Raw genomic sequence first — 56348 nt, 5'->3', positions numbered from 1 at the left:
TCCAGATCTCCACGTACCGCTCGTCGTTGACGGCGGGGCCGCCCTCGACGCCGAACTCGGGACCGCGGTCGTAGTTGATCTCGGAGCATGGGCCGCAGGGGCCGGGGACGCCCATGGACCAGTAGTTGTCCTTCATGCCCAGGCGCTGGATGCGCTCCTTGGGCACGCCGACGACCTCGTGCCAGATGCGCTCGGCCTCGTCGTCGTCCTTGTAGACGGTGATCCACAGGCGCTCGGGGTCGAGCCCGTAACCGCCCTTGTCCTGGGGCGTGGTGAGCAGCTCCCAGGCGTACTCGATGGCGCCCTGCTTGAAGTAGTCGCCGAAGGAGAAGTTGCCGCACATCTGGAAGAACGTGCCGTGGCGGGTGGTCTTGCCGACCTCTTCGATGTCGGGCGTGCGCACGCACTTCTGCACGCTGGTGGCACGCTTGAAGGGCGGCTTGACCTCACCCAGGAAGTAGGGCTTGAAGGGCACCATGCCGGCCGGGACGAGGAGCAGAGTCGGGTCGTCCGCGATGAGCGACGCCGAAGGGACGACGGTGTGCCCGCGCTCCTCGAAGAAGCTCAGCCAGCGGCGGCGAATCTCGGCCGACTCCATCAGTGGTCCTCATTCCGGTTGTACGAGTGCTTCGTTGGCGAAGACGTCGGGGCCTCGACGTGCTTCGGGTGGCTGCGGTCGTGCTCGATGGCGGCGAACCGCCGGGGCGCGGGGAGTTCGGGATCCTCGTGGATGCCGAGGGCCTCCTCCAGCTCGGCCTCCCGCTGGGCCATGTTGTCGCGGACGTCGAGCGCGAAGCCCACCGCGCGGTCCTTGAGGCGCGCTCCCGTCTCGAGTGCCTTGTTCGCCGCGGTCGCGGCGAGACTCTCGGGGGTCAGCTGCCTCAGCTTGCGGTTGACCTTGGTGGTGGCCCACACGCCGGCGGCGACGCCGGAGGTGAACCAGAACGTACGACGGAACATCGCGGGGTCTCAGTCCCTACTTTCCACGGAGGTTCCACCGGCCGCGCCGCGACGCCGGGACGGTCCGGCCCACGATCACGGTCCGGCGGGACTCCTTGGCGGGCACGTCGTCCTTGCGGCCGCCGAGAGCACGGCGCACGCCGTAGCCGAAGGCGGCGACCTTCACCAGGGGGCCTCCGAATGTGGAGGCGACCGTGGTGGACAGGGCGTGGGCGTTCGACGTGACTTCCTGGACGTCGGAGGCGATCGCGTCGACCCGGTCGATCTGGGTCTGCGCGGAGCGCACCGCCGAGGAGGCCTCCGCGAGCAGCGGGACGGCCTGGTCGGTCACGTCGGCGACCAGTTTGGTGGTAGCCCTGAGCGTCTGGGCCAGCCTCGCCAGCGCGAGCGCCAGGAAGGAGACCAGAATCGCCCAGAACACGGCCACCAGGATCCCGGCCACCTCTCCACCGGACACCGCGCACCTGCTTCCGCTCTCGGCGACAAACAACGACATCGATAAGGGTTACGAGCCTATCGCGCCGACGCCGCCGTTCCGTACTGGATAAGAGGCCCTCGCGGTATGCCCGTGAGGGGAGTGCGCGAAGGCCCGCCGCCTCGCCCGCCCCGAGGGGCAGGGAGACGACGGGCCAGGGCGCGGAGGTCCTACGGCCGGCTGGTGATCAGCGGGCGTAGTACTCGACGACGAGCTGCTCGTCGCAGATGACCGGGATCTCCTTGCGGTTCGGCTCGCGGTCCAGGCGGAACGCCAGGGCCTTGAGGTTCACCTGGAGGTAGCGCGGGGTCTCGCCCTCGGGGGCGAAGCCGCCCTCACGGGCGATGGAGAAGAGGGTCTTCTCGCGGCTGCGCTCGCGGACCATCACGACGTCGTCGGGACGGACGCGGAACGAGGGCTTGTCGACCTTCTGGCCGTTGACCTCGATGTGGCCGTGGACGACCATCTGGCGGGCCTGGTAGATCGTGCGGGCGATGCCCGAACGCAGGACCAGGGCGTCGAGACGACGCTCCAGCTCGATGATCAGGGCCTCACCGGTCTTGCCCTGGACCTTGGAGGCACGCTCGTAGGCGCGGACGAGCTGGCGCTCGGACACGTCGTACTGCGCGCGCAGACGCTGCTTCTCGAGCAGACGGACCTTGTAGTCCGAGTTCTGCTTGCGGCCGCGGCCGTGCTCACCCGGCGGGTAGGGACGGGCCTCGAAGTACTTGACGGCCTTCGGGGTCAGCGCGATGCCGAGCGCACGCGACTTCTTGACCTTGGGGCGGGACTGGTTCGCCACGATCTCTCATTTCTCAGTGTTCGGCTCGTCAGGGTTGAGGGAGGTCGCATCCGCAGCCGGGGAAACCCTTCGCGCCCTGGTGGACGCGATGGGCAGCCGCTCCCTGGTCTGGGCACATACGTGCAGCACGCGAGTGGCCCACCTACCGTGAAGGTGGTGGGCTGCCCGCGACACCATTCGAACGGTGCGCGACGCTCCTGGAACCCGCTGGGGGTTCCGGCTGGCCGTCCCGTTCTGACAGCACGGGACACAGCACTTCGGGAAAGTTTACAGGGTGCTCAGGACCGCTTCCGACCGAGGTGCTTCCTGGTCCACTCCACGGCGTCCGCGTACCGGGCCTCCGAGCCGTGCCGGGTCGGGGCGTAGTACTCGCGGTCCTTGATCTCGTCCGGCGCGTACTGCTGCGCGGCGATCCCCTCGGGCAGGTCGTGCGGGTAGACGTAGCCCTGGGCGTGCCCCAGTTTGGCGGCGCCCTTGTAGTGCCCGTCCCGCAGATGCGGCGGCACCGGACCGGCCAGGCCCTTGCGTACGTCGTCCAGGGCGGCGCCGATCGCGGTGGTCGCGGAGTTCGACTTGGGGGCCAGGGCAAGCGCGATGGTGGCGTGGCTGAGGGTGAGCGCGGCCTCGGGGAAGCCGATCAGGGCGACGGCCTGGGCGGCGGCCACCGCGATGGGCAGGGCGTTCGGGTCGGCGAGGCCGATGTCCTCGCTGGCGGAGATCATGAGGCGGCGGGCGATGAACCGGGGGTCCTCGCCGGCCTCGATCATGCGGGCGAGGTAGTGCAGGGCGGCGTCGACGTCGGAGCCGCGGATGGCCTTGATGAGGGCGCTGGCGACGTCGTAGTGCTGGTCGCCGGCGCGGTCGTACTTCACCGCGGCCCGGTCGACCGTCTCCTCCAGCGTGGCGAGGGCGATCCCTGTCTCGCCCTTGTCGAGGGCGGCCCCGGCCGCCGCTTCCAGGGCGGTGAGGGCGCGCCGGGCGTCGCCGCCGGCGATCCGCAGCAGGTGTTCCTCGGTGTCCTCGGGGAGGGTGACGGCGCCCCCGAGACCGCGCTCGTCGGTGAGGGCGCGCCGCAGCAGACCGCGCACGTCGTCGTCGGTGAGGGGTTCCAGGGTGAGCAGCAGCGAGCGGGAGAGCAGGGGGGAGATGACCGAGAAGTACGGGTTCTCGGTGGTGGCCGCGATGAGCGTCACCCAGCGGTTCTCGACCGCGGGCAGCAGGGAGTCCTGCTGGGCCTTGCTGAAGCGGTGGATCTCGTCGAGGAAGAGGACGGTCTCCTTGCCGTAGGCCCCGGTGGCGCGGCGGGCGCCGTCGATGACCGCGCGGACCTCCTTGACGCCGGCGGTGATCGCGGAGAGCTCGACGAAGCGCTTGTCGGTGGCCTTGGAGACGACGTACGCCAAGGTGGTCTTGCCGGTGCCGGGCGGGCCCCAGAGGATCACCGAGGAGGGTCCGGCGGGGCCGCCCGCACCCTCGCCGACGAGGCGGCGCAGGGGTGAGCCGGGTTTGAGCAGGTGCTGCTGGCCCACGACCTCGTCGAGGGTGCGCGGGCGCATCCGCACCGCCAGGGGGCTGCCGGCGGGCTCCTTCTCCTGGCGGTCTTCTGCTGCGGCGGTGAACAGGTCGGGCTCCACGCTGAAACCCTAAAACACCGCACTGACAATCCCTCCGGGACGGTCAGCTGGTCCAGAAGTCCCACCAGCGGGTGAGGACCAGCATGCCGATGATGCCGATGTGCAGTACCGGCAGGACCCAGGTGAACTCGCCGAAGAAGCCCTTCAGCCAGCGCGGGGCCGGGAGGAAGTCGTTGCGGATGTTGAACGAGGTCACGTACCAGAACATGATGATCGTCGCGACCCAGGCCAGCGAGCACCACAGGCACAGCGCGTTGATCCGGTACAGCGACTGGAACATCAGCCAGGCGCAGAAGGAGACGCCGAACAGGGTGCCCGCGTTGAAGGTCAGCCAGTACCAGCGGGGGAACCGGGCCCGGGCGAGCAGGCTGATGCCGACGCAGACGACGATGCCGTAGGCGACGAGGCCGAGCATCGGGTTGGGGAAGCCGAAGACGGACGCCTGCTTGCTCTCCATGACGCTGCCGCAGGAGACCACGGGGTTCAGGCTGCAGCCCGGCGTGAACGACTTGCCGGCGACCTTGGCCTCGAGCAGCTTGAACTTGTCGATCGTGATGACCCACGCGGCGAGCAGGCCGGCCGCGCCGGTGATCATCAGCAGCAGGGCGAACGCGCGGCTGCCGCCGGCCGTGCCCGGCGCGGTCGCCTCGTCGCGCTCCGGCTCGGGTTCGGTGTCCACGGCTTTCACTGTCGTCTTGCTCATCACGCCGATTCCGTCACTTGAGAGTTGGACGTTCCTCTGACAGGGCTCATTGTGCCGCACCCGGGCGTGAGTCCACCGTTCGGTGGACATAAACAGGGATCGTCCGACGGGACGAATTCGCGCCCGCGGAGTTGACGTGGGAAGGGGCGCGCGGGGTCAGGACTCCCCCGCGCGCCCGCCCCCTCAGCCCAGCCTCGACTCCAGCTCGGCCACGATCTCGTTCACGCCGACCGCCGTCTGCTCCCCGGACTCCATGTCCTTCAACTGCACGACGCCCTCGGCGAGATCCCGCTCACCGGCGACGATCGCGTACCGCGCCCCGCTCCGGTTGGCGTTCTTCATCGCCCCCTTGAGCCCCTTCGCGCCGTAGGAGAAGTCGGCGGCGACACCGAGCTTGCGCAGTTCGGTGACCTTGGCGAACAGCACCCGGCGGGCCTCCTCCCCGAGCGGCACCGCGAACACGCTGGTGGACGCGGGGAGTTCGAGCTCGATGCCCTCCGCTTCCAGGGCGAGGACCGTGCGGTCGACGCCGAGCGCCCAGCCCACGGACGGCAGCGCGGGGCCGCCGATCATCTCCGACAGCCCGTCGTAACGGCCGCCGCCGCCCACCGCGGACTGGGAGCCCAGACCGTCGTGGACGAACTCGAAGGTCGTACGGGTGTAGTAGTCCAGGCCGCGGACCAGCTTGGGGTCGTCCTCGAAGGAGACGCCCGCCGCGGTGATCAGCTCGCGGACCTCCTCGTGGTAGGCCTTGCACGCGTCGCACAGGTAGTCGCGCAGCAGCGGGGCGTCCCCGAGCTGCTTCTGCACCGACTCGCGCTTGTCGTCGAGGACGCGCAGCGGGTTGATGTCGGCCCGGCGCAGCGTGTCCTCGTCGAGGTCCAGTCCGCGCAGGAAGTCCTGGAGCGCGGCCCGGTACACCGGCCGGCACTCCTTGTCGCCCAGGCTGTTGAGCAGGATGCGGAACTGGCGCAGCCCCAGCGAGCGGTAGGCCTGGTCGGCCAGGATGATCAGCTCGGCGTCGAGGGCGGGGTCCTCCGCGCCGATCGCCTCGGCGCCGACCTGGGAGAAGTGGCGGTAACGCCCCTTCTGCGGGCGCTCGTAGCGGTAGTACGAGCCGGAGTACCAGAGCTTGACGGGGAGGTTGCCCGCCTTGTGGAGGTTGGCCTCCAGCGCGGCGCGCAGCACGGAGGCGGTGCCCTCGGGGCGCAGGGCGAGCCTGGTGCCGCCCTTGGTCTCGAAGGCGTACATCTCCTTGGTCACGATGTCGGTGGACTCGCCGACACCGCGCGCGAAGAGTTCCACGTTCTCGAAACCGGGCGTCTCGATGTAGCCGTACCCGGAGTTGCGCAGCGGCGCGGCGATCGCCTCACGGACGGCGAGGTACTGGGCGGAGTCGGGCGGCAGAAGGTCGTACGTGCCCTTGGGGGCCTGGAAGGTACTCACGGAAGGTCTCGTCACATTCCTCGTCGGGGAGCCTGGGGTGCTCCCTGGCCGTCGGCCGCCACCTGCCGCAGATACGGGTTGGCGGCGCGCTCCTGGCCGATGGTCGTCTGGGGGCCGTGGCCGGACAGCACCACGGTCGAGTCGTCGAGCGGCAGGCACACGCGTGCCAGCGAGTCGAGCATCTCGGCCATGTCGCCGCCGGGCAGGTCGGTGCGTCCGATGGAGCCGGCGAACAGCAGGTCGCCCGAGAAGAACACGGACGGGATGTCCGCGGTCTCGGGCATCCGGAAGGTCACCGACCCCTTGGTATGCCCCGGCGCGTGCGCGACGGACAGCTCCAGGCCCGCCAGCTCCAGCTTCGCGCCGTCGGACAGCTCCCGGACGTCGTCCGGCTCCCCGACCGTCAGCTCGCCCATCAGCGGCATTCCGATGGACCGCCCGAGCGCCTTCTCGGGGTCGCTCATCATGAACCGGTCCTCGGGGTGGATCCAGGCGGGCACGTCGTGGGCGCCGCACACGGGGACGACCGAGGCCACATGGTCGATGTGGCCGTGGGTGAGGACGACGGCGACGGGCTTGAGCCGATGCTTTCTGATCGCTTCCTCGACTCCGGGGGCCGCCTGATGGCCCGGGTCGATGATCACGCACTCCTCACCGGCGGCGGGGGCGACGAGATAACAGTTCGTCCCCCAGGCCCCGGCGGGGAACCCGGCAATGAGCACGATCGTCCTTCGTTTGTATCGGTACGGGTGGCTTGCGAGCGACTGCGCCCGTCGTCAGAGCCTACCGGCGCTGCCGTTTCCTCAGCGAACCCATATACGGTACGGGGCACACGCAGGCGGACGGCTCATCAGACGCACGCGTACCCGTCGTTGTACGAGACGCATGAGGAGAGAACCCGGTGGTCACCCAGGAACAGCGCAAGCGGCAGCTCGCCCGGGAGAAGTTCTTGCGGCAGCAGCAGCGCCGCACGGCCGCGCGACGCAAGGCGCGTGTGCGCAACTCGGTGATCGCGTCCGTGCTCGGCGTGATCGTGGTGGGCAGCCTGACGCTCTACACCACGGGCGCCCTCAAGGACGACGACAAGGCGAAGGCGAGCTCCGAGGCCAGCCCGGCCCCCTCGCCCAGCAAGGCCGCCGACCCGTGCGCGAAGCCGGCCGCGGGCTCCGTCAAGAAGGAGACCTGGAAGAAGGAGCCGGCGGTCACCATCGACAAGTCGGCCAAGTACACGATGAAGCTGGACACGACCTGCGGCGCGATAGACATCGCGCTGAAGGCGTCGGCGGCCCCGCACACCGTGAACTCCTTCGACTTCCTGGCCTCCAAGGGGTACTTCGACCACACCAAGTGCCACCGGCTGACCACCGACGGGATCTACGTGCTCCAGTGCGGCGACCCGACGGGCAGCGGCAGCGGCGGTCCGGGCTACACCATCCCGGACGAGAACCTGAAGGACGCGAGCCTGAAGAACAACGTCTACCCGGCGGGCACGGTCGCCATGGCGAACACCTCGCAGCCCCACACGGGGGGCAGCCAGTTCTTCCTCGTCTACCAGGACAGTCCGCTTCCGCCCAGCTACACACCGTTCGGTACGGTGTCCGAATCGGGCATGGCGGTGCTGAAGAAGATCGCCGCCGCGGGTGAGAACACGGGAGCCGGTGACGGCGCCCCGAACGCGACGGTCGTGATCGACAAGGCGACGGTCTCGAAGTCCTGACGTCAAGGCGGCCGACCGGGCAATTTCGGTGGCGCTGGATGCGGACAGGCGGCCCGCCGGTCGCCTATGTTGGCCGTGACGAAACTGTGGACGATGCCCGGGGGCTCGAAAGCCCCTCGTCGGCATCATGTGGAGGAGGCGCTGTGAGCAGCGACCCGTGGGGCCGCGTCGACGAGACGGGGACCGTGTACGTGCGTACGGCCGACGGCGAGCAGGTCGTCGGTTCCTGGCAGGCGGGCTCCCCCGAGGAGGCGCTTGCCTACTTCGAGCGCAAGTACGAGGGCCTGGTTGTCGAGATCGGCCTCCTCGAGAAGCGAGTCCAGACGACCGACCTGTCGGCGAAGGACGCCCAGGTCGCGATCGACCACATCCGCGAGCAGGTCGACGCGCATCACGCGGTCGGCGACTTGGACGCGCTGCGGACGCGGCTGGACAAGCTCGTGGCGACGGTGGAGGCGCGCCGCGAGGAGCGCAAGCAGCAGCGCGCCAAGCAGTCCGACGAGGCCCGCAAGGCCAAGGAGGACCTGGTCGCGGAGGCGGAGCAGCTGGCGCAGTCCGACCAGTGGCGGGCGGCCGGTGAGCGGCTGCGGGCCCTGGTGGACACCTGGAAGGGCCTGCCGAGGCTCGACCGCAAGTCGGACGACGAGCTGTGGCACCGGTTCTCGCACGCCCGCTCGGCGTTCTCCAAGCGGCGCAAGGCCCACTTCGCGCAGCTGGACGCGCAGCGCGAGGAGGCCCGCCGGACCAAGGAGCGGCTGGTCTCCGAGGCCGAGGCGCTGTCCGGTTCGACGGACTGGGGCCCGACGGCGGCGCGTTACCGCGAGCTGATGGCGGAGTGGAAGGCGGCGGGCCGCGCCCAGCGCGAGCACGAGGACGATCTGTGGAACCGCTTCCGCGGCGCCCAGGACGTGTTCTTCGCCGCCCGCAGCTCGGTCTTCGCGGAGCGGGACGCCGAGCAGTCGGAGAACCTGAAGCTGAAGGAGGAGCTGGCCGGTGAGGCCGAGAAGATCCTCCCGGTGACGGATCTGAAGGCGGCGCGGGCCGCGTTCCGTTCGGTCAACGAGCGGTGGGAGGCCATCGGCCATGTGCCGCGCGACGCCCGGCCGAAGGTCGAGGGCCGGATGCACGCGGTGGAGCGGGCGATCCAGGAGGCCGAGGAGGCCGAGTGGCGCCGGACGAACCCGGAGGCGCGTGCGCGTGCCGCGGGTCTGACCGGTCAGCTCCAGGCCGCGGTCGACAAACTGAAGGGCCAGATCGAGCAGGCGCGCGCCCAGGGCAACTCCGCGAAGGCGGAGAAGCTGGAGCGCGAGCTGGAGGGCCGTCAGGCGCTGCTGGACCAGGCGCTGAAGGGCCTGCAGGAGTTCGGCGGCTGACACCGCACGCGAAGAGGCCCCCGCACCCGAGGTGCGGGGGCCTCTTCGCGTGCTCTGCGGGCTATTCGGACGGCCGGCGGGCCGAGGTGACCCGGTAGACGTCGTAGACGCCCTCGACGCCGCGTACGGCCTTCAGGACGTGTCCCAGGTGCTTGGGGTCGCCCATCTCGAAGGTGAAGCGGGAGGTGGCGACCCGGTCGCGGGAGGTCTGGACGGCGGCGGAGAGGATGTTGACGTGCTGGTCGGACAGGACGCGGGTGACGTCCGACAGGAGCCGGGAGCGGTCGAGGGCCTCGACCTGGATGGCGACCAGGAAGACCGAGGACTGCGTCGGCGCCCACTCCACGTCGAGGATGCGCTCGGGTTCGCGGGACAGTGACTCCACGTTGACGCAGTCGCTGCGGTGAACCGATACGCCACTGCCGCGCGTGACGAACCCGATGATCGGGTCGCCGGGGACGGGCGTACAGCAGCGGGCGAGCTTGACCCACACGTCGTCGACGCCCTTGACCACGACGCCGGGGTCGTTGTTGCTGCGCCGCTTGCGGCTGCGGGTGCGCGACGGCGGGACCGCCTCGTCGATCTCCTCGGTGGCCGCCTCCTCGCCGCCGAGGGCCTGCACCAGCTTCTGCACGACGTTCTGCGCGGCCACATGGCCCTCGCCGATCGCCGCGTACAGCGAGGAGATGTCCGGGTAGCGCATCTCGTGCGCCAGGGTGACCAGCGAGTCGCCGGTGAGGATGCGCTGGATCGGCAGGTTCTGCTTGCGCATCGCGCGCGCGATGGCGTCCTTGCCCTGCTCGATCGCCTCGTCCCGGCGCTCCTTGGAGAACCAGGCGCGGATCTTGTTGCGGGCGCGCGGGGACTTGACGAAGCCCAGCCAGTCGCGGGACGGGCCGGCGCCGGCGGCCTTGGAGGTGAAGACCTCGACGAGGTCGCCGTTGTCCAGGGTCGATTCCAGCGGTACGAGCCTGCCGTTGACCCGTGCGCCTATGGTCCGGTGGCCGACCTCGGTGTGGACCGCGTACGCGAAGTCCACGGGGGTGGCCCCGGCCGGGAGCGCTATGACGTCGCCCTTGGGCGTGAAGACGAAGACCTCGTTGCGGGACAGGTCGAAGCGCAGGGACTCCAGGAACTCGCCGGGGTCCTCGGTCTCCTTCTGCCAGTCGAGCAACTGGCGCAGCCACGCCATGTCGTTGAGGTGGTCGTCCTTGCCCTTGCCGGACGACTTGGGCGCGTCGGTGCGCACCTTGGAGGCGCCGGCGACGGCTTCCTGCTTGTACTTCCAGTGCGCGGCGATGCCGTACTCGGCGCGGCGGTGCATGTCGAAGGTGCGGATCTGCAGTTCGACGGGCTTGCCGTTGGGGCCGATGACCGTCGTGTGCAGCGACTGGTACATGTTGAACTTGGGCATCGCGATGTAGTCCTTGAACCGGCCGGGGACCGGGTTCCATCGCGCGTGCACGGTGCCGAGGGCCGCGTAGCAGTCGCGGACGGTGTCCACGAGGACGCGGATGCCCACCAGGTCGTAGATCTCCGCGAAGTCGCGGCCGCGGACGATCATCTTCTGGTAGACGCTGTAGTAGTGCTTGGGGCGGCCGGTGACGGTGGCCTTGATGCGGGCGGCGCGCAGGTCGGCCTGGACCTCGTCGGTCACTATGGCCAGGTACTCGTCCCGCTTGGGGGCGCGTTCGGCGACGAGGCGGACGATCTCGTCGTACATCTTGGGGTAGAGGATCGCGAAGGCGAGGTCCTCCAGTTCCCACTTGATGGTGTTCATGCCCAGGCGGTGGGCGAGCGGCGCGTAGATCTCCAGGGTCTCGCGCGCCTTCTTCTCCTGCTTCTCGCGCTTGAGGTAGCGCATGGTGCGCATGTTGTGCAGGCGGTCGGCGAGCTTGATGACCAGGACGCGGGGGTCCTTGGCCATGGCGACGACCATCTTGCGCACGGTCTCCGCCTGCGCGGCCTCGCCGAACTTGACCTTGTCCAGTTTGGTGACGCCGTCGACGAGGAGGGCGACGGTGTCGCCGAAGTCGCGGCGCAGCTGGTCGAGGCCGTACTCGGTGTCCTCGACGGTGTCGTGGAGCAGGCCCGCCATGAGGGTGGCCGGGTCCATGCCGAGTTCGGCGAGGATGGTGGTCACCGCGAGGGGGTGGGTGATGTACGGGTCGCCGCTCTTGCGCTTCTGGCCGCGGTGCCAGCGCTCGGCGACCTGGTAGGCCTTCTCGATCTGGCGGAGCGTGGCCGTCTCGATCTTCGGGTCGTTGCTGCGGACGATCCGCAGCAGCGGTTCCAGGACCGGGTTGTAGGGGTTGGCGCGCTGAACGCCGAGCCGGGCGAGGCGGGCGCGGACGCGGTTGGAGGAGCCGGAGCGGGACGGCGGCTGCGCGGCGGCCTGCCGGGAGACGGGCGCGGGCTCGGGCCGCTCGGGCGGGGCCGGCTTGGGGCGGGACTCCCCGGCGGGCTTGTCGACGGGCGCGGAGCGGTCGTGCTCGACCGGCCCGCGGGCGTCGTCGTGCGCGTGCGACGCGGGCTTGGCCGCGGGCGCCGAGGCGGACTCGGGCTTGGCGGCGGTCAGGTGCTGGGCCTCGTCTGGCAAGAGGACTCCTCGTGCGCGATCCGGGTCCCCGGTCAGGCTCCGGAGCACCCATCGTAGCGATGCCGGGCCACCGGATCGCCTCCAGTCCGGTGTGAGAGCGGTCTACCCGTGCAACACGAGGGGCGGGCGCCGGATTCCTCCGGGCCCGCCCCCTGTTCGTATCGCGTTCGCGTCGTGTTTCGCCTCGGACGGCGTCCGGGACGCTGTCTCAGATGGTGAGCAGCGCCTCCAGGGGCGCGGCCCCCAGGGCCGGCTCCAGGCGGGGCCGGCCGGCGAGGAAGCCGAGCTCCATCAGGACGGCGACGCCGGCGACCTCTGCGCCCGCCCGGTGGATGAGCTGGATCGACGCCTCGGCGGTGCCTCCGGTGGCGAGGACGTCGTCGACGATCAGGACGCGGTCGTCGGCGGTGAGGTCCTCGGCGTGGATCTCGATCTCCGCCGAGCCGTACTCCAGGTCGTAGGCCTGGGCGAGGGTCGCTCCGGGGAGCTTGCCCGCCTTGCGGACCGGTATGAAGCCGATCCCGGCCCGGACGGCGACCGGGGCGCCCAGGATGAAGCCCCGGGCCTCCAGGCCGACGATCTTCGTGGCGCGGGTGCGCACGGCGATCTCGGCGAACGCGTCGGTGAGCGCGGTGAACGCCGCCGGGTCCGCGAGCAGCGGGGTGATGTCCTTGAACATCACGCCCGGCTCGGGGTAGTCGGCCACGTCCCGGATGCGGCTGAGCAGGAGTTCCTTCACGTCGGTCATCGGCGCTTCCCCGAGGGTCGGCCGCGGCCCCGGCTGCGGGACGCGGGCTGGGATCGCGGACCGACGACGGCGGCCGCGTCCTCCGGCTCGGCGTCGTGCGCCTCGCCGTCGTGGGACTGGGTGAACTCCTCGCCGGCGGACGCCTGGGCACGCTTGGCCAGGACCCGCTTCTTCAGGGCCTTCAGCTGCGGCTCGCGCTCCTTGAGGTCGGCGACGAGCGGCGTGGCGATGAAGATCGACGAGTAGGCGCCGGCCGCGAGGCCGACGAACAGCGACAGCGAGATGTCGTTGAGCGTGCCCGCGCCGAGGAAGCCGCCGCCGATGAACAGCAGGCCGGCCACCGGCAGCAGGGCGACCACCGTGGTGTTGATGGAGCGGACCAGGGTGCCGTTGATCGACCGGTTGGCGACCTCGCTGTAGGTGAAGCGGGTCTGCTTCGTGAGGTCCTTCGTCTGCTCCTTGAGGGAGTCGAAGACGACGACCGTGTCGTACAGCGAGTAACCGAGGATGGTCAGCAGACCGATCACGGTGCCCGGGGTGACCTCGAAGCCGACGAGGGCGTAGATGCCGACGGTGATGGTGATGTCGTGGATCAGGGCGACGAGCGCGGCGATGGCCATGCGCCACTCGAACGCGATCGCCAGGTAGATCACGACCAGCACCATGAAGATCGCCAGGCCCTGCCAGGCCTTGGCGGCGATCTGGTCGCCCCAGCTGGGGCCGACCAGGTCGGCGGCGATGGCCTCGGAGTCGACCTCGAAGTCCTCGGCGAGGGCCTTCTTGACCTTGTCGGACTCCTTGGTGTCCATGCCGGCGATCTGGATGCGCAGCGAGCCGTCACCGAGCTTCTGCACGACCGCCTCGTGGCCGGCCGCCTCCTCGGCGGCGCGCTCCGCCTCGGAGACGGAGACCGAGGTGTTCTTCGCCGTGGTGAAGACGGCGCCGCCCTGGAAGTCGATGCCCATGTTCAGGCCGCGCACCGCCAGGCCGACGATGGCCGTGATGGTGATCAGGATCGAGATGCCGTACCAGAGCTTGCGGTGGCCGATGAAGTCGTAGCTGACCTCGCCACGGTGCAGTCGGGCGCCGAGGTTGCCGAGTTTCGACATCGCTCAGGCCTCCTTCGTCTCGACGGGGCCGGCTGCGGGACCGGCGGGACGGCGGGTGCGGCGCAGCGGCGGCTGGGCACCCAGGCTCTTCGGGTCGAGGCCGGACCACTTGTGGCCGCCCGCGAAGAACTTGCGGCGCGCGGCCAGCGTCATGAGCGGCTTGGTGAAGAAGAACACCACGACGACGTCGAGCACGGTGGTCAGACCCAGCGTGAACGCGAAGCCCTGGACCTTGCCGACGGTGACGACGAACAGCACGGCGGCGGCGAGGAACGACACGAAGTCGGAGACCAGGATGGTGCGCCGGGCGCGGGGCCAGGCCCGCTCGACCGCGGGGCGCAGGGAACGGCCCTCGCGGATCTCGTCCCGGATCCGTTCGAAGTAGACGATGAAGGAGTCCGCGGTGATACCGATGGCGACGATGGCGCCGCAGACGGCCGGCAGGTTCAGCGCGAAGCCGATGGCCGGGCCGAGCAGCGACATCAGGACGTAGGTCAGGGCCGCGGAGACCAGCAGCGAGGCGATCGCGATGACGGACAGCCCGCGGTAGTAGAGCACCAGGTAGATCACCACGAGGGCGAGGCCGATGGCGCCGGCGAGGAGACCGGCGTGCAGCTGGTCGCCGCCGAGCGCCGCGGTCACCGTGGTCACGCTCTGCTCCTGGAAGGAGAGCGGGAGGGCGCCGTAGGACAGCATGTTGGCGAGGCTCTGGGCCTCGTCCTGGCTGAAGCTGCCGGAGATCTGGGCCTGGCCGCCGGTGATGGAGGAGCTCACGAACGGGCTGGAGACGACCTCGCCGTCCAGGACGATGCCGAACTGGTTCTGCGGGTCCTGGTTCTGCGCCAGCTTGCCGGTGATGTCGGCGAACTTCTTCGCGCCCTTGGAGTTGAACTCCATGGTGACCTGCCAGCCGGCGGCGGTCTGGGTGTCGTAGACGGCCTGGGCCTTCTTGACCTCGGTGCCGTCCACGGCGGCCGGGCCGAGCAGGTACTTGTACCAGACGCCCTTGATCTCGCCGCAGCCCACGGCGGCGGCGTCGGGCTTGGCGTTGTCGCCGGCCTTGGCGCGGACGTCCGGCTTGGAGCAGTCGAGTTTCGCGTACTGCGCCTGCGCCGCCGCGTCACCGGTGGCGGCGCTCGCGGGGGCGGAGGGGCTGGCGGAGGCGCCGGTGCTCGCCTTGGCGGAGGCGGACGGCGTGGCGTCGGCCTTCAGGCCGTCGGTGAGGGCGCGGCCCTGCGGGCTCGCGGAGGAGGAGGCACCCGACGAGGCCGACGGCGACGCGGGAGAGGAGGCCTTCTCGCCCCCGGAGGCGCCGGCGGAGCCGCTCGCGGACGGGCTCGGCGAAGCGCCGGCGGAACCGCTCGCGGACGGGCTGGGCGAGCCGCCGGCGGCCGGGCCGGTGGGCTCGGCGGCCAGGACCGGGCGGAAGTACAGCTTGGCGGTGGTGCCGACCTGCTCCCGGGCTTCCTCGGAGTCGGTGCCCTTGGGGATGTTCACGATGATGTTGCTGTCGCCCTGGGTCTGCACCTCCGCCTCGGTGACGCCCAGGCCGTTGACACGACGGTTCATGATCTCGACCGCGGTGTCCATGTTGGCCTTGTTGATCGCGGACCCCTGGTCGGCCTTCGCCGCCAGCGTGATGCTGGTGCCGCCGGCCAGGTCGATGCCCAGCCTCGGCTTCGTGTGCCCGGAGAGGAACATCCCCCCGGTGAGCGCCACGATGGCGATCAGGATCAGGGCCAGCGAGCGCCCCGGCTTGCTCTGGGCATTCGCGCTCCGGCCCTTCTTAGGTGCTGCCACCTTCTCGTACTCCCTCTCGGGCCGTCTCGCGCCGGGTCAGCGCGGCGGCGGCCATGACATGGTGTCGGGATCCCCTATGTGCGAGATGCGCGCACCCGGGACGCGCGGGTCCTGCCCGCGCGCCCCGGGGACGTGGCTACTTCTTCGCGTCGGAGTCGCCGTCGGTCTTCTTCGGCTCTTCGTCGGCCTGCTTCGGCGTCGCGTCGGTGGCGGCCTCGGCGGCCGGCTCCTCGGTCCCGGACGTCTCGTCCTTCTTGCCGAAGTCGACGGGCTTGTCGTCGGAGGCGGCGGCAGCGTCGGCGGAGCCGTCGGTGTCGGAGAGGGAGGAGGCGTCGTCGGGGACGACGTCGGAGTCGGACTTCAGGTCGTGCTCGATGCCGTGGACGATGCGGTTGTACTCGTCGTCGGTCAGGACGGCGCCGATCGCGTTCTTCGCGAAGAGCAGCTCCACTCCCGGGCCGGCGTCGAGGAGGACGGTGTCCTCGTCGACCTCCTTCACCGTTCCGTACAACCCCCCGATGGTGCGGACACCGCTGCCGGGCTGCATGGCGTTGCGCATGTCCACGGCCTGCTGCTGCTTCTTCTTCGCCGACCGGGTCATCAGGAACATGGCCCCGATGAGCACGATGAACGGAAGGATGGTCACGAGACTCACGGGTCGGTACTTCCTTCACACGACCGCGGTGCTGAGCGGCCTGATGGTTGGGGGGTATGCGTGCTGCCGGCAACGGCGGCATCGGCGGAGTCTAAGCGAGTCCGCGCGCAAGGAACAACGCTCAGCATGGCACTTGGGTTCCTGACCCGGCCAATGTCCTGGCCGATCGCCGGCGCCCGCGCGCCTGACCGCCGCCCGAACAGGTCTCGCCGCCGGCGCCCTCATCCCCCGAACAGGTCCTGCTGCCCGTTTCCCGTGCCGGCGGGGCGGGGCGGGGTGAGGCCGAGGTGGGTCCAGGCGGCGGGGGTGGCGACGCGGCCGCGCGGGGTGCGGGCGAGCAGGCCCTCCCGGACCAGGAAGGGTTCGGCGACCTCTTCCACGGTCTCGCGCTCCTCCCCCACCGCGACGGCGAGCGTGGACAGGCCGACCGGGCCGCCGCCGAACAGCTTGAGCAGGGCTTCGAGGACCGCGCGGTCGAGGCGGTCGAGGCCCCGGGCGTCCACCTCGTAGACGGCGAGGGCCGCCGAGGCGATCTCACGGGTGATGACGCCGTCGGCCTTGACCTGCGCGTAGTCGCGGACGCGGCGCAGCAGGCGGTTGGCGATGCGGGGCGTGCCCCGGGAGCGGCCGGAGATCTCGGCGGCGCCGTCGGTGTCGATCTCCACGTCGAGGAGGTTCGCCGAGCGGTGGACGACGCGCTGGAGTTCGGCCGGTTCGTAGAACTCCATGTGGGCGGTGAAGCCGAAGCGGTCGCGCAGCGGCGGGGGGAGCAGGCCCGCGCGTGTGGTGGCGCCGACGAGGGTGAAGGGGGGCAATTCCAGCGGGATGGCCGTGGCGCCGGGGCCCTTGCCGACGATGACGTCGACGCGGAAGTCCTCCATGGCCATGTAGAGCATCTCCTCGGCGGGCCGGGACATGCGGTGGATCTCGTCGAGGAAGAGGACCTCTCCTTCCTGGAGGGAGGAGAGGATCGCGGCGAGGTCGCCGGCGTGCTGGATGGCGGGGCCGCTGGTGATGCGGATGGGGGCGCCCATCTCGGCGGCGATGATCATGGAGAGGGTGGTCTTGCCGAGGCCGGGGGCGCCGGAGAGCAGGACGTGGTCGGCGGTCGCGCCGCGCGCGCGTGCGGCGCGCAGGACGAGGTCGAGCTGTTCGCGGACCTTCTCCTGGCCGATGAACTCGCCCAGGTCCTTGGGGCGCAGTGCGGCCTCGACGGCCTGGTCCTCACGGTCGGCGACAGATCCCACCAGCCGCTCGGAGGCGGAGGTGTCGGTCGTGTCGTCCCAGTTCATGTGGTGTGCCTCAGAGTGGTGGGGTCGGTCAGCGGGCGCGGTTGAGGGTCTGCAGGGCGGCCTTGAGCAGCTGGCCCACCTGGGGCGTGCCGCCCGCGGCCTCGGCCTGCGGTGCCACGGCGGTGACCGCCTCGTCGGCCTCCCGGGTGGCGTACCCGAGGCCGATGAGGGCCGCGTGGAGCTGGTCGCGCCAGCCCTGGGTGACGGGTGTGCCCACCGCGGGGGCGCCGGTCGGTTCGCCGAGGCGGTCCTTCAGCTCCAGCAGCAGCTTCTGGGCGCCTTTCTTGCCGATGCCGGGGACGGCGACGAGGGCCTTCTCGTCGGCGGTGGCGACGGCTCGGCGCAGCGCGTCCGGTGTGTGCACGGCCAGCATCGCCTGGGCGAGTCTCGGGCCGACGCCGCTGGCGGTCTGGAGCAGCTCGAAGACCTGGCGCTCGTCGTCGTCGGCGAAGCCGTACAGGGTGAGGGAGTCCTCGCGGACGACCAGGGAGGTGGCCAGTTTGGCCTGCTGGCCCATCCGCAGTCCCGACAGGGTGTTGGGGCTGCACTGGACGGCGATGCCGATGCCGCCCACCTCGACCACGGCGGAGTCGGGGGCGAGGGCGGCGACCGGTCCGCTCACGAAGGCGATCATCCCGTACGGCCTTTCAGTGTCGGTGCTTTGGCTGCGTGCAGGGCGACGGCCTGCTGGAGCCGGTTCTGCGCGGGGGCGCGCCAGATGTGGCAGATGGCGAGGGCGAGGGCGTCGGCGGCGTCGGCGGGCTTGGGCGGCGCGTCGAGCCGCAGCAGGCGCGTGACCATCGCGCCGACCTGGGCCTTGTCGGCGCGCCCGCTGCCGGTGACGGCGGCCTTGACCTCGCTGGGGGTGTGCAGGGCGACGGGGATGCCGCGGCGAGCGGCGCAGAGCATGGCGACGGCGCTGGCCTGGGCGGTGCCCATGACGGTCCGTACGTTGTGCTGGCTGAACACCCGCTCCACCGCCACGAATTCGGGCCGGTGCTCGTCCAGCCACTGCTCTATGCCCTGTTCGACGGCGACGAGGCGGTGTCCCAGCTCGGCGTCCGCGGGCGTCCGTACGACGCCGACGCCCAGCATGGTGAGCGGGCGCCCCGCGACCCCCTCGACGACGCCGACACCGCACCGGGTCAGCCCGGGGTCCACCCCCAGTACACGCACCGCGCCCCTCCCCTCTTTGCGGCTAAACCGCCGCCGCTCTCGCGGACCTGGCTGAGCACCGTCGGGGTTCCTCAATTGTTGATTGCGGCCCGTCGACGGTGATCTTTGCCTGTCGCCAGGCTAGTCGCTGCCACTGACAACAGCGGCGGGCCGGTGGGACGTGTCCCCCGGCCCGCCCTGAAGCGCTCCGCTCGCGGCAGCGTTACGCGTCGACCTTCTCCATGACCTCGTCGCTGACGTCGAAGTTGGCGAAGACGTTCTGGACGTCGTCGCTGTCCTCCAGCGCGTCGATCAGCTTGAAGATCTTCTTGGCGCCCTCCTCGTCCAGCTCGACCTGCATGGTCGGGACGAAGTTGGCGTCGGCGGAGTCGTAGTCGATGCCGGCGTCCTGGAGGGCGGTGCGGACCGCGACCAGGTCGGTGGCCTCGCTGAGGACCTCGAAGCTCTCACCGAGGTCGTTGACCTCTTCGGCGCCCGCGTCGAGCACGGCGGCCAGCACGTCGTCCTCGGACAGCTCGCCCTTGGGGACGATCACGACGCCCTTGCGGTTGAACAGGTACGACACGGAGCCCGGGTCGGCCATGGAGCCGCCGTTGCGGGTCATGGCGACGCGGACCTCGGAGGCGGCGCGGTTGCGGTTGTCGGTGAGGCACTCGATGAGCACCGCGACGCCGTTGGGGCCGTAACCCTCGTACATGATCGTCTCGTAGTCGGCGCCGCCGGCCTCGAGACCGCCGCCGCGCTTGATGGCGGAGTCGATGTTCTTGTTGGGGACCGACTGCTTCTTCGCCTTCTGGACGGCGTCGTAGAGCGTCGGGTTGCCCTCCAGGTCGACACCGCCCATGCGCGCCGCGACCTCGATGTTCTTGATGAGCTTCGCGAAGAGCTTGCCGCGCTTGGCGTCGATCACGGCCTTCTTGTGCTTCGTCGTGGCCCATTTAGAGTGGCCGGACATCTGCCTGTCTCCTTCGCGTAACCCATCCAGATACGAACGCCAGGAATCCTACAAGGACTCCGTGGCCCCGTTCGCGCGGACCATGTCGACGAACAGGGCGTGCACCCGGTGGTCGCCGGTGAGCTCCGGGTGGAACGACGTGGCGAGCGCGTTGCCCTGGCGGACGGCGACGATGTGGCCGTCGTGCTCGGCGAGCACCTCGGCGCCGGCGCCGACGGACTCGACCCACGGGGCGCGGATGAAGACGCCGTCGACCGGGTCGCCCGCGACGCCCTTGACGTCGACAGCGGCTTCGAACGACTCGTTCTGCCGCCCGAAGGCGTTGCGGCGCACGATCATGTCGATCCCGCCGACCGTCTCCTGGCCCGAGCGCGGGTCGAGGATCTTGTCGGCGAGCAGGATCATGCCGGCGCAGGTGCCGTAGACGGGCATGCCGTCGCGCACCCGCGCGCGCAGGGGTTCCATCACGCCGAACAGGACGGCCAGCTTGGAGATGGTGGTCGACTCGCCGCCGGGCAGGACGAGGCCGTCCACCTCGGCGAGTTCCTCGGGGCGCCGCACCGGCCTGGCCACGGCGTCGGCCGCGGCCAGGGCGACGAGGTGCTCCCGTACGTCGCCCTGGAGGGCAAGGACGCCGATGACAGGGGCTTCGTGGGACATGGGCCGACTACCAGCCGCGGTTGGCGTAGCGCTCGGTCTCGGGGAGGGTGTCGCAGTTGATGCCGACCATGGCCTCGCCGAGGTTGCGGGACGCGTCCGCGATGATCTTCGGGTCGTCGTAGAAGGTGGTCGCCTTGACGATGGCGGCGGCGCGCTTGGCCGGGTCGCCGGACTTGAAGATGCCGGAGCCGACGAAGACGCCCTCGGCGCCGAGCTGGCGCATCAGCGCGGCGTCGGCCGGGGTGGCGACACCGCCCGCGGAGAACAGCACGACGGGCAGCTTGCCCAGCTCGGCGACCTCCTTGACCAGCTCGTAGGGGGCGCGCAGCTCCTTGGCGGCGGCGTACAGCTCGTGGTTGTCGTAGCCGCGCAGGCGGGCGATCTCGTTCTTGATCTGGCGCAGGTGGCGGACCGCCTCGACGACGTTGCCGGTGCCGGCCTCGCCCTTGGAGCGGATCATCGCGGCGCCCTCGGCGATACGGCGCAGGGCCTCGCCCAGGTTGGTGGCGCCGCACACGAACGGGGTGGTGAACGCGAACTTGTCGGAGTGGTTGACCTCGTCGGCCGGGGTGAGGACCTCGGACTCGTCGATGTAGTCGACGCCGAGGGACTGCAGGACCTGGGCCTCCACGAAGTGGCCGATGCGCGACTTGGCCATGACCGGGATGGAGACGGCCTCGATGATGCCCTCGATCATGTCCGGGTCGGACATGCGGGCGACGCCGCCGTCCTTGCGGATGTCGGCGGGGACCCGCTCCAGCGCCATGACGGCGACGGCGCCCGCGTCCTCCGCGATCTTGGCCTGCTCCGGCGTGACGACGTCCATGATCACGCCGCCCTTGAGCTGCTCGGCCATGCCGCGCTTCACGCGCGCGGTGCCGGTCTCGGGAGCCTGGTTCTCGGTGCTGGACACGGGTTGACCTCACTGGGGTGGAAGAGGGTGTGGTGCAGCACCGAGGAAACGGCAGCCGACCAGTCCACAGCAAGGGCCAATGGGAAGGCGGTGGATTTTTTTCTCGCCCCGCGCCGTGGTCGGGCCCGGGTCGGATCAGCCGGCGCGGTCGGCGAGGGCCGCCGGGGGTTCGTCGTCCATCTCGAAGGCCATCGGGAAGGGGGCGTGGCCGGCCAGCCGGAACCAGCGCACCTTGCGGTGCTCGCGCAGCCTGCGGGCCGCGCCGACGGCGTCGTTGTGGAAGCGGCGGGCCATGGGGACCCTGCGGACGGCCTCGGTGAGCTCGCGGGCCGCCTCCTCTCCCCCGGGCGCCTCGCGCACGACCTCGACCTGCTGCGGCTCCGCGAAGACCGCGCGCAGCGCCTGGCTCAGTTCGCTCTCGGCGACCTCCCGCAGTTCCTCCTCGGCCTGCCGGGCGGCGTGCGCGGCCTCGTAGAGCACGATCGAGGCGGCCGGATCGAGCACCCCCGAGGTGGCCAGCTCCTGTGTCACGGAGGCGCGGCGCAGCAGTTGCGCGTCCAGTGCGGCGCGGGCGGCGTCGATGCGCGCGTGCAGCCGGTCCAGGCGTCCCGCGGTCCAGCTCAGGTACAGCCCGACGGCCAGGAGGGCGACGAGGATCCAGACGACGGTGGTGGTCACAGGTTCAGTCCCTCGCCAGGCCGAAGCGGGCCATCAGCCCGGGTGAGCCCTTGTCGTCCGTGGCCACCGCGGCCGCTCCCGCCGTCACCGTCTCGTACACCGACAGGATGTCCGCGCCGACCGTCGACCAGTCGAAGCGCCGTACGTGGGCGCTGCCCCGCGCGCGCAGTTCGGCGCGCCGCGCGGGGTCGCCCAGGAGCCGCACCGCGGCCTCGGCCAGCGCGTCGGCGTCCTCGTTGGCGAACAGTTCGCCCGCAGCCCCCTGGTCCAGGACCTGGGCGAACGCGTCGAGATCGGAGGCGAGGACCGGGGCCCCGGCCGACATGGCCTCGACCAGGATGATGCCGAAGCTCTCGCCGCCGGTGTTGGGGGCGATGTACAGGTCGACGCTGCGCAGGAAGCGGGCCTTGTCCTCGTCGCTGACCATGCCGAGGAACTCCACCCGCGCGCGCAGGTCCTTCGGGAGGCTCTCCACCGCTTCCTTCTCGTCGCCGCGTCCGGCGACCAGGAGCCGGGTGTCCGGCCGCTCGGCGAGGATCTTCGGCAGGGCGCGCATCAGCACCGGCAGGCCCTTGCGCGGCTCGTCGATGCGGCCGACGAAGCCGATGGTGCCGCCCTGCCACTCGGGTCTGGGCTCGGCCTCCGCGAAGAAGTCGACGTCGACGCCGTTGGGGATGACGACCGCGTCCCCGCCGAGGTGTTCGACGAGGGTGCGGCGGGCGTACTCGCTGACCGCGATCCGGGCGCTGATCTTCTCCAGGGCGGCCTGGAGGATGGAGTACGCGGCGATCATTGCGCGGGAGCGCGGGTTGGACGTGTGGAAGGTCGCCACGATGGGCCCCTGCGCGGCCCAGCAGGTCAGCAGGCCCAGTGAGGGCGAGGTCGGCTCATGGATGTGGATCACGTCGAAGGCGCCGTCGTGCAGCCATCTGCGGACGCGTGCGGCGCTCAGGAAGCCGAAGTTCAGCCGGGCCACCGAGCCGTTGTACGGCACCGGGACCGCGCGTCCGGCCGAGACGACGTACGGCGGCAGCGGGGTGTCGTCGTCGGCGGGGGCGAGGACGGAGACGTCGTGGCCGAGCCGGATGAAGTACTCGGCGAGGTCTCGGATGTGGAACTGCACTCCGCCCGGCACGTCCCAGGAGTACGGGCAGACGATGCCGATCCTCAAGGCCGCTCTCCGTCCGACGGACGCGGTTCCAGGTCCGCGAGCCAAAGCCGCTGCAGCATGTGCCAGTCCTCCGGGTGGTCGGCGATGCCCGAGGCGAAGGCGTCGGCCAGCGACTGTGTCATGAGGGACGTCCGCTCGGCCCGCGTTCCCGAGCCGGGTACGTCGATCGGGGGATGGACGCGGCCCTTCATGACGGGCGAGTCGTCGTACCAGAGCGTGACGGGGAGCAGGAGCGCGCCGGTCTGCTGGGCGAGCAGGGCCGGTCCCGCGGGCATGCGGGCCCTGTCGCCGAAGAAGTCGACCTCGACGCCGGACGCGGACAGGTCCCGGTCGGCGACCAGGCAGACCAGGCCGCCGTCGCGCAGTCGCCGGGCCAGGGTGCCGAAGGCGGCGCCGCCGCTGTGCGGCAGCACCTCCATGCCGAGGCCCTCGCGGTAGGCGACGAAGCGGTCGTAGAGCGTCTCGGGCTTGAGCCGCTCGGCGACGGTGGTGAACGGGGTCCGCAGCTTGGTGGTGACCCAGGCGCCGGCCAGGTCCCAGTTGGCCAGGTGAGGCAGGGCGAGGACGACGCCCCGGCCGGTCGCGAGCCCGTCGGTGAGGTGGTGGAGGTCCTTCGCCTCGAAGCCGGCCGCCACGCGCTCGGGACTCCAGGCAGGCAGCCGGAAGGACTCCATCCAGTACCGCAGGTAGGAGCGCATGCCGGCCCGCGACAGCTCGGCCAGGCGCTCGGGGGTCGCGTCGGGCACCACGCGCGCGTAGTTGCTCTCCAGCCGCCGCACGCCCTTGCCGCGCTGCTTCCAGGTGAGGTCGGCGACGGCACGGCCGAGGCGCGCCGCGACCGGCTCGGGGAGCTGCTTGACGGTGCTCCAGCCGAGGCCGTACAGCGCGTCGGCGACCTGGTCGCGGGGGTTCACTTGGCCGCCTCGTGCCCCTCGGCCTCCGGCCGGGCCGCCGGGGTCCCGCTCTCCTCGGCTCCCACCGGCCGGCTCTCTCCGGCCCCCGGCTCCGCTTCCGCGTTCGCCTCCGCCTTCGCTGCCTCCGCGGCCTCCGCCTCCGCTTCCGCCGACTCGCGGCGGACCGTGACGACCCGCTGGATCAGCGTGACCAGGCTGCCGACGGCGACGATCCACAGGGCGACGGGCAGCAGGTACTGGATGCCGGGGACGCCGAACTTGTGCAGGCCGGCGAGACCGGCCGCGACCAGGGAGACGACCAGCCGCTCGGCCCGCTCGACGAGCCCGTTGACGGCCACCGGAAGCCCGATCGACTCGCCGCGCGCCTTGGTGTACGACACCACCTGGCCGCTGGCCAGGCAGAAGATCGACACCGCGCACAGGGCGTTGTCGTCGCCCTGTCCGGCGTACCAGAGGGCGAAGCCGCCGAAGATCGCGCCGTCGGCGACCCGGTCGAGGGTGGAGTCCAGGAAGGCGCCCCAGCGGCTGGAGCGGCCGAGCTGGCGGGCCATGTTGCCGTCGACGAGGTCGGAGAAGACGAACAGCGTGATCACGATCGTGCCCCAGAAGAACTCGCCCCGGGGGTAGAAGACCAGCGCGCCCGCGATCACGCCGGCGGTGCCGACCAGCGTCACCGCGTCGGGAGTCACGCCCCGGCGGATGAGAAACGCGGCGAACGGTGTGAGGACACGCGTGAAGAATGCACGCGCGTACTTGTTCAGCATGGCCTTCCCGACGGTCGGTGTGGCCGCGCGGCCCTGATGGCCACCGGCTGGCCCATCGTAGCCACGCACGCGTGTACGCGACCGCCGGGCACCCGCCCGCGCGAGCCGGGGGCCCCGCTCTCCGCCGGGCCTCGCGGCCGGCTGCCGCGCCCCCTGCACGGCGGCCGGGCGGCGGCGTCGCGTCGTTCGTATGGACGCGCGGTGACGGGAGTGGAAAGCTCGAAGGACCGCGGGCGTCGCCGGAGCCGCCACCGCGCGCGGAGCCGCCGTGTCCGCGCCCCCGATGACCTCACCGTGCACGGGAGGCAAGAAATGGGCGACAAGGCGAAGGAACACCCCGGAGCCGCCGGCAGGGCTACGGCGGCCGACCACCCCGCGTCCGTACGGAACGTGGTGCTGGTCGGCCCCAGCGGATCGGGCAAGACGACCCTGGTGGAGGCTCTCGCGCTGACGGCGGGAGCGGTGAACCGGGCGGGCCGCGTGGAGGACGGCGGCACCGTCTCCGACTACGACGACATGGAGCACCGCCAGCAACGGTCGGTGCAACTCTCCCTGGTGCCGGTCGCCTGGGACGGCATCAAGGTCAACATCCTCGACACCCCCGGCTACGCCGACTTCGTCGGGGAGCTCAGGGCCGGTCTGCGCGCAGCGGACGCGGCCCTCTTCGTCGTCTCGGCCTCGGACGGCGTGGACGGCTCGACGCGGATGGTGTGGGAGGAGTGCGCGGCCGTCGGCATGCCCCGCGCGATCGTCGTCACGCACCTGGAGGCGGCCCGCGCCGACTTCGAGGAGATGACGCGGATCTGCGCGGAGACCTTCGGCGGCGACGACCCCGACGCCGTGCTCCCCCTCTACCTGCCGCTGCACGGACCGAAGGCGCCGGACGGGCACGCGCCCGTGACCGGCCTGATCGGGCTGCTGTCGCAGAAGCTGTTCGACTACTCCACCGGGGAGCGCGTGGAGTCCGAGCCCGGCGAGGACCAGCTCCCGCTGATCGAGGAGGCCCGCAACCGGCTGATCGAGGGCATCATCGCCGAGAGCGAGGACGAGACCCTCATGGACCGCTACCTCGGCGGCGAGAAGATCGACGTCAAGACGCTGATCGAGGACCTGGAGCGGGCCGTCGCGCGCGGGGCCTTCTTCCCGGTGCTGGCCGCCGCCCCCGCCGCCGAGGGCGCCCGCCAGGGCCTCGGCACGGTCGAGCTCCTCGAACTGGTCACCCGGGGCTTTCCGACTCCCCTGGAGCGCGAGGCGCCCCTCGTCACCACGCGCGGCGGCGAGCGTCGCGCGCTGGGCCCGTGCGACCCGGACGGGCCGCTGGTCGCGGAGGTCGTGAAGACCTCCTCCGACCCCTACGTCGGCCGTGTCTCCCTCGTCCGCGTCTTCTCCGGCACCCTGCGCCCCGACGAGACCGTGCACGTCTGCGGGCACGGCCTGTCCGACGACGGCCAGGAGGGCCGCCCCCTGCACGAAGCCGATGAACGCGTCGGCGCCCTCTCCGCGCCCTTCGGCAAGCAGCAGCGGGCGCTGACGCACTGCATCGCGGGCGACCTCGCGTGCGTGGCGAAGCTGAGCCGCGCGGAGACCGGCGACACCCTCTCGGCCAAGGACGACCCGCTGCTGATGGAGCCCTGGCAGATGCCCGACCCGCTGCTGCCGCTGGCCATCCGGGCGCACAGCAAGGCCGACGAGGACAAGCTCTCCCAGGGCCTGTCCCGGCTGGTCGCCGAGGACCCGACGATGCGGCTCGAACAGAACCAGGACACCCACCAGGTGGTCCTGTGGTGCCTGGGCGAGGCCCATGCGGACGTCGCGCTGGAACGCCTGCGCAGCCGCTACGGCGTGCAGGTCGACGTCGTCCCGCACCAGGTCTCCCTGCGGGAGACGTTCGCCGGGAAGTCCTCCGGGCGGGGCCGGCACGTCAAGCAGTCCGGCGGGCACGGGCAGTACGCCATCTGCGAGATCGAGGTGGAGCCGCTGCCGGGCGGCTCGGGCATCGAGTTCGTGGACAAGGTCGTCGGCGGGGCGGTGCCGCGCCAGTTCATCCCGTCCGTCGAGAAGGGCGTACGGGCGCAGGCCGCCAAGGGCGTCGCCGCGGGGCATCCGCTGATCGACGTCCGGGTGACCCTCCTCGACGGCAAGGCGCACTCGGTGGACTCCTCCGACGCCGCGTTCCAGACGGCCGGCGCGCTCGCGCTGCGGGAGGCCGCGGCCGACGCGAAGATCCATCTGCTGGAGCCGGTGGCCGAGGTGAGCGTGCTGGTCGGCGACGAGTTCGTGGGCCCGGTGATGAGCGATCTGTCCGGCCGGCGCGGCCGGGTACTCGGCACCGAGCAGACGAGCGGCGGCCGCACCCTGGTCCGGGCCGAGGTGCCCGAGATCGAGATCGGCCGGTACGCGGTCGACCTGCGGTCGCTGTCGCACGGCACGGCCCGCTTCCGCCGCTCCTACGCCCGGCACGAGCCGATGCCGGCCCAGGTCGCCGAGCGGCTGAGGAAGCAGACGCAGGACGCGTAGGGAACTTCCCCTTCCGTTTCGGCGGGCGGCTTCGGCCGTCCGCCGACGGCCGCCGGCGCCGGCGGATACGCTGATGACCTGATCAACAGGTGTGCGGAGCACGGAAGTCGGGAAGGCCGCAGAAGCGGGAACAGCGGCGATGGGGGCGGGAATGACCGTTGACAGCAGCTACGCGGACATCTTCGGGCCACAGGTGCCGCAGACGGGCGACGGAGGGCAGACGCCGACCTTCGCCCTGGCCTCGGCGGCCTACCGGGACGACCCCGTCGAAGCCATCAAGAACGCCGACAACGAATGGCACCAGTCGAAGGTCAACCCCGGCCGCAGCTGGGCCCGCATCTTCCGGCCCAACCTCGGCGAGGCGTTCTCCCAGGCGGTGATCGACCGCATGCTCGCAGTCGGCCGCGCACCGCTCATCCAGTCCTTCGGCGCCGAACCCCAGGTCGTGGTCGAGCACTGCCTCGCCGCCAACGGCATCCGCCGCCGCCGCGACCAGCAACTCACCGGCATCATGGCCGTGTTCGGCCTGCTCTTCCTGCCCGGCCTGCTCGTCTGGCTGCTGGTCTTCCAACTGCGCACCACCATGGAGAAGGCGGGCGGCCGACGCGTCTCCGGCCTCGCCACCGGCCTGCTCGTCGCCGTCGGCGCACTCGCCGTGATCTTCCTGCTCCGTATGCCGTTCACCGGCTTCTGGGGCTGGTACGCGCGCGGGGCGGTCGTCGCACCTGTCGTCGGCTGGTTCCTGGCCAAGCGCATCTGCGAACGCACCGCCGCGGACCTGCGCGACCGCTGGGCCGGCCTCCTCGCCGGCAGCAGCATCGGCGCCAAGGTCCCCGAAGCCGTGCCCACGAGCCCCAACCACACCGCCGCCGAGCAACTGCGCCAGTCCCTGGCCCGGCTCAGCGCCGAGCAGCAGTCCAACTCCGTGTTCTACGCGGGCCCCAAGGGCATACTCGGCATGGGAACCCGCTGGGGCGCCTGGCACCTCGCGGAGGAACTCGTCCCCACCGACCCCAACAAGGGCATCCACGAGTTCCGCAGCTGGACCGTCATCAGGGCCATCCACGACCAGCTCACCGTGCTCAACCGGCAGAGCCTGAAGACCGGCGGCTTCCCCCCGCCCTCGGTCCGGCACTGGATCGTCACCCCCGTCGGCGAGAAGGCCACGGCGGTGGCCCGGCCCGACGGCACGGACGTCGAGGCCTACCAGGTCAAGCCCAAAGCCATCGAGAAGATCTGCGACCAGCAGCAGTTCGGCGGCGGCGACCGCCACTACCTCGGCGTCCAATGGCCCCTGTGGGACGGCCAGTTGATCATCACCATGCTGATCACCGTGACCGTGCTCCACGAGACGCTGCGCATCGAGGTCACCGGCCACGCCCTCGGCCCCGTCAACGGCCTGTTCACCACCAAGCCCGAAGCCCCCAGCAAGGAAGTCGCCAAGACGGTCCGCTTCTGGGAGACCCGCACGGTCACCCTGCCGCTCGTCACCCCCGACGAAGTCGTACGTCTCGCCGCGCGCGCCACCATCAGCTGGTACCCGCCGCTGCTGAAGTGGCTCGGCGGCTCCATCGGCCTGCCCGAACCCTTCGGCCTGCGGCACGCCTGGGCCGACCAGCCCTGGCGGCACCGCTTCATGGCCGACGACGCCCTGCGCGCGGCCGCCCCGGTGCTGCGGGTGGTGCACACGGCCGCGCTCAAGGTGCTCAAGGAACACGACGTCGACATCGAGAAGTTCAGCACCCGCTCCTCGGTGCTGAGCGGCGCCGTCCAGGACGTCTCCCCCCGCAAGGCCGACACCTACGACGCGTGAACCCGCGACGGCGCGGCGAGGAGCGTCACGCCGTCGGCCAGGCCTCCGCGAGCATCTTGCGGGTGTCCGCCAGCAACTGCGGCAGCACGCGCGTGTGCCCGACCACCGGCATGAAGTTCGTGTCCCCGCCCCAGCGGGGCACGATGTGCTGGTGCAGATGGGCCGCGATGCCCGCGCCCGCCACCGCGCCCTGGTTCATGCCGATGTTGAAGCCCTGCGCGCCCGACGCGGTGCGCAGCGCCGTCATCGCCTGCTTCGTCAGCTCGCCCAGCTCCGCCGTCTCCGGCGCGGTCAGATCCGTGTAGTCGGCGACATGCCGGTAAGGCACCGTCATCAGGTGACCGCCGTTGTACGGGTACAGGTTCAGCACCGCGTACACATGCTCGCCGCGCCGCACGACCAGCCCGTCCTCGTCTGACTTCGCCGGAATCGAGCAGAAGGGACAGCCGTCGTCCGCCCCCGGACCGCTCGGCTTGTTCTCACCCTGGATGTACGCCATCCGGTGGGGCGTCCACAGGCGCTGGAACGCGTCCCGCGTCCCCACTCCGATCTGCTGCTCCGGCTCACTCGTCATGCAAGGCAGCATATGGCTTCGCCCGATCGCGGCGTGTCGCCGGGGCGGCGGGAGCCCGGTCACCGGCCAAGCTGGCCCGGTGGACGACGACAGCCTCGCGGCGCGCTGGGAGCAGCGCACCGAGATCCCGCTCTTCCTGGCCTCGCTGCTCTTCCTCGCGGCCTACGCCACCCGCGTCCTCGCCGTGGACCTGGCCCCCGGATGGCGGGACCTGTGCGGCTTCACCCTCATCGCCCTGTACGCGCTGTTCGCCGCGGACTACGCCGTGCGCTGGCGGCTCAGCGGGCAGGGGTTGCGCTTCGTCACCACGCATCTGCTGCACACGGTCGTGGTCCTCCTGCCGCTGCTGCGCCCGGTGCGGATCGTCCCGCTGTACGACGTGATCCAGCGCCGGCGCGGACAGCCCCGGCTGTCCCTGTACGCGCGCGTGATCGCCTACGCCGGGCTGTCCACCGTGCTGTTCGGCTTCGCCGGGGCGCTCGCGGTCTACCAGCAGGAACGCGGGGCTCCCGGGGCGACCATGCGGACCTTCGGGGACGCCGTGTGGTGGGCCGCGGCGACCCTGAGCACGGTCGGCTACGGCGACATCACGCCGGTGACCACGCTCGGCCGGACCATCGCGACGGCGATGATGGCCGGCGGACTGGCGCTCCTCGGCGCGGTCACGGGGTCGTTCTCGTCCTGGGTGATGCAGACCTTCACCCGCGAGGGCGACGAGCGAAGGCCCTCGGGAGACTGAGCTCCCGAGGGCCTTCGCCGGCGTGGCGGGGGATCAGACCTGCGTCCGCTCCTCGACGACCTTCGCGATCTTGGCGATGGCCTCGTCGAAGGCGATGCCGTTCTCCTGCGAGCCGTCGCGGTAGCGGAAGGAGACCGTGCCGGCGTTCATGTCGTCGTCGCCGACGATGACCATGAACGGCACCTTCTGCTTCTGCGCGGTCCGGATCTTCTTCTGCATGCGGTCCGAGGAGGAGTCGACGTCGACCCGCAGCCCCTTCTTCCTGGCCGCGGCGGCGAACTTCTCCAGGTACTCCACGTGCGCGTCGCCGACCGGGATGCCGATCGCCTGCACCGGCGCAAGCCAGGCGGGGAACGCGCCCGCGTAGTGCTCCAGGAGCACCGCGAAGAACCGCTCGATGGAGCCGAACAGCGCGCGGTGGATCATGACCGGCTGCTGCTTGGCGCCGTCCGCGCCGGTGTACTCCAGGTTGAAGCGCTCCGGCAGGTTGAAGTCGAGCTGGATGGTCGACATCTGCCAGGTCCGGCCGATGGCGTCGCGCGCCTGGACGGAGATCTTCGGGCCGTAGAACGCGGCGCCGCCCGGGTCCGGGACCAGCGGCAGCCCCTGCTTCTCGGCGACCTCGCGCAGCGTCTCGGTCGCCTCCTCCCAGGCCTCGTCGGAGCCGACGAACTTCTCCGGGTCCTTGGTGGACAGCTCCAGGTAGAAGTCCTCCAGGCCGTAGTCGCGCAGCAGCCCGAGGACGAAGGTGAGCGTCTTGTCGAGCTCGGCCGACATCTGCTCACGGGTGCAGTAGATGTGCGCGTCGTCCTGGGTGAAGCCACGCGCACGCGTGAGGCCGTGCACCACGCCGGACTTCTCGTACCGGTACACGGTCCCGAACTCGAACAGGCGCAGCGGCAGTTCACGGTAGGAACGCCCGCGCGCGTCGAAGATCAGGTTGTGCATCGGGCAGTTCATGGGCTTGAGGTAGTAGTCCACGCCCTCGTCGAGCTGCATGGGCGGGTACATGCCGTCGGCGTACCAGTCCAGGTGGCCCGAGGTCTCGAAGAGCTTCCCCTTCGTCGCGTGCGGGGTGTAGACGAACTCGTAGCCCTCCTCCTCGTGCCGGCGGCGCGAGTAGTCCTCCATCACACGGCGGACGATGCCGCCCTTGGGGTGGAAGACCGCGAGGCCGGAGCCGATCTGCTCCGGGACGGAGAACAGGTCGAGTTCGCTGCCCAGCTTGCGGTGGTCGCGCTTCTCGGCCTCGGCGAGGAAGTCCAGGTACGCCTTCAGCTCGTCCTTGGAGGGCCAGGCGGTGCCGTAGATGCGCTGGAGCATCGGGTTCTTCTCGCTGCCGCGCCAGTAGGCGGCCGCGTTGCGCATCAGCTTGAACGCCGGGATCAGCCGGGTCGAGGGCAGGTGGGGACCGCGGCAGAGGTCCTTCCAGCACAGCTCGCCGGTCTTGGCGTCGAGGTTGTCGTAGATGGTGAGCTCGCCGCCGCCGACCTCGACGTCCGCGCCGTCGTCGCTCGAAGCGGACCCCTTGAGGCCGATCAGCTCCAGCTTGTACGGCTCGTTCGCGAGCTCCTCACGGGCGGCCTCGTCGGTGACCACGCGGCGGGCGAACTTCTGGCCCCGCTTCTGGATCTCCTGCATCTTCTTCTCGACGGCCTTGAGGTCCTCGGGCGTGAACGGCTTCGCCACGTCGAAGTCGTAGTAGAAGCCGTCCTTGACGGGCGGGCCGATGCCCAGCTTGGCCTCGGGGAAGAGCTCCTGCACGGCCTGCGCCATGACGTGCGCGGTGGAGTGGCGCAGGATGTTCAGGCCGTCCTCGGAGGTGATCTCGACGCCCTCGACGGTGTCGCCGTCCCGCAGCTCGTGGGTGAGGTCCCTGAGCTCGCCGGCCACACGCGCGGCGACGATGGAGCGCTCGCCGGCGAAGAGGTCGGCGGCCGTGGTGCCCGTCGTCACCGTGCGCTCTTCCCGCTCGGAATCGCGTTGGATGATCACACGGACGTCTGACACCGGTCTCTCCTGACTGAAGGTGGACTGCGACGCCATACCGGGAGCGCGCGCATGAGACGGATCGTACCGAGCCGGGCCGCCCGATCGCGAAACGGATATCTCGGCGACCCCGCCCGGGGGACGGAACACCCCCGGGAATCCTCTCAGTCCCCGCCGCACGCCTCCTCGAAGAAGGCGGTGATCTCGGCGGTCTCCTGCAGGGACTTCATCAGCCGGTCCCGCTCCGCCTCGTCCACCTGGACGGGAACGACGTCCTGGGCGCCGGTGATCCTGCGGAAGCCGCCCCGGCTCTCCAGCCGGCCCTGCACCCGCACCGGCAGCCCGACGAGATGGGCCTGCCCGGCGATGCGGTAGTCCTCCTCGTCGAGGCTGAGGCGGACGTGCGGGATCTCCGCGCCGGCGAGGACCCGCAGCCGTACGCTGCCCTCGCCGCGCGGACCGGCCCTGCGCATCCGCACCACGGTGCCGGTGATCCGCACGGGCACGGAGGGTTCCTCGCGCAGGTAGCGGGCGCCGGCCTCGCGCAGGACGGGCAGGTCGCCGGGCGAGAACTCGATCGGCTCGGCGTCCGCGGCGCACCCCTCGGGGACGCCCGCCGCGGGCGCCCAGGCGACGGCGACGCGGGCGCCCTCGGTGCCCCGGACGAGAGCGATCAGCGCCTCGGTCAGCTCCCGGCTGGCGCCGGCCTCCACGGCGCCGTCGAAGGCGTCCATGCCGCCGGCGGCGCGCTGGTAGTCGATGGCCTCGCGCACGGCGTACAGGGCCTGGTGGAGGCGGACGGCGAGAGGGCGCCCCGTGGCCACCGGCACGAAGGCGGTCAGCCGGCGTCCCTCGGTGGCGGCGCCCACGAGGACGCTGTCCAGCGTGGCGGCGGCGGTGCGCCGGTGCCGTGCGCCGTAGTAGCCGGCACGCGCGTGCGTGGCGAGCGCGCCGGCGAGGAGGATCTGCCGGGCGGCGCCGCGCAGTTGCTCGTCGGCGGCCCAGGAGGCGGCCCCGGCGGTCCCCCCGGTACCGGCCGCCCCCGCTGTGCCGGCGGGTCCGGCCGGGGCGTCGCGCCACCAGCGGATCTCGTCGCTGGGGACGGCCAGGGCGACGAGAACCTCGCGGGCGGCGGGCGTCTGACTGCGGGCCAGCGCCTGGAGGGCCTCGCCGAGCAGGTCGTCGCTGTCGGGGAAGGCACGGCTCTCCGGTACGAGCAGGCTGGTGGCGGCGCCGCCCGGGCCGGGCGGGGTCCAGCGGCCGTAGCGTCCGGCGGCGCCGCCGCGCCGCTGCCAGCCGTGCCGGCGCAGCAGCACGCCGAGGACGGCGGGGTCGACGTCGGCGGGGTCGGGCGGACGGCTCCAGCCGGGCTCCGGGCGGCGGGCGCGGCCTGGTTCGGCGGGGTGCGGTCGTGCCGGCCGCGGTGCTTCTTCGATCGGACGGTGGGTCACGGTCTGCCTCCCGTCCCGACCCTGGTCATGATCTCGCACAGGGCCCGGTCGTCGAAGACGCGGGCGGTCGGTATCCGCACGGTGGTCCGGGTGCGGCCGGTGACCGGGTGGCCGGCCAGGTTGACCCAGTAGCAGCAGTGTCTGAGGTCGAGACGGTCGTGACCGGCCCGCAGCCAGTCGTCCCGGAGCCGGGGAACGAGCATCACGACGAGGATCTTGTGCACGGACACCGGGGTCCGGGCGAGCTTCCTGAGGTGGTCGTTGTCGAGCGTGAAGGAGAAGGTGCGGCCGGGCGGGTTCGGCGCGACCTGGTAGGTGGCTTTCAGCTGCACCTTGATGGTCACCTCGTCGTCGACGGTGTGCCCGGGGGCGCTGTGGCTGACGTGCCAGTCGATGCCGTTGTCGGGAAAGGGCTGGGAGAGCGAGCAGCCCGCGGCCGCTGCGACCGCGTGCAGATAGGCCACCTGCAGTGTCTCCATGCAGGCGGTGGTGGCGAGTGTGCCGCGCTGGGGGCCCGTGAGGTCGGGCAGCAGCCCGCCCCGTTCGGGCTGCGCTATCGCCATGGACAACAGCCTCTCGTGCACGGCGGATCCCGCTCGGGGATCCGGGTGAAAGTCCTTGTCGAGCCTCTGAACTGCAAAGACCCGTACCTCTGTTGTGTCCTACCGGCGTACGGCGCAAACAGCACGGGTATCACCCAAGCGGTAGAAGACGGACTGTCAGCTGCCGTTGGTGAACGAGGGGTTGAGTTGGTATGACGTGCTGGTACGAGGGCCCTCTGGCCGCCTTCGACACGGAGACGACGGGCGTCGACGTCGAGTCCGACCGGATCGTGTCGGCCGCGCTCGTCGTGCAGGACGCCCCCGGCGTCCGGCCGCGGGTGAGCCGCTGGCTGGTGAATCCGGGGGTGCCGGTGCCCGCCGAGGCGACGGCGGTGCACGGGCTGACGGAGGACCATCTGCACCGCAACGGCCGCTGGCCGGCGCCGGTGATGTACGAGATAGCCGAGCTGCTCGCCGAACAGGCGGCGGCGGGGCGGCCGTTGGTGGTGATGAACGCGCCGTTCGACCTGACGCTGCTCGACCGTGAGCTGCGCCGGCACCGGGCCTCTTCGCTGGGGCACTGGCTGGAGCCGGCGCCGCTCAGGGTGCTGGACCCGCGGGTCCTGGACAAGCATCTGGACCGCTACCGCAAGGGGCGCCGCACGCTGACCGACCTGTGCGCGCACTACGAGGTGGCGTTGGCCGACGCGCATGACGCGGCGGCGGACGCGACGGCCGCGCTGGAGCTCGTACGGGCGCTGGGCCGGCGGTTCGCGGCGCGGCTGGAGCGGCTGTCCCCGGCCGAGTTGCACGCGTTGCAGACGGCGTGGCACGCGGCGCAGGCGCGTGGGCTCCAGGCGTGGTTCGCGCGCAGCGGCTCCCCGGAGACCGTGGACACGTCGTGGCCGCTGCGCCCGGCGCTGCCCGCGGCGGCGTGAGCGTGAGACGGGCATGCGCCCGGCGGGTGGGACGGCATCGACGGGTGGGACGGCATGAAGAAGGCCGGCCCGCGTGTGCGGACCGGCCTTTCCCGGTGGGCGATACTGGGTTCGAACCAGTGACCTCTTCGGTGTGAACGAAGCGCTCTCCCACTGAGCTAATCGCCCGGGAACGCACTGAACAATACAGGTCCCCCGGGGTGTCCTTCAAACCGCTCGCAGGTACCCGTTCAGCCCGCGTCGTCCGGCGCTCATCATCAGCCGGTGGTTGGCGCGGAAGAGGGGCCGCCCCGGTACGGCGAACCTCCTGAGCATCGGCTTCGCCACGTCGACGACCTGGTCGTAGCGGGCGAGGGCGCCGGTGCCGCGCGGGGTGACCGTCCAGCGGGCCCAGCCGTCGAGGTCGCCGGTCATCGCGATCTCGAGGACCCCGGCAGCCGGGTCGCGGCGCGTCTCACGCGCGGTGAAGGTGATGTCGTACGGCAGGAAGGAGCGGACGCGGATGACTCCCGTGGTGTCGTCGATCCGGGTGACCTCGCGGACCTGGGGCCACCAGCGCGGGTAGTCCTCGGGGCGTTCCAGGGCGCCGTACACCGCTTCGGGGCGTGCGGTCAGGAACCAGAGGCTGCGGAAGCGGTAGTGGGTCCAGTCCATGGGGCGAGTGTGCCGTGCGCGGGCGCCGGCGGCTCCGCGCGGGGACTCTGAGTACCTTCTGAGTAGCCGTGCTCATGCCGTGCGCCGTGACGGCGGCCACACTCCGAAGCATGACGCACATACCGCCTCCGGCCGAGGAACTGCGACTCCTCGACACCGAGTTGTGGCAACTCGACGCCCGCCGGGCGCAGTTGCTGGCGCGCCGAGCCTGGCTGCTGGCCGCGTTGCAGGCGCAGCCGTCCAAACCGCCCGTCGCGCCTCGTGCGGCGATGAGTCCCGAGGCGGGTCCGGCCGGTGCGGCGGTGGCGCCCGAGACGAGCGCTCCGCGCGTGCAGAACGTCCTGCTGATGCTCGGCGGTGTCCTGCTCACGATCGCCGCGGTGGCGTTCACCCTGGTCAGCTGGGGTCACATGGGGATCGCCGGGCGGGCCGCGGTGCTGGGCTCGGTCACGGTGGCCGTGCTGGCCGCGCCGCTGCCGCTGCTGAGGCGGGGGCTGCGTTCGACGGCGGAGTCGGTGGCCGGTCTGGGGCTGGCGTTGACGGTGCTGGACGCCTACGCGCTGTACGAGGTCGCGCTGGGCGGCGTGGACGGGACGGCGTACACGGCAGGGGCGTCGGCTGTGCTGGCGGGGCTGTGGGCGGCGTACGGCCGGGGTCTCGGCGCGCTGCGGCTGCCGGTTCCGTCGGCGCTGGCCGTGGCTCAACTGACCTTGCCGCTCTGGGCCGTCGCGTCGGGCGCTGATCTTCACGCGGTCTCGGCGGCGCTGCTGGCGACGTCCGCTCTGGACGCGGCGGTGGCGCCGCGTGCGGCCGTCCGCGCGGTCCGTGTCACCGCCGTCGTCGGCGCGCTCGCCCTGGGCGCCGGGGGCGTCCTGACGGCCGGCTCGCTGGCGTGGACGGCTGCCGGTGCGGGCGGCGCCGCCCGTGCGGCGGCGCTCCTCGTCCTCGCGGCGGCTGTCGCGCTGCTCGTGGCGCGGTCGCTGCCGAAGCCCGAGGCGGCGCGGGGGCTCGCGATGACCGGCGGTCTGCTGCTGGTGGCGGCGGCCGGGGCCGTGCTGCGGGTGTCGCTGCCCGCCGGCTGGGCGGTTCCGGCTCATCTGGCGTGCGCCGTCGCGCTGGTGGCGGCGGTCCGGGGCCGGTTCGCGGAGCCGGTGCGGGAGGGTCTGGTGCACGCGGGCGCCGTCGTGCACGCGTTGGCGCTGCTGTGGGCGGCGCCGCTGGTCGCGGTCACGCTGCTGGGCCCGCTGGGCTGGGCGGCGCGGCCGTGGTCGGGTGCGCCGTCCGACGCGCGCGCCGCGGTCACCGTGGACGTGCCGTGGCCGCCGTACCCGGTCCAGGCCGTCGTCGTCCTGGCGGCCGTCACCGCCGTCCTGGTGGTGGCCGGACGGCGGGAGACCTGGGGCGCCTGGGCGCGGACCGGTGCGCTGGGGCTGGCCTGGACGGTGGCGATGGTGCTAGCGGCGACGCTCCGGCTGCCGTACGCGGCGGGCCTTGTGATCGTGGGGTGCGTGGCGGTGGCGGCGGCCTTCCTGTCCGTGCCGTGGTTCGCTCTGGCCGCCTCCGTCCCGCTCGCCTTCCTGTCGCTCGCGGCGCAGTCGGCGACGCTGACGGTGCTGTCGGCGCTGACCGTGCTGTGCGCCGTGGCCTCGCGCCGACCGGGCTTCGCGCCGGTCATGGCGCCGGCGGCGCTCGCGTACGCGACCGCGCTGGCGGGTGCGACGGGCGCGGCGGCGCACTGGCAGCCCCCACACACCGCCGTGCTCGTCCTCCTGGTGCCCGTGGTCGCGGCCGCGCTCGGCGCGCGGCTGGCCGGGAGCCCGGCGGGGGTGGCCGTCGAGGTGACGGGTGCCGCCGCCGCGCTGCTCGCCGTGGGGCTCGCCGTGACCGATCCGCCGATGCTGGCGCTGGTGCTCGGGCTGTGCTCGGTGATCGCCGCGGGCACGGCGCTCCGCGAGGACCGCCGCGCCGCCGGGTACGCGGCGGCCGCCCTGGCCGTGGCGGCCGCCTGGGTCAGGTTCGCCGCCTGGGACGTCACCGCCCCGGAGGCGTACACCCTGCCGGTGACCGTGCCGGCGCTGCTGATCGGCGCCTGGCGCCGCCGCCGCGATCCGGGGACGCCGTCGTGGACGGCGTACGGTCCCGGGCTGGCCGCCACGCTGGCGCCGAGCCTCGCGGCGGCGTGGAGCGACGCGCAGTGGACGCGTCCGCTGCTGCTCGGCGCGGCCGCCCTGCTGGTGACGCTGCTGGGCGCCCAGCACCGCCTCAAGGCGCCGCTGGTCCTCGGCGGTTCGGTGCTGGTCCTGGACGCCCTGCACGAACTGGCGCCCTTCCTGGTGCAGGTGGCCGACGCACTCCCCCGCTGGGCGCCTCCCGCACTCGCCGGACTGCTGCTGCTCGCGGTCGGCGCGACCTACGAGCGGCGGCTCCGGGACGTCCGACGGGTGCGGGAGGTCCTGGGGAGGATGGGCTAGGGCCCCACACCCTGGCGGCCCTGAAGCCCTTGCCGGCTACGACGGCATGCGGTCGCCGAGGAGGGCGAGGTTCTCGATGGCGGCGAGGCCGTAGAGCGCGGTGTCGTTGGTGGACACCCAGGCGGCCTCGCTGCCCGGCACCAGGGTGGCGGGGCCGCTGAGCGGCTCCGTCCGCCAGGGCGCGGACTCCTTGTAGCCGTCGGAGTTGTAGAATTTGTCCCACGCGCGTGCGGCGAGCCTCGTGTCACCGGTCTGTACGGCGGCGTACGCGTCGAGGCGTGAGTGGCCCTGGAAGAGCAGCAGGCTGCCGAAGTCGGAGCCGTAGCGGGCCTTCTGCTCCGCCTTGGTGGCGTTGAAGTAGCGGCAGTAGTCGTAGTAGGCCTCGTCGAACTTCGGCATGTCGACGAGGTGGATGAGTTCGGCGCACAGTTCGTTGAGGCCGAAGACGGCGGAGAGGTGGGAGACACCGACGACCGGCTTGTCGGCGATGGCGAACCGGCCCGTGTCGAGGTCGTACAGTCCGCTGCCCTGCACGAATCCGTTGGGCTGGGCGGCGATGGTCTCCATGGTCGACAGGACGCGCGCCCTGGCCTTCTCCCACTTGGGGCCCTTGCGCTCCCACTCGGTGAGCCAGGCCGAGACCAGGCCGCTCCAGTCGGTGCCGAAGCCGATCGACAGGGCGTGCCGGTCGGGCGTGTAGGGCTCGGTGCGGATCTTGCGGATGGGGTCGAGGACGAGGAAGGTCTCGTCGGAGTCGACGTTGGCGTGCATGAGGTCGCCGACGCGTTCGTCTGCGGTGAGGAAGTAGTAGTAGCGGCGGTAGGTGGTGTTGGCGATGCGCTGCTGCTTGGCGCTGTCGGCGTAGTGCTGGACGCCGTGCCGGGTGCCGAGGCCCGCCCACTTGCCGAGGTGGTAGACGTCGACCTCGCCGGTGTGCCGGGTCATCGCCTCGGCGAAGCGGAAGATGTCGGCGCGGCCGCTGCGCAGGTACGCGTACCAGAGCCACAGGTCGGGTGAGAGCTCGGAGTTGTCCCAGGCGTAGCCGCCGATGTCGTACCGCCACTGGTGCCTGACGGTGTCGTAGGTGTGCATGATGTCGCCGTGGTCCCAGAAGCCGTACCAGCGGCGCTGCTCCACCTGGTCCTTGTAGTAGGTGAAGAGGAAGTCGAGGTGGTCCTCGATCTTCGCCTTGGCCGGGGTGGAGCGGTCCGGCTCGGAGTAGAGGCCGGGGCCGAAAACCTTGGCCTTGATGAGCTGCTTGGGCGGGGCGGCGAGCTGCGGCGGCACGCGGACCGACTCGACCTGGGCGGCGAGCGTCTCGGGGGCGGGGGTGGACTCGTTGGCCCAGAAGAGGAGTTCGGAGGTACGGGCGATCCCGTAGGGGGTGCCGAAGCCGGGCTCGTAGTCCTCGTAGGTGATGTTGAGGCCTTCGAGCTGTTCGGGGAAGGTGTCCTGGCCCATGCCGTCGTGGTAGAAGCGCAGGTCCATGGGCTGGGCCTCGGGGGACCAGAGCCAGAGGGTGACCTCGGCCTCGTCGGTGTGGGCGTCGCGGATGTCGAGCTGGGAGGGGTGGCTCTCCCAGAAGTCCCTGAGGCCGAACGAGAGGCCGCCGCTGACTCCGCCGACGTACCCGAAGCCGGAGGCGCGCCTGCCGCCGCCGGCGGCGATCCAGCCGTGGCCCTTCTTGGTGCGCTTGCGCAGGGTGAAGCCGTCGGCGGAGAGCTGCGAGAGGGTGTAGTCCCCCCATTCGGGGATGTACTGCAGCCGGGTGGTGACGCGTTGGTCCCAGGTGGCGGGGTCGGGGAGCTTCTGGCCGGCGTACTGGGCCGCCTGGACCGCCGCGCCGGGGTCGCGGCGCAGGCCGGTGATGCCCTTGACGGCTTCGCGCAGCAGGCCGGTGCCCTCGCCGCCGACGCGGATGTGGCGGTCGTAGGACCGGTCGCGCATCGGGACGGTGAAGCGGACGCCGAGTCCTCGGATGAAGTCGCCCTCGGCCTTGCCGGGTTCCTGCTTCCCGTCGTAGGTGACCGTGTGCACCATGCGGAAGGAGTCGGCGCCGGCGTAGAAGTAGAGGCGGATGGAGAACGGCAGCCAACTCCGGCTGCCCCTGCGGTGTTTGCCGTCGACACGGACGACCGCGCGGACCGGGCCGTCCTGTTCCACAGTGACGGTGTCGATCGCGCCCTCGAACTGCTCGGTCCTGACCTTGCCCTGTTCGTCGTCCTCGATCTCGGGCTGCCGGATCATGACCAGCCGGCCGTTCCTGGCGATCTCGGTGGAGCCGCGGGTGACGGACTTGACCAGCGTGGGGCCGGACTTGCCGATCTTCGCGGTGATGACACCGGTGGAGACGGTGACGAGGCCGGTGTTCGCGGTGACGGTGACCTTCCGCGCGGGGGCGGCGGGCGCGCCGGCGGTGAGGGTGAGCTTTCCGGAACCCGAACTGACCGCGTGGGCGGTCCACTTGAGGGAGCCGTCGGGCCAGTAGGCGATCGGCCAGGACTGGACGGGGACGGCCTTGCCGCCGGCGTCGGTCAGGGCGAAGGTCTGGTCCTCCTGGTAGGCGCCCATCGGCCAGGGCACGCCGAGGGTGGAGCCGGGGGCGGCGCCGAGGCCGCCGTCCTCCAGCCAGTCCAGGGTGACCGGGTCGGTGTCGGCCGGCGCGGCGGCTGCGGCCTGCGGAGCGGCCTGCGCGTTCTTGGTCCCCAGAGCCCAGCTGAACTGGGCGGCGGCGCCGGCGACGGCGGCCGCCTTGAGCAGGGACCTGCGGGGGATGGGAGACATGGGATGCGGCCTTTCCTTCTGCGTGCGGGAGGTCCTTCTGCGTACGGGAGGCTTGTCAGCACAACCGGTCAGGGACATGACAGATAAAGGCGCGGCGCCCGTGCGCCGGCCCTGCTGCGGGGGCGCCGCCCGTCAGCGGCGCCGGTACCGCTCCTCCACGGCGAGGGCGGCGGCCGCCACGGCCCCCAGCACGGGGACCGCGAGCGGTGCTACGAACCAGGCGGACAGCGCCACCACGGCCAGCCCGCCGATGATCAGGAAGGACCCGGCCGGGTCCAGGACGGTACGGCGGCCGGCCGACGCCAGCAGGGTCCGCCAGCTCGCTCCCGGCGACCACACCGCCGCGGCGCGCAGCACGGCCACCACGAACCCGATCAGCGCGAGCACCCCGGCGGCCCCGACGAGCGGCCCGCCCGGAAGCCCCGCGCGCACGGCCTGGACGTCCACCCGGACCGCGACCGCCGCGGCCCATCCCGCGAGCCCGACGACCCACCCGCCGCGCAGCGCGCCGCGGAAGTCGGCGGCGAACTCCCGCAAGCCGCCCCCCTCGTGCGCGGTGCGGCGGCGCAGGTGCCGCGCCCCGGCCGCGAAGGCCGCCGGAACGGTGACCACGCCCAGCGAGGCCACCGCGATCCACACCCCGGTGAGCAGGCACTCGGCGAACACGGCGAACCGCTCGGCGAGGACCGACTCCTTGCGCGCCTTCACGTGTACCTCGGCCATCGTGATCGTCTCAGCCCTTCAGCCCGGACGTCGCCATGCCGTCGATGAGGTAGCGCTGGAAGGCCAGGAAGAAGGCCAGCACCGGCAGCAGGGCGACCAGCGACATCGCGATCATGCCGCCGTAGTCGGCCACGCCCTCTTGGTCCACGAACATCTTCAGGCCCAGGGAGACGGTGTACTTGTCGGGCTCGTTGAGGTAGATCAGCGGGCCCATGAAGTCGTTCCAGGCGTTGATGAAGGTGAAGATCGCGCTGGTGATCAGGGCCGGCCGGCACAGCGGGAGCACGATCGACCAGTAGATGCGCAGGTGCCCGCAACCGTCGAGGCGGGCCGCCTCGTCGAGCTCCTTGGGCAGGTTGCGCATGAACTGCATCATCAGGAAGACGAAGAACGCGTCCGTGGCCAGGTACTTCCCCAGCAGCAGCGGGGTGTACGAGTTGATCATCTCCATGTTGCGGAACAGCACGTACTGCGGGATCAGCAGCACGTGGTAGGGCAGCAGGAGGGTGCCGATCATCAGCGTGAACAGCACGTTGCGGCCGGCGAACCTGATCCGCGAGAAGGCGTACGCCGTCAGCGAGCACGACAGCAGGATCCCGGCCACCGAGCCGACGGCGAGGGTGAGCGAGTTGAGGAAGAACGTGGAGATCGAGATGTCCGCGATGCCCTCGGTGAGCCGCGTGTAGTTCGAGGTGATCGGGGAGCCCGGGAAGAGATCAAGGCTGCCGACGATGTCCTCGCTCTTCTTGAACGAGCCGCCGACCACCCAGAGCACGGGATACAGGATCACCGCGAGGACGGCGAGGGCGCCCAGATGCCAGGCGAGCGAGCCGGGCAGCCTGCGCCGCAGCGCGCCCGCCTCGGTGGATCGGGACGGGGAGACCTCCGTGGCCGACGGGGGTACCCCCGGGTCGAGCGACGTCGAGAGATCCGGGGAGCTCATCGGGCGCCCTCCTCGTAGTGCACCCAGCGCTTCTGGGACCAGAACAGCACCGCCGTCACCAGGGCGACCGCGACGAGCAGCATCCAGGCCATGGCGGAGGCCAGGCCCATCCGGCTGTTCTCGAAGCCCTGGACGTACAGATAACAGGTGTAGACCATCGAACCGTCCGCGGGCCCGCAGGCGTTGCCTCCGGCGCCGCCGCCGACGATGTACGCCGAGCTGAAGATCTGGAAGGAGTGGATCGTCTCCAGCAGCACGTTGAAGAAGAGGACCGGGGAGATCATCGGCAGGGTGATGTTCCAGAACCGCCGCCATGAGCCGGCCCCGTCCACCTCGGCGGCCTCGTACAGCTCGCGTGGGACCTGCTTGAGGCCGGCGAGGAAGATGACCATGGGGGCGCCGAACTGCCAGACGGTGAGCGCCACCAGGCTGTAGATGACCATGTCGGGGTCGCCGGCCCAGCCGCCGACGTCCACCCCGAAGAGCTTCTGCGTACGGTCGACGATCGCGTCGTCCGAGAAGATCGCCTTCCAGACGATCGCCACCGAGACGCTGGCCCCGATCAGCGAGGGCGCGTAGAAGGCGGCCCGGTAGAAGGCCTGCCCACGCCGCTTCTGGGCCAGGAGCAGCGCCACACCCAGCGCGGCGAGCAGCTTCAGCGGTGTGCCGACGACGACGTACCAGAGCGTCACCTGCACCGAGTGGCGCCAGCGCGGGTCCTCGAACATGGTGGTGAAGTTGTCGAGGCCGATCCAGCGGGGCGCGTCGAACAGGTTGTAGTCGGTGAAGGCGAAGTAGAGCGAGGCGACCATCGGCCCTGCCGTGAGCAGCAGGAACCCGGCGATCCAGGGGGACATGAAGAGATAGCCGGCCAGGTTCTCCCGGCGCCGCCGCCGTTTGAGGGCGGCGGGGCGCTCGGGCTTCACCGGACCGTGCCGCGGCTCGGAAGGCTTGTCCTCGGACAGGCCCGCCATCGCAGGGGCGTGTGTCACGGTGGTTCCCATCAGCCGGCGAGAGCCGTCTTCGACTCGGTGAAGAACTGCTTGACGGCGTCGTCCACCGACCGCTTCCCGAGGGCCATCTCCTCGGCGATGCGCAGGAAGGCGGACTCGCAGATGTCGGCGCCGTTCGGGTGCGGGGTGATGGGCTCCAGGACGCCCGTCTCGACGAGGGACGTCTCATAGGCGGCGATCGCCTTGTTGACCTCGTCGGTCGGCTTGAACGCGTCGAACTGGGCCTGGGTCGCGGGCACACCGCGGTCGTAGCCCATGATCTTGGCGACCTCGGGGTCGTGCACCATGAAGGAGATGAACTGGGCCACTTCCTTGGGATGCTTGGTGCGCTTGGAGGCGCTGAGCATGAGGGAGCCGAGGTACTGGCCGGTCTTCTTGCCGTCGGTGGTGGGGATGGGCGCCAGTCCGTACTCGCTCTTGCCCTCGGAGGTGTAGCGGACGGTGAAGTTGTCCCAGGTGAACTCACCGGCGGCGAGTTCACCGGCGACCGCCGACTTGGGCTTGATCTGGGCGACCTTCTTGGGGTCGGCGTAGCTCCCGTCCTCGACGCTCTTCTCGGCCTTCGCCCACCAGGCCTTCAGATCCGCCTCGGTGAAGCCGAGTCCGGCGTCGGCGAAGAACGCCTTGCCGTTCTGGCGGAGGTACAGGTCGTAGAGGTACATCACGCCGTACATGCCGCTGTCGCCGGCGCGGCCCGCCTTGTCGCGGATCTTCTTCATCGCCGCGTCGAAGTCGGTCCAGGTCCAGCCCCGCTCCGGCTTCACGCCCGCCTTGGTGTAGACGTGCTTGTCGATCACCAGGGCCATCGAGTTGGAGCCGACCGGGACACCGAGGAGCTTGCCGTCGATCTCGCCGAACTTCTCGAGGCCGGCCCGGAAGCCGTCCATGGCGAGATTGCCGGCCTTGACCTGCTCGCTGAGATCGAGCAGTACGTTCTTGGCGTCGTATTTCCTCAGGAAACCAATGGCGTTCTGGAAAACGTCGGGCGGATTCCCGCCGGATGCCTGGGTGTTGAACTTCTTCCAGAAGTCGGTGTATGGCTGGAAGTCCGTTTTCACCTTGATCTTCGGATACTTCTTCTCGAAGAGCGCGATGGTCTTGTTGATGCGCTGAGCCCGGTCCTCCGAGCCCCACCACGCATAACGGATCGTCACCGTCCCGTCCGCGGAGGTCCCGCCGTCACCGCCGCACCCGGTGGTCGCCGCCAGGCCCAGTGTGGCCGCCGTCGCCCCTGCGGCCTTGAGGATCGTTCGTCTGCCAACATCCGTGCTGGTTCCCACAGTCGGGACCTCCCCGCGGCGTCGTCGCCATCCATGAATCGTTTCAAGAAAGCGCTTGCTGGCACAAGGTACGAGGGAGCTGAGAGAGCGTCAATGATTCGGACAGAATTTCCTCTCGGGGTGGGGTGTGGTGTGGGTGGGCGGACGGGGTGGGCGGTGGGGTGCGGGGCGCACGTGTCAGCTGCGGGGGGCCGCCGCAGGCCGCGCGGCGGGCCGCCGTGGGGAAGCCGCATGGGGACGCGCGAGGAGGGAGGCGCATAGCAGCCGCGCGTAGCAGCCGATACGGCAATGCGCCTGCCAGCGGGCGGGAGCGAGCGCGATCGGGGGGCCGTTGACGCAGCCGAACGCCGCGCCGGCCGCAGGAAGCAAGGGTGACCGGGGGCCTCCGGCACAGCCGAACGTTGGGACGGCCGCGGGAAGCAAACGTGCCCCGGAGCCGTCGGCACAGCCGAGCGTCGGGACGGCCGCGGGAAAGCGAGTGCGACCCCCGGGCCGCCGGTACAACCGAACGTCGGGGAGGCGGCCGGGATCGAGCGCGCCGGGAGGCCGTTGGCGCAGCCGAACGCAGGGACGGCTGCGGGAAGCAAGCGTGACCGGGAGCCGCCGATACAACCGCGCACAGGGGCAGCCGCCGGAAACGAGCGTGACCAGGGACCGCCGGCACAACCGGACACGGGCACAGCGACCGGTAGCGACCGTGACCGGGGCCGTCGGCCCGGCCCAGTGCCGGGGAGGTGGCCGAGAGGTGCAGCCGGGGGCCCTTGGCGCAGCCGAACGGCGGGACGGCCCTCGGAAGAGAGCGTGACTGGGAGCCGTCGCGGTACAGGCCCCACAGGGGCAGCCTCCGGAAATGAGCGTGACCAGGGACCGCCGGCACAACCGAACACGGGGACGGCGGCCGGTAGCGAGCATGACCGGGGCCGTCGGCCCGGCCCAATGCCGGGGAGGCGGCCGAGAGGGGCGGCCGGGGGCCGTTGGTGCAGCCGAACGCAGGGACGCCTGCCTGGTGCGAGCGTGATCGGGGGGCCGCCGGTACAGCCGGACGTCGGGGAGGCGTGGCCTGGAGCGAGTGCGGCCGGGGGCCGTTGGCGCAGCCCAGCGCCGGGATGGTCGCGGAAAGCAAGGCGTGGCCAGGAGCCGCCGGCGCAGCCGCACACAGGGACAGCCGCCGGGAACGAGCGTGACCAGGAGCCGTCCGCACAGCCGAACGGGATGCGGCCGGGAGCGAGTGCGGCCGGTAACTTGCGGCACAGCCGCACGCAGGGGCAGCCGCCGGGGGCCGTCGGCGTGGGCGGGTGTGGGAAGGCGGCCGGAGCCGTGGGCGGGGGGGGGAGCCCGTGGGAAGCGTGTGTGGGCGACCGGGTCCGTGGCGGTCAGGGGGTACGGCGGGAGCGCGACGGCGGCTCGTGGTCGTGTCGGCCCCCGGTGGGGCACCCCCTCGGAGTGATCGCGGGCGGGCGGCCGTTCGTCGCTCTGGTCCAGGTCGGCGGCAGTTGCGTACCCGAGGCGGCGAGCCCTCATTGCTCCCGGCGGCGAGCCCGCATGCTCCCGACGTCCAGGCCTCATGCTCCCCGGCGTCGAGGCTCATGCTCCCGGGCGGCGAGCCCTCGTGCTCCCGGCGTCGAGGTCTCGTGCTCGCGTCGAGGTCTTGTGCTCCCGGCAGTCGGGGCGGGGTCGTCCGGCCGACCGATGGGGCGTGTCGGGGTCGGATGCTCGACCTGCCCTGCCTGCAGTTCCGCCCCTGGGCCCGTCGGGAGTCGGCCTCTGGGGTCCGCTGCCTTCCGAGGCGGGCCCAGGCATCGGGGGCCTGCCAGGCCGGACACCGCGTCGCCACGGCAGGACCGCCCGGCATCGCGGGCCTGCGGGCCGGGCACCGCGTCGCCACGGCAGGACCGCCCCGCATCACGGGCCTGCGGGACGGACACCGCGTCGCCACGGCAGGACCACCCCGCATCGCGGGCCTGCGGGACGGACACCGCGTCGCCACGGCAGGACCACCCCGCATCGCGGGCCTGCGGGACGGACACCGCGTCGCCGCGGCAGGGCCGCCCGGCGTCGCGGGTCTGTGGGCCGGGTGCCGGGTCGACACGGGCGCCGCCACCGTCAGCCGTCCGGAATCCGCCGTGGCGCGGCAGTAGGCCCCGCCACCCACCGCCCCCGGACACGACGACGGCCCGTCCGCGATGTGGTGGTCGGAGACGGGCCGTCGTGCCGGGTGGTGGGCGATACTGGGTTCGAACCAGTGACCTCTTCGGTGTGAACGAAGCGCTCTCCCACTGAGCTAATCGCCCGGGCGCATGGAGAACATTACCCCAAGTCAGAGGGTGGCCGTGACCGCCCGCCGCTCGGGCGGAGCGGTCGGCGGGTCACTGGTCCTTGATCTTCCAGGGCATCTCGAAACCGAACTTCCACACGTAGAAGCCCAGGATGGCGCCGATGACCACGAGGCCGATCGAGGTCAGGATGATGTTGCGCTTGCGGACCCTGGGGTCCAGGGCGCGCTGGGCCGCCTCGGTGACCTTGCGCTTGGTCCAGCGCAGGACCAGCTGGGCCCAGACGAACTCGGTCGCCCAGATCGCCATGCCGCCGAAGATCACGACCCAGCCCGGTCCGGGCAGCGGGAGCATGATGATGCCGGCGATCACGACCGCCAGGCCGACGACGAAGATCCCTACCTGCCAGCTGAGGTGCAGCACACGGCGGGCCTTGACGAACTCGGGCGCCCGGGACCCCAGGCCCTGCTCGGCCTCGGTCCGCTCCTCGCCCGTCCTCGCGTCGTCCGCCGTCATGGCGACCTCACTCGGCCCGCCACTCCCCGTATTCATACGACCAAACCCTACCCGAGAGATTCCGGTCACCGTAATGGTGGTACTTCGCGAACGTTCCCTCGGCCGGAAGAGTTACGTAAACACACGCAAAACACTCAGAGGGGTTTACAACGGCACCGTAGGTGGCATGTCGATTTCGCCGACGTGCGAATCCCCGAGCGCACACTGAGCGAAAGGCCCTGGCGCTTATGAACACCACGGTCAGCTGCGAGCTGCACCTGCGCCTCGTTGTGTCGAGCGAGTCCTCCCTGCCTGTCCCCGCAGGCCTGCGGTACGACACGGCCGACCCCTACGCCGTGCACGCCACCTTCCACACCGGAGCCGAGGAGACCGTCGAGTGGGTGTTCGCCCGCGACCTCCTCGCGGAGGGCCTGCACCGGCCCACGGGCACCGGCGACGTCCGCGTCTGGCCGTCGCGCAGCCACGGTCAGGGCGTCGTCTGCATCGCCCTGAGCTCCCCTGAGGGGGAGGCCCTGCTCGAGGCCCCGGCGCGGGCCCTGGAATCCTTCCTGAAGCGAACCGACGCGGCCGTGCCTCCCGGCACGGAGCACCGTCACTTCGACCTCGACCAGGAGCTCTCGCACATCCTGGCGGAAAGCTAGGACGGGGCTCCCGCAGAGCTGCCCGACGCCGTCCACTCGGGGAGACGGCTCGGGCCAGGACAACCGCATAGGGCAAGCGCCGACGCCGCGCCTCGGGTTCCCCGTGGTGCGGCGCCGACGTGCGCAGCGCCACCCCGCCGGGCGACAGGGGCCACCCCGCCGGGCCGAGCGGCTACCATCGGCCAGCATCGGCGGGCGCCCGCCCGTCCCCAGGCCAGGGAGCGAAACGTGCTGATCACCCACGACACCCGGTGCGCCCTCGACGCCGTGGTGGATCTGGTGAACACCGCGCCGGAGGACGACGCCGTCCCGGACGGGCTGCCGAACCTGGCCGCCCTCACGGACTTCGTGCGAAAGCACGAGATCAGCGACGTGGGCGTGCTGTCCGAGTTCGACCTCTCCGCGGTGCGCAAGGTCCGGGGGCGGTTCGCGAAGGTGTTCGCGGCGCCGGACGCCCGCGCCGCCGCAGGGCTGATCAACGAACTCGTCGCCGCCGCGGGCACCACCCCGCGCCTCACCGACCACGACGGCTACGACTGGCACGTGCACTACTTCGCGCCGGGCGCCTCGATCGCGGACCACCTGGCCGCCGACTGCGGGATGGCGCTGGCGTTCTTCGTGGTGGCCGGCGAGCAGGAACGCCTGCGCCGCTGCGAGGCCCCCGACTGCCGGCGCGCCTTCGTGGACCTCTCCCGCAACCGCTCCCGGCGGTACTGCGACAGCCGCACCTGCGGCAACCGTCTCCACGTCGCCGCCTACCGGGCGCGCCGCAAGGAAGCGGCCGGCTGACCCCGGAGCCGCTCAGGGCGGCCTTGTCCACCATCGATGCCGACGCGGCCCCGGCGGGTGGCGCCGGGGACCGCGGGTACGGCTCACAGCAGCAGCAGGTCGTGCAGCGAAGCCATGAGCAGCAGACACCCGATCACCGCAAGGAAGATCATCAGCGGTGGCTGGGAAAGGGCGAAGAGGCATCCGCGCGGCTCGTCCTGAGGTGGCGCGGCGTCGCTCTGTGTCGTGTCCAGCATCTCGCGGGCGATGATGACGCAGCCCCCGCCGCGGGTGCGATCAACACGCCCGAACTGAGCGGGTGTGCGCCGGATTCCGTGATCTCCGCTTCCGGGCGTGATCACTTACGCGCGCGTGCGGTCCGACTGTGTCGCTTCGGCCGCCGACGCGTCGGGCCGCCGCTTCGGTGACCCGCCGCCGGCGACCGCTTCATATGCCGTGCTTCTTGAGGATGGCCTCGATGTCGCTGAAGTCGTCCGTGGCGGTCGCGCGGGGCGCGGCGGCGGGCCGGGCGGTCGGACGGGCCTGGCCCAGGGAGGGCGCCGAGGCGGCCGGGGCCACGGCCTCGCCCCGCGCGGCACGCGCCGCCGCCTTGCGCTCCTTGCGGGTGCCTCCCCGCCGCCGCTCGACGGCCCGCGTCGTCATGAACAGGGCCCAGGCCCCGCCGAGCAGACCGAATCCCAGCCAGGCGGTGGGGCTGAAGGCGGTGCCGGCGACCCACTCGACGACTCCGGTCAGCACCAGACCGAGCGGTACGAGGGCGTAGGCCGCCATGCGCGCGGCCGTCAGGTAACGCTTCCGGTACGCCGTGACCGCGGCGATGCCCAGGCCTGCCGCGGCGACGGCGGAACAGACGGTTTCGGCGATCATCCGGTCCTCCAGACGCGGCACAAGGGAGCAAGGTCGAATCGGCTGGGCGTCGCGGGCAGCGCGGCGCTTCGTCCTTCCATCCTGCACCTGCGCGAGGGCGCCGGGCCATGCCTCGGCCGGACATCAGGGACATCTCCGGGTCACCTCCTCCACAGGTGCCGGTCCGGGGCGGGTGGCTCTCAGGTACTACGGGGTGTCTGCGACCCGGGTACGGGGGCAAGTACGGGGCGGTCCGGATTGGGGTGGCGCGGAGCGGGCTGGGAGACTGGGGACATGAGCGACTCCTCCCCCGCCGCGCCGGTGTCCGCCGACGCGTCGACGTCCCCCTCCGCCCGTCCCGCCGTCGTCCTCGACGTGTGGTGCGAGCTGCAGTGCCCGGACTGCCGCAGCGCCCTCGACGACCTCCGCCTCCTGCGCGAGCGCTACGGCGACCGGCTGGAGCTGCGGCTGCGGCACTTCCCGCTGGAGAAGCACAAGCACTCCTTCGCCGCCGCGCAGGCCGCCGAGGAGGCCGTGGAGCAGGGCAATGGGTGGGAGTACGTCGAGGCGGTCCTCGGCCGGGTCGAGAAGCTGGACCGTGAGGGCGAGCCCTTCCTGGTCGACACCGCCCGTCAACTGGGCCTGGACGCGGATGAGTTCGACACCGCGCTCATCGACGGCCGGCACATCCTGATCGTCGACGCCGACCAGGCCGAGGGCAAGGCGATCGGCGTCACAGGCACCCCGACGTACGTCATCGGCGGGGAGCGCCTCGACGGCGGCAAGAGCCAGGAGGGGCTGCGCGAGCGGGTCGAGGAGATCGCGGACCGGCTGCTCGCCGAGCAGGGGTAAGGCTCGCTCCCCGGCCCCAGCGCCCCATCCCCTCTTCAGAGCAGGCTCTTGAACATCGAGTAGCCGACCGGGACGTATCCCAGTGACTCGTAGAGCCGTTCGGCGGGCGTGTTGCCCGCGAAGACGTTGAGGCCGATGACCCGATTGCCGGCGGTGATCGCCTGCGCCTCGGCCAGCAGCATCAGCGAGCGGCCGTGGCCCCGGCCGCGGAAGGCCTCCTCGGTCTCGACGTCGTACACGTAGGCCCGGTCCTCGTGGAGGCCGAGCCAGAGCACGCCGACGCGGACGCCGTCGTGTTCCAGGACGCTGATCCGCATGTTCTCGGTGTCCAGGCCGTCCGGCAGGAGACGCTCGGTGTCGCGCTCCGACCTGGCGCGGGCCTCGTCCGGCGGGACGCCGCGGCTGATCCAGTCCGCGGCGTACCCGTCGACGCCGTGCGCACGCCACGGCCCGAACTCGGCCTCGGTCAGCGGCCTGACCTCGCTGCCCGGGGGCAGTCGGGGGGCCACGGCGTCGAGCGGTTTGGCCAGTCCGCGGTTGCGGTGGACGTATCCGAGGGCCGTGGCCAGGCGCAGGGCGGCCTCGGCGCCGGCCGGCACCCGGATCTCGATCCCCCGGCAGCCCCAGCCCCGCGCGACCTCCTCGGCGGCGAGCGCGGCGACCGTGCCCCGCCCACGCCCGCGGTCGGCCTCGTCGACGTGCAGGTCGTCCACGCGGGCGACGGCCGGCCCGAAGTCGGGGTGGGTGGACAGGTGGACCGCGCCGACCGGGCGGCCGTTCACGCACACCTGGTAGTGGCGGGACAACGCCCCGTCGGCGGCGCGCTGGAGCGGCTCGGTCGGCCGCAGGGTCGTGGTCATCAGGGGGTTTCTACCCGCCGAACGGGCCGAAGTCAGCCTGTTTTTCCCCGCTCTTGCGGCTTTCCGGCCCCTAGGGGCAGCCCTTGAGGGGTGGGGCTCACGGGTCGAGGTCGTCGGCCGCTCGTTCGTCGAAGACGCGCATGGCCTTGGCGGTCACCGGCCCCGGCGCGCCCGGCAGTTCACGGCCGTCGACGCGGTGCACGGCCTGGACGTCGCGCAGGGTGGAGGTCAGGAAGACCTCGTCGGCGCGCTCCAGGACGTCCAGCGGCAGGTCGGTCTCCCGCGCGCCGGTCCACTCCACGGCCAGCGCGCGGGTGATGCCGGCGAGGCAGCCCGAGGCGAGCGGCGGGGTGTGGATCTCGCCGTCCAGAACGACGAACACGTTCGACCCGGTGCCCTCGCAGAGCCGGCCGACGGTGTTGCCGAACAGCGCCTCGGAGGCGCCGTCCCGGTGCGCGTGGGCCAGGGCGACGACGTTCTCGGCGTACGAAGTGGTCTTCAGGCCGGTGAGCGCGCCGCGCTCGTTGCGGGTCCACGGGACGGTGATCACCGCCGTGGAGTCGGGGCGGCGGGTGGTCTCACCGAGGGCGACGACGAGGGTCGGGCCGTGATCGCCGCGGTCGGAGCCGAGGGGGCCCTGCCCGCCGGTGTAGGTGATGCGCAGGCGGCCGAGCGGCATCGGGTTGGCTTCGAGGACGGCGGCGCAGGCGCGGCGGACCTCGTCGAGGTCGGGATCGGGCAGGCCGAGGCCGCGCGCGGAGCGGGTCAGCCGGTCGAGGTGCCTGGTCAGCGCGAACGTGGCGCCGTTGCTCGCCTTCACCGTCTCGAAGACGCCGTCGCCCACGGTCAGTCCGTGGTCGAGGACGGAGACGCGGGCGGACTCGAACTCCTGCAGACCGCCGTCCAGCCAAAGCTTCACTGCTCTACCTCACCATGTTCGTACCGGGGGCGTCGCACGCCGGAACCCCAGCGTCCGCCGTGTACGTCCCCGACGCTATCGCGAGCAGCCGGGACGCCTTCAGTTCGGTCTCCGCCCACTCCCTCTCGGGGTCGGAGCCCCAGGTGATGCCGGCGCCGGTGCCGAAGCGGAGCGTTCCGTCGGCGCGGTCGATCCAGAAGGTGCGGATACCGACGGCCAGTTCGCCCGTGCCCCGGTCGGCGTCGACCCATCCGATGCCGCCGCAGTAGGGGCCGCGGGGCGCGGTCTCCAGCGCGTCGATGATGCGCAGGGCGCTGGACTTGGGGGCGCCGGTAACGGAGCCGGGCGGGAAGGCCGCGTCGAGCAGCTCGCTCCAGCCGGCCCCTTCGCGCAGTTCGCCGCGGACCGTCGAGACGAGGTGGACGAGGCCGGGGTGCTTCTCCACGGCGCACAGATCGGGGACGGTGACGCTGCCGGTGGCGCAGACACGGCCGATGTCGTTGCGGACGAGGTCCACGATCATCACGTTCTCGGCGTGGTCCTTGTCGAGGAGGTCGGCCTCGGTACGCCCGGTGCCCTTGATCGGCCCGGACTCCACGGTCCGCCCCTCGCGGCGCAGGAAGAGCTCGGGCGATGCGGTGGCGATCTCCACGCCGTGCCCGGGGAGGCGGATCGTCCCGGCGTACGGCGCGGGATTCCCCCGGGCGAGCAGCGCGGTCAGCGCGTCCACGTCGGCGCCGGGCGGGACGGGGGCGGACAGGACGCGGCAGAGGTTCGCCTGGTATACGTCGCCGGCCGCGATGTGCTCGCGTATCCGGCGCACTCCGGCGGTGTACGCGGCGCGGTCGAGGGACGACGTCCAGTCCCCGGCGGCGGGGCCGCGCCACTCCCCCGGCGTCGGCGCGGGCACCGGCGCCACCCGCACGTCCGTGAAGCGGGCGCAGGTCAGACGGCCTTCGAAGTCGGCGCAGACGGCCCAGAAACCGGTGGAGTCCAGGGCCGCCGGGTCGTCGGTGACGTCGAGGAGGCCGGTGGCGACGCGGTCGCCGAATCGGGCGAGGGGTGGCAGTTCGGGCACGGTGTCGAGTTTAGGGCGGGTGTCCGGCGGGTCGTCGTCGGCGGCGGGGGCGCGCGCTCCGGGACGCGCCGACGGGGCCTGAGCAGGTGTTCGGTGGGACACAGCGCAGCACGCTGCACAAACGCGTTTTTGTGCTGGCCCAGGAATCCGCTAGAGTTCAACACGTCGCCGGGACGCGAGAGCGCACCGAAACGACAGGCGGACGTAGCTCAGTTGGTAGAGCGCAACCTTGCCAAGGTTGAGGTCGCGAGTTCGAACCTCGTCGTCCGCTCGAAGGACAGTAGGGATCTTCCCGGTCCCCTACACTCCTGGTGGAGTGGCCGAGAGGCGAGGCAACGGCCTGCAAAGCCGTCTACACGGGTTCAAATCCCGTCTCCACCTCCAAGGACGATTAGCTCAGCGGGAGAGCGCTTCCCTGACACGGAAGAGGTCACTGGTTCAATCCCAGTATCGTCCACTGGATCTTCGGATCCCCGCGCGATTAGCTCAGCGGGAGAGCGCTTCCCTGACACGGAAGAGGTCACTGGTTCAATCCCAGTATCGCGCACGCAGTGTCACGGCCCCTGGGGTCGTGTTCCCGAGGACGATTAGCTCAGCGGGAGAGCGCTTCCCTGACACGGAAGAGGTCACTGGTTCAATCCCAGTATCGTCCACACCCCGGAAACCCCCGGCCGTCTCCTCGGCCGGGGGTTTCCTCGTGTGCGGGTCGCTCAGCTGGAGAAGAGCATGTGCCCGAAGCTCTTGTGGCGCTGGTGGCCGTAGTGACCGCCGTGGCCGCCGTGCGGTGCGCCCCAGGCGGGGGCGTGCGGGGCCTGCGCCGGATAGGCCTGGGGAGCGGCCGGGGGCGGCGGCGCCGGCTGGGACCACTGGGACTCCAGCCGGGTGAGCGCCTCCAGCTCGCCGTAGTCCAGGAAGATCCCGCGGCAGTTCGCGCACTGCTCGATCTGGACGCCGTTGCGGTTGTACGTGTGCATCGGGGCGTGACACTTCGGACACTGCATGGTCGGCTCAACTCCTCGCCGGTCGGTCCTGCTTCGCCTATCGCCAGGACAGACTCTGTCCGGCTGCGGTCGGTTGCACCCTACTTCGCCGAGCTTGACGGCAACTGCTCAGGTACGGAACCGGATCCACCGGGCAGGTCGACCGACCCGTACTGCACGGAAACCATCCGGGCGCAGGCGTCGACAAGAGACTCCTCGACCTCGTCGAGGGGTCTGTCACGCCCGATCGCCTTGGTCAGCGCTCGGGCGGCGGTCTGGACGGTGAGGGCGCGAGCCGGGACGTCGAGCGCGGGCCAGGGATCGCCGTCGGCCGGCACCGCGGGCCCGCGAGCCGTGCGGTAGGCCGCCAGGAAGCGGGCCCACTCCTGCGGCGGGAGCAGACCGCAGGCGTACCAGGCGGCGGGCCGGGCGAGATCCCAGGCGGGAACGCCGGTCCCGAGGTCGTCGACGTCGATGAGCCGCCAGGGGCCGTCGGGCACGGGGTGCCGGACGAGCTGCCCCAGGTGGAGGTCACCGTGGCAAAGAGTGGTGGTGTCGGGCATGGGCGCAGCCCCACGGGCCCAGCCAGGGAGGTCTTCCCAGGCCCGCAGGACGGGGGCGACAGCGGGATGTTCCCCGCTCACCTCGCGAAGTCGGAGAACGGCCCGAGCGGCCTTCACCGGTCCGCGCATCGGCGGAAGGGCGTGCGGCGCGGGCGTGCGGTGAAGCTGGGCAAGAAGGGTGGCGGCTTCCTCCCAGGGGGCGGCGTCCGGAGTGTCCGGATCCACGGGAACGCCGTAGGACCAGAACGTGACCAGTCGATCGTGCAGGGACGCGGGGACGGGGGTGAGCGGCGGAAGAAGAAGGTGCGGAAGGGAGGCCGCGGCGGCCAGACGGGGGGCGAGGTCGGCGGCATAGACGCCGGGGGCATGCGCCTTGGCGACGACGCCGGCGTGGCGCACCACGGTGGCATCGGCCCGCTCCGCGAGGGTGTCTGCGCCGCAAGGGCAACGACTTGAGCTGCGGGAGTGTGCTTCGACTGCGGCGAGTCGAGTGAGCGCACTGAGCAGCGGGGTGACGGCCACGGGGCTCCCTGAACGACGGAGGTCTGACGCCCAAGTATCTGCCGGGCCCGGTCACAGGCGACTGCGGGTCCGCTGCGGCCGATCGCGCAGTTCCCCGCGCCCCTAGGTGGGCCGGATGAACGCCCGTACACAGCGCACCGCGCACAGAGGACGCCCCTGGCCGGCCGGGTGAACGCCCGTACAGCCGCGCAAGGCCCGCAGAGGACGCCCCTAGGCCGGCCGGACGAACCTCGCGCAGACGCGCACGACCCGCAAGCGACGCCCCTGGGCCGGTCGGCCGGGTGGACGCTCGCGTAGACGAAGACGAAGAAGCAGACGCGGACGGCGCGGAGGGGGCGGGGTGGGGGTGTCCGCCCGCAGCGGCCGGCGTCAGTCACCGGGTGCCGATGAAGCAGAAGCTACCGCCGGACCGAGGACGGACACCCCCCCCCCCCCCCCCCCCACCCCCCCCCCCCCCCCCCCCCCCCCCCCCCCCCCCCGTGGCCAAAAAAAATGCCGCCCCCGGCCCCCCCCGGCCCCGCACAAATTGGCGGG

The 56348-nt window shown here is 71.5% G+C and carries 51 protein-coding genes and 7 tRNA genes (1 of these 58 running past the window's edge); 15 read left to right on the top strand and 43 right to left on the bottom strand.

Annotation, left to right across the window (positions count from 1 at the left end):
* The 8 genes from alaS to ACFYXA_RS32755 form a co-directional block, all read right to left on the bottom strand.
* On the bottom strand, positions 1-598 hold the 5' portion of the coding sequence (gene alaS, locus ACFYXA_RS32790; protein ID WP_389039782.1) for an alanine--tRNA ligase. 2075 nt of this gene lie to the left of the window's left edge; 598 of the gene's 2673 nt are visible here — the first part of the coding sequence; it begins with the start codon at positions 596-598; its stop codon lies beyond the left edge, outside the window.
* On the bottom strand, positions 598-960 hold the full coding sequence (locus ACFYXA_RS32785) for a hypothetical protein (RefSeq protein ID WP_130444503.1): 363 nt from the start codon (positions 958-960) through the stop codon (positions 598-600). Before ACFYXA_RS32785 ends, alaS begins: the two co-directional genes overlap by 1 nt.
* 16 nt (positions 961-976) lie before the next feature.
* Positions 977-1417 (bottom strand): DUF948 domain-containing protein, encoded by a 441-nt coding sequence (locus ACFYXA_RS32780; RefSeq protein ID WP_130444501.1) that lies wholly within the window; start codon positions 1415-1417, stop codon positions 977-979.
* Between the two features lie 205 nt (positions 1418-1622).
* The gene (gene rpsD / locus ACFYXA_RS32775) at positions 1623-2237 is read right to left on the bottom strand and encodes a 30S ribosomal protein S4 (protein WP_015661793.1); all 615 of its coding nucleotides are present in this window, start codon (positions 2235-2237) and stop codon (positions 1623-1625) included.
* A gap of 278 nt (positions 2238-2515) precedes the next feature.
* Complete coding sequence (locus tag ACFYXA_RS32770; RefSeq protein WP_351097294.1) at positions 2516-3871, bottom strand: replication-associated recombination protein A; 1356 nt, start codon at positions 3869-3871, stop codon at positions 2516-2518.
* Positions 3872-3914: 43 nt separating this feature from the next.
* Positions 3915-4574 (bottom strand): vitamin K epoxide reductase family protein, encoded by a 660-nt coding sequence (locus ACFYXA_RS32765; protein ID WP_389039776.1) that lies wholly within the window; start codon positions 4572-4574, stop codon positions 3915-3917.
* Positions 4575-4757: 183 nt separating this feature from the next.
* Positions 4758-6020 carry a histidine--tRNA ligase gene (hisS, locus tag ACFYXA_RS32760; RefSeq protein ID WP_389039773.1) on the bottom strand — a complete coding sequence of 421 codons (1263 nt, stop codon included), beginning with the start codon at positions 6018-6020 and terminating at the stop codon, positions 4758-4760.
* An 11-nt stretch (positions 6021-6031) separates the two neighbouring features.
* Positions 6032-6742 carry an MBL fold metallo-hydrolase gene (locus ACFYXA_RS32755; RefSeq protein ID WP_351097288.1) on the bottom strand — a complete coding sequence of 237 codons (711 nt, stop codon included), beginning with the start codon at positions 6740-6742 and terminating at the stop codon, positions 6032-6034.
* Between the two features lie 179 nt (positions 6743-6921).
* On the opposite strand from ACFYXA_RS32755, the gene ACFYXA_RS32750 reads away from it, so the two are divergent.
* Positions 6922-7737, top strand: coding sequence for a peptidylprolyl isomerase (locus ACFYXA_RS32750; RefSeq protein WP_389039769.1), 816 nt, complete (start codon positions 6922-6924; stop codon positions 7735-7737).
* Positions 7738-7880: 143 nt separating this feature from the next.
* Positions 7881-9110, top strand: coding sequence for a DUF349 domain-containing protein (locus ACFYXA_RS32745; RefSeq protein ID WP_351097285.1), 1230 nt, complete (start codon positions 7881-7883; stop codon positions 9108-9110).
* 61 nt (positions 9111-9171) lie between these two features.
* Here the strand turns inward: ACFYXA_RS32745 and ACFYXA_RS32740 are convergent, their stop codons facing one another.
* The 15 genes from ACFYXA_RS32740 to pgsA form a co-directional block, all read right to left on the bottom strand.
* Positions 9172-11709, bottom strand: coding sequence for a RelA/SpoT family protein (locus tag ACFYXA_RS32740; RefSeq protein WP_389039765.1), 2538 nt, complete (start codon positions 11707-11709; stop codon positions 9172-9174).
* 208 nt (positions 11710-11917) lie between these two features.
* The gene (locus ACFYXA_RS32735; protein WP_352248006.1) at positions 11918-12457 is read right to left on the bottom strand and encodes an adenine phosphoribosyltransferase; all 540 of its coding nucleotides are present in this window, start codon (positions 12455-12457) and stop codon (positions 11918-11920) included.
* Positions 12454-13566, bottom strand: coding sequence for a protein translocase subunit SecF (gene secF / locus ACFYXA_RS32730; protein WP_352248004.1), 1113 nt, complete (start codon positions 13564-13566; stop codon positions 12454-12456). The genes ACFYXA_RS32735 and secF overlap by 4 nt, the downstream gene beginning before the upstream one ends.
* Positions 13567-13569: 3 nt before the next feature.
* On the bottom strand, positions 13570-15366 hold the full coding sequence (gene secD, locus ACFYXA_RS32725; RefSeq protein WP_352248002.1) for a protein translocase subunit SecD: 1797 nt from the start codon (positions 15364-15366) through the stop codon (positions 13570-13572).
* A 136-nt stretch (positions 15367-15502) separates the two neighbouring features.
* A complete protein-coding gene (gene yajC / locus ACFYXA_RS32720) occupies positions 15503-16021 on the bottom strand; it encodes a preprotein translocase subunit YajC (protein ID WP_352248000.1) in 519 nt (172 codons plus the stop codon).
* Between the two features lie 221 nt (positions 16022-16242).
* Positions 16243-17313: a Holliday junction branch migration DNA helicase RuvB gene (ruvB, locus tag ACFYXA_RS32715; protein WP_130444479.1), complete on the bottom strand. Its 1071-nt coding sequence runs from the start codon at positions 17311-17313 to the stop codon at positions 16243-16245.
* A 28-nt stretch (positions 17314-17341) separates the two neighbouring features.
* Positions 17342-17947 carry a Holliday junction branch migration protein RuvA gene (gene ruvA, locus ACFYXA_RS32710; RefSeq protein WP_352247998.1) on the bottom strand — a complete coding sequence of 202 codons (606 nt, stop codon included), beginning with the start codon at positions 17945-17947 and terminating at the stop codon, positions 17342-17344.
* Positions 17944-18489, bottom strand: coding sequence for a crossover junction endodeoxyribonuclease RuvC (gene ruvC / locus ACFYXA_RS32705; protein WP_351097271.1), 546 nt, complete (start codon positions 18487-18489; stop codon positions 17944-17946). The genes ruvA and ruvC overlap by 4 nt, the downstream gene beginning before the upstream one ends.
* Positions 18490-18691: 202 nt before the next feature.
* Positions 18692-19444 (bottom strand): YebC/PmpR family DNA-binding transcriptional regulator, encoded by a 753-nt coding sequence (locus tag ACFYXA_RS32700; protein ID WP_352247996.1) that lies wholly within the window; start codon positions 19442-19444, stop codon positions 18692-18694.
* Positions 19445-19492: 48 nt separating this feature from the next.
* The gene (gene pdxT, locus ACFYXA_RS32695) at positions 19493-20104 is read right to left on the bottom strand and encodes a pyridoxal 5'-phosphate synthase glutaminase subunit PdxT (protein ID WP_389039754.1); all 612 of its coding nucleotides are present in this window, start codon (positions 20102-20104) and stop codon (positions 19493-19495) included.
* Between the two features lie 7 nt (positions 20105-20111).
* The gene (pdxS, locus tag ACFYXA_RS32690) at positions 20112-21017 is read right to left on the bottom strand and encodes a pyridoxal 5'-phosphate synthase lyase subunit PdxS (RefSeq protein WP_352247992.1); all 906 of its coding nucleotides are present in this window, start codon (positions 21015-21017) and stop codon (positions 20112-20114) included.
* A gap of 135 nt (positions 21018-21152) precedes the next feature.
* On the bottom strand, positions 21153-21695 hold the full coding sequence (locus tag ACFYXA_RS32685) for a hypothetical protein (protein ID WP_352247989.1): 543 nt from the start codon (positions 21693-21695) through the stop codon (positions 21153-21155).
* A gap of 4 nt (positions 21696-21699) precedes the next feature.
* The gene (locus ACFYXA_RS32680) at positions 21700-22866 is read right to left on the bottom strand and encodes a glycosyltransferase family 4 protein (RefSeq protein ID WP_352247987.1); all 1167 of its coding nucleotides are present in this window, start codon (positions 22864-22866) and stop codon (positions 21700-21702) included.
* Positions 22863-23780, bottom strand: a complete 918-nt coding sequence (locus ACFYXA_RS32675; RefSeq protein ID WP_389039747.1) for a phosphatidylinositol mannoside acyltransferase — start codon at positions 23778-23780, stop codon at positions 22863-22865. Before ACFYXA_RS32675 ends, ACFYXA_RS32680 begins: the two co-directional genes overlap by 4 nt.
* On the bottom strand, positions 23777-24544 hold the full coding sequence (gene pgsA, locus ACFYXA_RS32670; protein ID WP_352247983.1) for a phosphatidylinositol phosphate synthase: 768 nt from the start codon (positions 24542-24544) through the stop codon (positions 23777-23779). Before pgsA ends, ACFYXA_RS32675 begins: the two co-directional genes overlap by 4 nt.
* A gap of 312 nt (positions 24545-24856) precedes the next feature.
* Here pgsA and ACFYXA_RS32665 point away from each other — a divergent pair, with 312 nt between their 5' ends.
* On the top strand, positions 24857-27061 hold the full coding sequence (locus ACFYXA_RS32665) for an elongation factor G-like protein EF-G2 (RefSeq protein WP_352247981.1): 2205 nt from the start codon (positions 24857-24859) through the stop codon (positions 27059-27061).
* Positions 27062-27212: 151 nt separating this feature from the next.
* Positions 27213-28874: a hypothetical protein gene (locus tag ACFYXA_RS32660; protein ID WP_352247979.1), complete on the top strand. Its 1662-nt coding sequence runs from the start codon at positions 27213-27215 to the stop codon at positions 28872-28874.
* Positions 28875-28899: 25 nt separating this feature from the next.
* Here ACFYXA_RS32660 and ACFYXA_RS32655 read toward each other — a convergent pair whose 3' ends face one another.
* Complete coding sequence (locus tag ACFYXA_RS32655; protein WP_165430497.1) at positions 28900-29460, bottom strand: HIT domain-containing protein; 561 nt, start codon at positions 29458-29460, stop codon at positions 28900-28902.
* 67 nt (positions 29461-29527) lie between these two features.
* On the opposite strand from ACFYXA_RS32655, the gene ACFYXA_RS32650 reads away from it, so the two are divergent.
* Entirely contained in the window at positions 29528-30187 is a 660-nt protein-coding gene (locus ACFYXA_RS32650) for an ion channel (protein ID WP_352247977.1), read from the top strand.
* 33 nt (positions 30188-30220) lie between these two features.
* On the opposite strand, the gene thrS is transcribed toward ACFYXA_RS32650, so the two are convergent.
* The 3 genes from thrS to ACFYXA_RS32635 form a co-directional block, all read right to left on the bottom strand.
* Positions 30221-32197 (bottom strand): threonine--tRNA ligase, encoded by a 1977-nt coding sequence (gene thrS, locus ACFYXA_RS32645; RefSeq protein WP_389039740.1) that lies wholly within the window; start codon positions 32195-32197, stop codon positions 30221-30223.
* 143 nt (positions 32198-32340) lie between these two features.
* Positions 32341-33627 carry a hypothetical protein gene (locus ACFYXA_RS32640; RefSeq protein ID WP_389039737.1) on the bottom strand — a complete coding sequence of 429 codons (1287 nt, stop codon included), beginning with the start codon at positions 33625-33627 and terminating at the stop codon, positions 32341-32343.
* Positions 33624-34190 (bottom strand): DUF4365 domain-containing protein, encoded by a 567-nt coding sequence (locus tag ACFYXA_RS32635; protein ID WP_352247971.1) that lies wholly within the window; start codon positions 34188-34190, stop codon positions 33624-33626. The genes ACFYXA_RS32640 and ACFYXA_RS32635 overlap by 4 nt, the downstream gene beginning before the upstream one ends.
* A 191-nt stretch (positions 34191-34381) precedes the next feature.
* Between ACFYXA_RS32635 and ACFYXA_RS32630 the strand changes: the two genes are divergently transcribed.
* Complete coding sequence (locus ACFYXA_RS32630; RefSeq protein ID WP_130444444.1) at positions 34382-35107, top strand: exonuclease domain-containing protein; 726 nt, start codon at positions 34382-34384, stop codon at positions 35105-35107.
* A gap of 96 nt (positions 35108-35203) precedes the next feature.
* On the opposite strand, the gene ACFYXA_RS32625 is transcribed toward ACFYXA_RS32630, so the two are convergent.
* Together ACFYXA_RS32625 and ACFYXA_RS32620 are read right to left on the bottom strand one after the other, a co-directional pair.
* Positions 35204-35275: transfer RNA gene (locus ACFYXA_RS32625), tRNA-Val, on the bottom strand.
* A gap of 39 nt (positions 35276-35314) precedes the next feature.
* Positions 35315-35761: an SRPBCC family protein gene (locus ACFYXA_RS32620; protein WP_389039732.1), complete on the bottom strand. Its 447-nt coding sequence runs from the start codon at positions 35759-35761 to the stop codon at positions 35315-35317.
* Positions 35762-35871: 110 nt separating this feature from the next.
* On the opposite strand from ACFYXA_RS32620, the gene ACFYXA_RS32615 reads away from it, so the two are divergent.
* A complete protein-coding gene (locus ACFYXA_RS32615; protein WP_352247967.1) occupies positions 35872-38232 on the top strand; it encodes an SCO7613 C-terminal domain-containing membrane protein in 2361 nt (786 codons plus the stop codon).
* A gap of 36 nt (positions 38233-38268) precedes the next feature.
* Here ACFYXA_RS32615 and ACFYXA_RS32610 read toward each other — a convergent pair whose 3' ends face one another.
* The 7 genes from ACFYXA_RS32610 to ACFYXA_RS32580 form a co-directional block, all read right to left on the bottom strand.
* On the bottom strand, positions 38269-41016 hold the full coding sequence (locus ACFYXA_RS32610) for a Tat pathway signal sequence domain protein (protein WP_352247965.1): 2748 nt from the start codon (positions 41014-41016) through the stop codon (positions 38269-38271).
* 132 nt (positions 41017-41148) lie between these two features.
* On the bottom strand, positions 41149-41739 hold the full coding sequence (locus ACFYXA_RS32605; RefSeq protein WP_352247963.1) for a hypothetical protein: 591 nt from the start codon (positions 41737-41739) through the stop codon (positions 41149-41151).
* A gap of 10 nt (positions 41740-41749) precedes the next feature.
* Positions 41750-42682: a carbohydrate ABC transporter permease gene (locus ACFYXA_RS32600; protein WP_389039726.1), complete on the bottom strand. Its 933-nt coding sequence runs from the start codon at positions 42680-42682 to the stop codon at positions 41750-41752.
* Complete coding sequence (locus tag ACFYXA_RS32595; protein ID WP_389039722.1) at positions 42679-43686, bottom strand: carbohydrate ABC transporter permease; 1008 nt, start codon at positions 43684-43686, stop codon at positions 42679-42681. The genes ACFYXA_RS32600 and ACFYXA_RS32595 overlap by 4 nt, the downstream gene beginning before the upstream one ends.
* Positions 43686-44975, bottom strand: a complete 1290-nt coding sequence (locus tag ACFYXA_RS32590; protein WP_352247957.1) for an extracellular solute-binding protein — start codon at positions 44973-44975, stop codon at positions 43686-43688. Before ACFYXA_RS32590 ends, ACFYXA_RS32595 begins: the two co-directional genes overlap by 1 nt.
* A 2216-nt stretch (positions 44976-47191) precedes the next feature.
* Positions 47192-47266, bottom strand: a tRNA-Val gene (locus ACFYXA_RS32585).
* A 75-nt stretch (positions 47267-47341) separates the two neighbouring features.
* Positions 47342-47800, bottom strand: a complete 459-nt coding sequence (locus tag ACFYXA_RS32580) for a TIGR02611 family protein (protein ID WP_352250746.1) — start codon at positions 47798-47800, stop codon at positions 47342-47344.
* A gap of 191 nt (positions 47801-47991) precedes the next feature.
* Between ACFYXA_RS32580 and ACFYXA_RS32575 the strand changes: the two genes are divergently transcribed.
* A complete protein-coding gene (locus ACFYXA_RS32575) occupies positions 47992-48405 on the top strand; it encodes an SsgA family sporulation/cell division regulator (RefSeq protein ID WP_004002642.1) in 414 nt (137 codons plus the stop codon).
* Between the two features lie 228 nt (positions 48406-48633).
* Positions 48634-49194, top strand: coding sequence for a CGNR zinc finger domain-containing protein (locus ACFYXA_RS32570; RefSeq protein ID WP_130444428.1), 561 nt, complete (start codon positions 48634-48636; stop codon positions 49192-49194).
* Positions 49195-49277: 83 nt separating this feature from the next.
* On the opposite strand, the gene ACFYXA_RS32565 is transcribed toward ACFYXA_RS32570, so the two are convergent.
* Positions 49278-49430, bottom strand: coding sequence for a hypothetical protein (locus ACFYXA_RS32565; RefSeq protein WP_020128804.1), 153 nt, complete (start codon positions 49428-49430; stop codon positions 49278-49280).
* A gap of 190 nt (positions 49431-49620) precedes the next feature.
* Positions 49621-50061, bottom strand: a complete 441-nt coding sequence (locus ACFYXA_RS32560) for a hypothetical protein (RefSeq protein ID WP_389039714.1) — start codon at positions 50059-50061, stop codon at positions 49621-49623.
* Between the two features lie 273 nt (positions 50062-50334).
* On the opposite strand from ACFYXA_RS32560, the gene ACFYXA_RS32555 reads away from it, so the two are divergent.
* Complete coding sequence (locus tag ACFYXA_RS32555) at positions 50335-50892, top strand: DsbA family protein (protein WP_389039711.1); 558 nt, start codon at positions 50335-50337, stop codon at positions 50890-50892.
* A 35-nt stretch (positions 50893-50927) separates the two neighbouring features.
* Here ACFYXA_RS32555 and ACFYXA_RS32550 read toward each other — a convergent pair whose 3' ends face one another.
* The 3 genes from ACFYXA_RS32550 to ACFYXA_RS32540 form a co-directional block, all read right to left on the bottom strand.
* Positions 50928-51752 (bottom strand): GNAT family N-acetyltransferase, encoded by an 825-nt coding sequence (locus ACFYXA_RS32550; RefSeq protein ID WP_389039707.1) that lies wholly within the window; start codon positions 51750-51752, stop codon positions 50928-50930.
* Positions 51753-51849: 97 nt separating this feature from the next.
* Complete coding sequence (locus ACFYXA_RS32545) at positions 51850-52671, bottom strand: aminodeoxychorismate lyase (protein WP_351098244.1); 822 nt, start codon at positions 52669-52671, stop codon at positions 51850-51852.
* Between the two features lie 4 nt (positions 52672-52675).
* A complete protein-coding gene (locus ACFYXA_RS32540) occupies positions 52676-53749 on the bottom strand; it encodes a chorismate-binding protein (RefSeq protein ID WP_389039703.1) in 1074 nt (357 codons plus the stop codon).
* 198 nt (positions 53750-53947) lie between these two features.
* On the opposite strand from ACFYXA_RS32540, the gene ACFYXA_RS32535 reads away from it, so the two are divergent.
* The 5 genes from ACFYXA_RS32535 to ACFYXA_RS32515 all read left to right on the top strand — a co-directional run bounded on the left by ACFYXA_RS32535 (position 53948) and on the right by ACFYXA_RS32515 (position 54402).
* Positions 53948-54020: transfer RNA gene (locus ACFYXA_RS32535), tRNA-Gly, on the top strand.
* A gap of 39 nt (positions 54021-54059) precedes the next feature.
* A tRNA-Cys gene (locus ACFYXA_RS32530) sits at positions 54060-54133 on the top strand.
* Between the two features lies 1 nt (position 54134).
* Positions 54135-54206 (top strand) — tRNA-Val (locus tag ACFYXA_RS32525).
* Between the two features lie 18 nt (positions 54207-54224).
* Positions 54225-54296 (top strand) — tRNA-Val (locus ACFYXA_RS32520).
* Positions 54297-54330: 34 nt separating this feature from the next.
* A tRNA-Val gene (locus ACFYXA_RS32515) sits at positions 54331-54402 on the top strand.
* A gap of 57 nt (positions 54403-54459) precedes the next feature.
* Here ACFYXA_RS32515 and ACFYXA_RS32510 read toward each other — a convergent pair.
* Both ACFYXA_RS32510 and ACFYXA_RS32505 read right to left on the bottom strand, forming a co-directional pair.
* Positions 54460-54750, bottom strand: a complete 291-nt coding sequence (locus ACFYXA_RS32510; RefSeq protein WP_130444418.1) for a zf-TFIIB domain-containing protein — start codon at positions 54748-54750, stop codon at positions 54460-54462.
* A gap of 80 nt (positions 54751-54830) precedes the next feature.
* Complete coding sequence (locus tag ACFYXA_RS32505; protein ID WP_389039700.1) at positions 54831-55814, bottom strand: phosphotransferase family protein; 984 nt, start codon at positions 55812-55814, stop codon at positions 54831-54833.
* Positions 55815-56348: the final 534 nt, after the last annotated feature.

This window comes from Streptomyces sp. NPDC002566 (assembly GCF_042889585.1).
GTDB lineage: Bacteria > Actinomycetota > Actinomycetes > Streptomycetales > Streptomycetaceae > Streptomyces.
This window is presented reverse-complemented; position numbering and strand designations above follow the sequence as displayed.

Bases quoted from the DNA above. Each gene is read 5' to 3' on its own strand.
- ACFYXA_RS32635 (WP_352247971.1), bottom strand. From the start codon at position 34,190: ATGGCGATAGCGCAGCCCGAACGGGGCGGGCTGCTGCCCGACCTCACG.
- ACFYXA_RS32660 (WP_352247979.1), top strand. From the start codon at position 27,213: ATGACCGTTGACAGCAGCTACGCGGACATCTTCGGGCCACAGGTGCCG.
- ACFYXA_RS32560 (WP_389039714.1), bottom strand. From the start codon at position 50,061: ATGATCGCCGAAACCGTCTGTTCCGCCGTCGCCGCGGCAGGCCTGGGC.
- ACFYXA_RS32630 (WP_130444444.1), top strand. From the start codon at position 34,382: ATGACGTGCTGGTACGAGGGCCCTCTGGCCGCCTTCGACACGGAGACG.
- ACFYXA_RS32580 (WP_352250746.1), bottom strand. From the start codon at position 47,800: ATGAATACGGGGAGTGGCGGGCCGAGTGAGGTCGCCATGACGGCGGAC.
- ACFYXA_RS32665 (WP_352247981.1), top strand. From the start codon at position 24,857: ATGGGCGACAAGGCGAAGGAACACCCCGGAGCCGCCGGCAGGGCTACG.
- ACFYXA_RS32605 (WP_352247963.1), bottom strand. From the start codon at position 41,739: ATGGCCGAGGTACACGTGAAGGCGCGCAAGGAGTCGGTCCTCGCCGAG.
- pdxT (WP_389039754.1), bottom strand. From the start codon at position 20,104: ATGTCCCACGAAGCCCCTGTCATCGGCGTCCTTGCCCTCCAGGGCGAC.
- ACFYXA_RS32735 (WP_352248006.1), bottom strand. From the start codon at position 12,457: ATGACCGACGTGAAGGAACTCCTGCTCAGCCGCATCCGGGACGTGGCC.
- ruvA (WP_352247998.1), bottom strand. From the start codon at position 17,947: ATGATCGCCTTCGTGAGCGGACCGGTCGCCGCCCTCGCCCCCGACTCC.
- ACFYXA_RS32785 (WP_130444503.1), bottom strand. From the start codon at position 960: ATGTTCCGTCGTACGTTCTGGTTCACCTCCGGCGTCGCCGCCGGCGTG.
- ACFYXA_RS32600 (WP_389039726.1), bottom strand. From the start codon at position 42,682: ATGAGCTCCCCGGATCTCTCGACGTCGCTCGACCCGGGGGTACCCCCG.
- ACFYXA_RS32510 (WP_130444418.1), bottom strand. From the start codon at position 54,750: ATGCAGTGTCCGAAGTGTCACGCCCCGATGCACACGTACAACCGCAAC.
- secF (WP_352248004.1), bottom strand. From the start codon at position 13,566: ATGTCGAAACTCGGCAACCTCGGCGCCCGACTGCACCGTGGCGAGGTC.
- ACFYXA_RS32700 (WP_352247996.1), bottom strand. From the start codon at position 19,444: ATGTCCGGCCACTCTAAATGGGCCACGACGAAGCACAAGAAGGCCGTG.
- ACFYXA_RS32565 (WP_020128804.1), bottom strand. From the start codon at position 49,430: ATGCTGGACACGACACAGAGCGACGCCGCGCCACCTCAGGACGAGCCG.
- ACFYXA_RS32550 (WP_389039707.1), bottom strand. From the start codon at position 51,752: ATGACCACGACCCTGCGGCCGACCGAGCCGCTCCAGCGCGCCGCCGAC.
- ACFYXA_RS32655 (WP_165430497.1), bottom strand. From the start codon at position 29,460: ATGCTGCCTTGCATGACGAGTGAGCCGGAGCAGCAGATCGGAGTGGGG.
- ruvB (WP_130444479.1), bottom strand. From the start codon at position 17,313: ATGAACTGGGACGACACGACCGACACCTCCGCCTCCGAGCGGCTGGTG.
- pgsA (WP_352247983.1), bottom strand. From the start codon at position 24,544: ATGCTGAACAAGTACGCGCGTGCATTCTTCACGCGTGTCCTCACACCG.
- ACFYXA_RS32765 (WP_389039776.1), bottom strand. From the start codon at position 4,574: ATGAGCAAGACGACAGTGAAAGCCGTGGACACCGAACCCGAGCCGGAG.
- ACFYXA_RS32620 (WP_389039732.1), bottom strand. From the start codon at position 35,761: ATGGACTGGACCCACTACCGCTTCCGCAGCCTCTGGTTCCTGACCGCA.
- ACFYXA_RS32595 (WP_389039722.1), bottom strand. From the start codon at position 43,686: ATGGGAACCACCGTGACACACGCCCCTGCGATGGCGGGCCTGTCCGAG.
- ACFYXA_RS32615 (WP_352247967.1), top strand. From the start codon at position 35,872: ATGACGCACATACCGCCTCCGGCCGAGGAACTGCGACTCCTCGACACC.
- ACFYXA_RS32575 (WP_004002642.1), top strand. From the start codon at position 47,992: ATGAACACCACGGTCAGCTGCGAGCTGCACCTGCGCCTCGTTGTGTCG.
- ACFYXA_RS32610 (WP_352247965.1), bottom strand. From the start codon at position 41,016: ATGTCTCCCATCCCCCGCAGGTCCCTGCTCAAGGCGGCCGCCGTCGCC.
- ACFYXA_RS32555 (WP_389039711.1), top strand. From the start codon at position 50,335: ATGAGCGACTCCTCCCCCGCCGCGCCGGTGTCCGCCGACGCGTCGACG.